Source organism: Petrotoga sp. SL27, from assembly GCF_002924605.1.
Classification (GTDB): domain Bacteria; phylum Thermotogota; class Thermotogae; order Petrotogales; family Petrotogaceae; genus Petrotoga; species Petrotoga sibirica.
This window is the reverse complement of record NZ_JAIP01000015.1, coordinates 65,738-107,449: the sequence shown is the minus strand read 5'-3', so window position 1 is coordinate 107,449 and position 41,712 is coordinate 65,738. Positions and strand designations below refer to the sequence as shown.

Here is a 41,712-nt window from a genome sequence, read left to right as displayed (position 1 = left end):
CAATGGCTCTTGTATTACCAACCATGTGTTTAAACTTTTTGAATTTAGTAGTTATTTCTGCTATACTGACTTATCTGAATTGGCAATTATTTTTGATAGTACTTGCTTCTTTACCTTTCTATTGGCCTATTATCAGAAGTTCACAAACAAAGTTGCAGAATTATTCAAAAATAGAAAGAAAATCTTTTGGAAAATTAACTTCTTCTATAAAAGAAAAGTTAGATGGTCAATTAATTATTAAAGTATTTGGGAAAACAAAATACTTTTCAAATTCATTTTCCAAGGATGAGGAAAATTGGTCTATGCAGGCGACTAAAGCAGGGATATTTCAAATAACTATTTTAAATATAGCCTTTTTTATCAGTTATGTAATTCCTGTGATTATATTAGGATTGGGAGGATTACTTGTGATAAGAGGGAACATGTCTTTGGGAACTTTAATAGCTTTTTTTTCTTTTGTGCCATGGATATACGAACCCATAGGGATCATAAATGAAAATTTGGTTCAACTACAACGGGTTGAACCTCTAGCTGAAAGATTCTTTGAAATCCTCGATATGCCAGAAGAGGAAGGTGATGGTATATATCTTTTCCCTGAAGATTACGATGTCGAATACAAAAACATCTCATTCAAATACAGAGACGAGATAGTTTTGAAAAACATAAATCTCTTCTTTGGCAAAAACGAAAAGGTAGCGTTGGTAGGAACGAGTGGATCCGGCAAAAGTACTATGGTGAGTCTTCTTGTGAGATTATATGATCCCACAAACGGTAAAATACTATTAGGGAATAAAAACATAATAGATTACAAATTACAAGAAATCAGAGAAAAGATAAAGCTAGTCAGAGGTAACGAACCTTTATTCAACATGACGGTCAAAGAAAACATAATGTTGGATGATGAATTCACTGAAGAGGAATTCATGAAAGCCGTAAAGAAAGCGAAGGTAGATAAATTCATAGGACTTTTATATGAAGGATACGACACAGTAGTTAGAGAAAGAGGAAGTAAGTTATCGGATGGGCAAAGGCAGAGAGTAGCGATAGCAAGAGCATTGATAAGGGAACCAAAGGTATTGATACTGGATGAAGCAACGTCAGGGGTAGATTCTCAAACAGAAGAAGAAATATTCGATGAATTGAAAGAGTACAAGATGACTTTGATAATAATATCCCACAGATTGTCAACGATAAGAAAGGCTAACAAAGTGATACTGTTGAAAGATGGAGAGATAAAAGGAGAAGGAGTACATGAAGAGTTATTAAAAAATTCTCCCATTTACAGAGAAATAATAGAAAGTCAGTTGATTGTAGGAAAGTTTGATTAGTCAATATGTATGTAAAAGAATCATAAGTTTTTAAATTTTAAAGATATTAACAAAATAATAAGCGAGACACCCCCTAGGGGTGTCTCACTTTCTCACTCTTTTCCGCCAACTTTTATTCTAGGGTCTAGGAAACCGTATATTAAATCTAAAATTACAATACCACCGATATATAAAAGAGTCGTGAAAGACAAATTTCCCAAAAGAACAGGAATATCATCCTGCTGAATAGCAGCCCAGAAAAGGTTCCCCATTCCAGGCCAATTAAATATACCTTCGATGATCAATGCCCCTGAAAAAGAATCAAGTACAGATAAAACCGACATTGTTAAGATGGGTGGAGCCGAAGCTCTTAAAGCGTGCCCAAACAAAACTTTTCTTTCAGGAATACCCCTTGCTCTGGCAGAAGTTATGAAATCATTCTGCAAATTTTGTAACACTATATTTCTTGATAAATATGCTCTTCCCCAAAAGCGGAAAAAAACAAGCGTAGATAAAGGTAGAATTAAATGATACACAATATCCACAAATCTTTTTATTAAACCCTCAGGAGGCGGCATGCTAAATATACCTCCAGAAGGGAATAAAGGCAATCTAAAAGAAAAAAACATAATCATTACTAATCCAACCCACCACGTGGGAAGACCGTAAAAAATCATTGTAAGTATTGAAGTAGTTTTGTCCATAATTTCCCCTGCTTTTTGAGCCTTTTTTATGCCCAAATATACCCCTAAGAAAATATCCATGATAATAGCCAGCGTAAAAAGAAGCATAGTGTTAGGTACTCTTTCTAAAATAATTTTAACAACATCAGTTTCTCCTTTAAAAGATCTTATAGACATTGATTGCCCATAATTAAAAGTGAGGGTATCAATCCAATCAGAAAAAATCTCGGGTAATATTGGTCCTTCCAAAAGGTAACTATAGTGAAGTTTAAACATGATGTTGAAAAGTACAGAATACACAAAGATAATAACAGAATAAATCATAACGCCCATTAACATCCTTTTAAAAGCATATTTCCAATACATCCAATAACCACCTTTGTATCTTTTCATCCAAATTAAAAACCCCCACATTTGTGGGGATTTTTTAAACCTTTTCTACTTGTTGATCTATCTCTTTGTACCTATAACAGGCCACGTAATGACCGCTTGAATCTTCTACCAACTCTGGATCATCAACATTCTCAAAACATTTAGGCTGTGCATAAATACACCTTGGATGGAATCTACATCCCTTTGGGATATTTGCTGCAGATGGAATCTCTCCCTTTATTGGTAATTCTTTTATTACGTTTTCTTTTCCAGGTAAAGGTTCTGGTACTGCTTCTATCAGAGCTTTGGTGTATGGGTGTAAAGGCCTTTCAATTATTTCGTCAGCATCGCCTAACTCAACTATTCTTCCTAGATACATAACTGCCATCCTATCGCAAAAATATCTTGCAGTTGATAAGTCATGAGTTATGTATAGATAAGTTAGGCCTAAATCTTGTTGAACGTCTTTCATCATGTGGAGAATTTCTGCCCTAGTTGATAAATCTATCATAGAAACTGGTTCATCAGCTATTATAAAATCTGGGGAAAGAACTAAGGTTCTTGCAGTGGCAACTCTTTGCCTTTGTCCTCCACTGAGCATGTGAGGGTATCTATCCATAAACTCTTCAGGTGGTGTTAATTTTACTTGATTTAGAACATTTTTTGCTATTTTTTCAATCTCATTAGGATCCTTCGTTTTTTCATGAATGATCAACGGTTCAGCTAGAACATCTCTAACTCTAAACCTTGGATTCATCGAAGAGTAAGGATCTTGAAAAATCATTTGTACATCTTCTTTATACTTCTTAATTTCATCCGTAGAAGATAACGTAGTAATATCATTACCTTTAAATATTATTTGACCCTCTGTTGGTTCTTCTAATTTCATCATTAATCTACCCGTCGTTGATTTTCCACAGCCAGATTCTCCAATTAAACCAAATATCTCTCCTTTTCTTATATCAAAACTTACATTATCAACCGCTCTTACCCATCTTCGTTGTCCTTGAAATACCTCTAAAAAGGTTCTTCGTAAAGGGAACCATTTTTTCAAATTTTTAATACTCAATATGATTTCATCACTCATCAAAACACCTCCAACAAGCCGCAAAATGCCCGGGTTCAATTTCCTTTAATGGTGGTTCTTCTACTTTACATCTATCGAAAGCAACCGGGCAACGCTCATGGAATCGACATCCATGAGGTGGATTGAGCAAATCAGGTGGGACACCCCGTATAAAAGCAAGCTCTTCAACTTTTTTATGTAAACGAGGTGTAGCTCCCATTAAACCATTGGTATATGGATGTGCTGGACCCTTTGGCCCATAAATATGATAATTCTCGCCAATTTCAGCTATCTTACCTGCATACATGACCATTATCCTGTCGGCAACTTCTGCTACGGTAGCTAAATCATGGGTTATAAAGATAAAGGACAAATTGAGGTCTTTTTTTAGGCTTTTCAAAAGGTTTATTATTTGAGCTTGAACGACAACATCTAACGCTGTAGTAGGTTCATCGGCTATAACTACTTTTGGTTCTAAAAACAATGCTTGGGCTATTACTACGCGTTGTTTCATACCTCCTGATAATTCGTGAGGATATCTCTTTAAAACATCTTCAGATAACCCCACATGATTTAAATATTTTTTAATTATAGCAAAAGCCTTTTCTTCTTCCATTTCCCTATGGTTTTGAAGGGTTTCCATCATCTGTTTTTTAATGGTGTAAACAGGAGTCAAACTATTCATGGCCCCTTGAAAAACCATAGAAATCTTTTCCCATCTGACTCTCTTACGTAAAACAGATTCTTTTAAGTGAACTATATTTTCACCATCTATATTAATCTCTCCACTTACAATTTTGCCTGGAGGGCTCGGCATTCTCAAAACCCCCATGCCCAAAGTTGTTTTACCACATCCAGACTCTCCAACAAGACCTAATGTTTCACCTTCTCTCAGAGAAAAGCTAACGTCGTCTAATCCTTTTACAACACCTTTTCTTGTATAATAGTAAACCTTTAAATTTTTAACATTTAAAATATCTTTCATTCATATCTACCTCGTTCTCAATTTTGGATTTAAGATGGTGTCCATTGCAAAACCTAAAAAGGCAAAAGTCATACCTACTAAAGCTATAGCAATTCCAGGAGGTACAACCCACCACCAAAGACCGTTTGTTACAGCTCCGCCGTTCATGGCATCATGAAGAATCTGTCCCCATGTTACTATGGTCGCATCTCCTAAACCAAGCAAACTAACGGTTGCCTCGTAAAGAATGGCGCTCGGAACACTCAAAGCCATACTTGCAAAAGAGTATGGAATCAAGATTGGAATCATATGTCTAAAAATTATTCTTCTATGTGAAGCACCTAAAGCTTTTGCCGCTTCAACATATGTTTCTTCTTTAATTTGTAAGGCCATGCTTCTCACTGTTTTAACAGGGCCTACCCAAAAAAACAAACTCATCATAAGAATCAGGCTCCAAATAGAAGGGCTGAATATTGCTGATAAAACAATTAAAACTGGAAGGAGAGGTATGTTGATGAAAACTTCCCAAATTCTCTGCATTATAGAATCAACTATACCCCCATAATACGCAGAAACAACTCCGTAAATAACTCCAATTGACACTGAAATAGCAGATGTCATAAGCCCTATGAACAATGCCCATTTAATGCCTGCCAACAAGCCACTCCAAACATCTCTTTTAGAGTTATCTGTTCCAAGCCAACCAGAAACGCTCCCTGAAACAACTAACCTTGTGTCTTCAATAACCGTTTCCTCTGTCAGTTTCATTAGATTTATATTTAGCTTGTAAGTTCCATTTAATGGAGTTGGATTTGAAAAAAGCTCACCATCTGTTTGTGAAAAAAGCACGGTATTTATGTTAACTCTTGGAGGGAGGTTTTGCACATACCTCCTTGCAAAACTTCTAACGTTGTTCCCTGATTCATTAATAAGTGATATTCTAAAGTCTTTTTCTGTGTTTGCACTAAAACTTTTGGTCACCAAGTTGATTTTATTACCATCTGGACGTTCCAAAACAATATTCAAACTAAAGTTACCTTTAAAATTCCCTCTATAGATTAGATCAACAGGCGGAACATCATAATCGTACTGATACTCTATAACTGAATTTAAAATACTTATTGGACTGGAAATATTTTGTTCTGTATATTCTAAATCTTCAATATATTCAGTTGGAGTATAATCCTTTTGAGAAAACCAATTCATCCAAATAGGGGGAACACTTCGTGGATTATCTTCCCAATATGTTATATCTCTCCACCTTGTAGAAGCTTTGGGGAAAGGGGTTAAAAACGGTTCAAAAATGACTAAAATTATAAAAAGAATTAAAAGAATTATTCCAGCTATACCAAATTTAACTTGCTTGAACTCATTCCAAAAATCTTTCAATTGCTTAGCAACAAGATTTGTTTTATTCACGCTTTTCCACCAACTTTTATTCTAGGGTCTAAGAAGCCATATATCAAATCCAAAACGACGATACCAGAAATGTATATAAGTGTTGTTATAGAAAGGTTACCCAAAAGAACAGGGATATCGTTCATCTGAACCGCTGCCCAATAAAGATTTCCCATTCCAGGCCAACTAAATATACCTTCAAATACCAGTGCACCAGAAAAAGAAGCTAACAAGGATAAAAGAGACATAGTTAAAATAGGAGGAGCAGAGGTTCTTAAGGCATGACCATACAAAACTGATCTTTCGGGAATTCCTCTTGCCCTTGCGGACATTATGAAATCCTCTTGCAGATTTCCTAAAACTATATTTCTTGTTAAATAAGCCCTTCCCCAAAAACCTATGAAAACAAGGGTAATTATTGGCAAAGCCATATGGTATAAAGTATCAAGAACTCTTCCAAAAAAGGTTGTTGGAGGTGGGACACTGTTTATACCTCCTGACGGGAAAACAGGTATCGCAAAGGCCAACAACATTATCATAACCATTCCAAACCACCAAGATGGGAGACCGTACACCCCCATGGTGATTATAGAAGTAGTCTTATCCATTATCTTTCCAGCTTTTTGAGCCTTTTTTATACCCAACCATACACCTATCAGAATATCGATAATTATGGCGGTAGTGAACAACATCAAGGTATTGGGAATTCTTTCTAAAACTATTTTAAGAACATCCGTTTCACCTTTAAAAGATCTCATTACAGTTGAGTTCCCATAATTGAAAGTCAACGTATCGATAGCCCTCCAAAAAATTCTAGAAAGGATAGGGTCATCTAAGTGATACAATTGACGAAGCTCATTGATCCTTCTCTCTCTGTATTTTACCAAATATTCCGGATCCGTTCCTACCTGTGACATTTTCATCATTTCACCGTTTACTTGTTCGACTATTTGACTATTTAAAGTCTGATCCATTACGGTGTTAAATAAAGCTGAATATATGAAAATGATTACAACATAGATAACAACACCCATGAATATTCTTCGAACAGCATATCTCCAATACATACGGTTAATCACCTCTGTATATAATTCAACTTTTCTAAAAATAGGCTCCCATAAGGGAGCCCTTAAACTTTAAAAATGACTTATTAGAAGGTTAATACACAACAATTGTTGTTGAATAAGTGGATGGAATTGCTCCTTCTGATCTTGCAGTTACTACAACCGCATAAGTACCAGGTTTTAATGTATTAAGCACGTCTCCAGGTATAGTTGCAACAAATGTTCCAGCTGTTTCTACTTCAGCCTTGAAAGTTTTTGGCCCTTCTGGTGTGATCAAAGAAACTTCCACGTCCCCTTGAGGAGCTGGGGAATATGTATCGTATGGGTAAAGAACCTCAGATACATAGATCGTAACTGGTAGGTCTAACCCTCTTATAGCAGCAAAAGCAAGATTTATACTATCAACGTTCAGTCTGACGGTTTCAAAGTACTCATTCCAGTATCCGCGTTCGAATGGATACCTCTCATCTCTAACAGCGGTTAATTCGACAAAACGTGCACTTGGATCATATTTTGTCATCTTGAAGGGGCCGTTCCCAATATAAGCATGATTGTATTCATTAACAAAATTAAGTGCAGTTTGATATCTTTCAACAGCCTCATCAGGTGTGATCATATCTTTAATGTAAATAGGTACGTACCTTTCATCGATCATCTTTTGAAGCTCGGCTTTAATATCGTTAACCGTTGCAGGCTCAAGTACATCCACTTCGTAGACGTTGCCACCTGCGGCTGTTGATGAGAACGTATACTCTCTTCCTGATGCGCCTCCATGTTCAACCAATCTTGTTAAAGCTTCAACAATTTCCCAAGAAACACCTATTGGTTGTCCTGATTCAGAAACTGACCAGCCAGGTGCTCCCCAAGAAGCTAAGTACATCTTATCTACTGGGAAGTTGTAGTCAAACCAAACCGTTATTGAACCGTCTTCATTTACTTTTCTTGCAACCTCAACTTCCAGTCCGGGCATTGCAGAAGCAGAGTAAGTTGCATCGTACCTTGAATCACCTTGTCCAGAATCAACTGAAAGGTCCCATGCATAGGATCGTGCATACATATAATCCACTAAGCTTTCAGAGAGCCCATGATTCCACACACCGTATATTATGTCGTAAGTACAAACACTTATAGATGTAACGTCTGGTCCTACAGGTAACCATTTTTTACTGTCAGGATCAAATTTAACAGCATCCTTGGGGACCTTTATTAAACCAACCATTTCACCGTTTTCATCAATTTCAAATTTGGTGTCTAATGTATCCATCCTTGGAACAACTTTTGCAGGTGTAATATTAGCTGAGGCTGGACTTTCAAACATACCGTAGTCGTACATATTGGAGGCAACGTTTATGGAATACATATCGTTGAATCCATCCGTTCCTATTGGATCCCAGGCACCCATGAATAAAGATCCCTGTGCAGAGAATTGAGTAACCCTCAAAACTCGATCAACAGTATCAGCCGTTAAAATAGACCACTGATTTAATCCGTCTCCAAGTCCATATACCATTCGCCTGTTGAATCGATCTTTGTTGGCAACATAGAAGTCTTTTTGGTAAGTCAGATATATCCTAACAGAATCTTCTATACCCAATTCAGCCGCTTTCAGGATTATATCCCAATACTCTTCTTCTGTTGCAAAATTACCCGCATAAACCTTTTGAGTTAACTCATCGATCTCATCTTGCTCATAGTTCCAAAATGTTGGCTCTTGACCTCCCGGCATATAAGAATACCACGGTGCATACATTTGGGCTATAATGTGGTGCCAGTACTTTCTAGTCGCCCCTGCACCCCAACCTTCTGTATACATATGCCATTGTAGGTCTGCAGGGTTTGAGTAATAAGCAAGCTTTATTGCGGCATATCTGTCTATTTCTAATCTTTCAACCTTTATACCAGTTTTTTCAATTTCGTCTGCTATGTATCTACCTGCTGGCAGCCTCCCGTTAGGATCATCTACACGAATTAAGAATTTCAACGTCACTGGTTGTCCATCGAAAGTCCACCATTGACCTTCTTTTACCAGTCTTCCTTTATTTTCAGGCAAATTGGCAGCTTCATTCAAAGCGCTTTCTATCATTTCAAGAGCCATCTCTTGGTTGCCCTCTGGAGTAAAACCCATTTTTGCGGCTATATCAATGTATGGTTGGGTACCAGGTTGTCCAGGTGTTGCTACAGTATACATCACTCCACCTGCACCTTGGAGAATCTCGTCTACTAAATACTGTCTGTTAATTAGGAAGTTCATAGCAAACCTTACCTTCTGAATCGCCAATGGATTAAAATACTCGACACCGTCAACATTCACCGTATACGGGGGTTCGTTTGGTATAGGATTGAGTAATAAAGACCAAGAACCCGATGGAATGTTGTAAATATCTAAATTTTCAAGCACTGATTGGGGCAAAGAATTAATCACTTGAGCCCCAACGCCCCAGAAAAAGACATCTACATTCCCAGCGGCGACATCTTGTATTGCGACATCTTCTTGCATTCTCACATCGAAATAAACCTTATCCGGCATAGGTCCCTGTTCTGCTAAGGCAAAGGCTGAAATCAAAACAAAAGTGACCAACAAAAAAGTCTCTACTTTCTTCATAGTATCCCTCCTTTAAGTTTTATAAAATCCTAATTAAATCCAATATAATCTACAACAATAACTTAAAATAACAATTAATTAATACTACCTAACAATATCTTCAATTCCACAAATAATTATAGTAAAGTTTACATTATTTGTCAAATTGGGAAAAACTAATTAACAGTAATCTAAGGTGTTTATTGCCAATTATTCTCGAATAATGAAAAAAATTTCATTAATGCTAACTTTTTCAAATTTTTAATTAAATTCTTGGTATTTACTGAGATAGTAACTTAAATCTTGAAGGCGTTATCTTAACTAAAGAAAAATCTCCCCACTTTTTTAAGTTTAAATAGTAATTGTAGCTAATTTGGGAAAGAATAGATTGAAGTTCGAGAGGCTTGAAAAAATAGTGGACTCATGCTGGTGGAGATAATAAAAAACCCCACAAAATACGTGGGGCTTATATTAATTATAGATTATAGAATTACAGACCCAAGGCTCGTGGATCCAGTGCATCCCTTATAGCATCTCCGAACAAATTGAAGGCAAGAACCGTTATAATGATAAATAATCCGGGTAAAAGTACCCACGGGTAACTAGTTAAAACTTGGATATCTTGAGCCTGAGAAAGCATCAAACCCCAAGAGGCTCCAGGTTCTGTTACTCCCACACCCAAGAAACTAAGACTTGCTTCACCTAAAATATATCCTGGAATAGATAAAGTAGCTGAAACAATTACGTAAGTATAGGTGTTTGGTAACAAATGATTCCAAATCACTTTTCTTGGAGGATATCCTAAAGCTATAGCTGCTTGAACAAACTCTGTTTGTTTCAAACCCATAGTCATCCCTCTTATAACCCTTGTCATTCCAGGCCATCCAATAAAGGACAAAATTACAACTATCAAAAGATACCTAATCTCCGGTGAGATACCTGTAGGCAAAACGGCACTTAAAGTTAATATTAGATAAAGGCTAGGAATTGACATCAATATTTCGGTGAACCTCATAGTCACTTCGTCTACCCATCCTCCAAAATATCCAGCTAAACCACCTAAAAAAATACCTATTGTAAATGTTAATAATATTCCAATTAGCCCTATAGAAAGTGAAATCCGTGAAGCAAAGAATATCCTACTGAAAATATCCCTTCCATATTGGTCTGATCCCCATACATACAGTATCCCATCGTTGGAAAAATAATCGGATAGAGAAGGCAATTTTGTTTTTTCAACTCCAAATAAATGTAAATTCGTTGGAAAAAGCCCAAAAATCTTATAATCCCACGAACGAATAAAAAATTCAATAGGGTAATTTTTCAAATTAACTGCGTGCAAATCTGATGGGGTTAATACAACAGGGATAAAATCAAAATAAACATTTATTTCTTCCAAAGTTGCAAAAGTATCTACACTGATAATTTCTTGATTTCTTATTTTAGGAGCATATCTATAATCATTTTTGTAAGTATTAATTGCAATACTTCTGTTATCTTGCCTAACAACAATCATCTCACCGCTTAAAAGTTTTGAAAAATTAACATCATAAAGACCATCTTCCACTGAAACGAGTCCATTTAAGTTTTCTTCTTTGGTGAAATATGATAAGGGAATCAAAATTTGATCGTATCTACGACTGGTTGCTAATTCAATATACTCACCATTTGTGGTTTTCGCCATGATAGTATTTTTAAATGTATAAGTTATATCTGAAACTGTTGCATTGTAGGTTGGATTGTATGTACCCAATTCAAAAGTAATTAAATCGCCCGTTTCAGGATCCCTGGCCCTTATTATATCCAAATGGGTTGCTTCTACATAATCACTTTGGTATGTTATTGGATCTCTTTCACTCATATATAGATAAGTATGGGGTCCAACTCTTTCTCCTGTGAATAAATCTTTTCTATAAATTGTAGAAGGAGGAGCAAACCTATATTGAATATGGTTATTAAATGGATTCATCGGAGAGACAAAATCTGCAAATATAGCCAGTAAATACAAAATGATCAACACCACAAGTGATATCATTCCCAATTTATGCCTTCTTAGTGCCCTCCAAATAAGTGCGGGGGTTGACATGAATTCTCGCTCAAAAAGTTCTTCATCGTTTTGTGTGTTTAGAGGTGTGCCCTTCAAATTATTTTTATCCTTTTTTTTCACTTAAATATCCCTCCAATTTAAGCACTCATTCTTAATCTGACACGAGGATCAGATGCCGCAAGTAAGATATCAGCGATCAAATTACCCGTTATTAAAAGAATACCTTGCAATAACAAATTGGCCATTACCAAATAAATATCTTGCTGGAAAATCGCATCTCTCATCAACGATCCTAAACCTGGCCATGAAAACACATATTCCGTTATCAATGCGCCACCCAATATCGAAGATAAACTGAAACCCAGTGAGGTAATCACAGGATTTATAGCGTTTCTCAACGTATGCTTGTAAATGACAACGTCTGAAGGCATCCCTTTTGCTTTTGCAAACTCAGCATAATCTTGGTTCATCTCATCTAAGATCTGCCCTCTCATAACACGCATAGTTCCAGCAAGAGATGCGGTTCCCAAGGTAATTACAGGACCAGCCACATGCCAGAAAAAATCACCTATCTGTTTGTACCATGGAAAATTAGCAAATTCGCGTGATAGCATCCCACCGATAGGGAATATCCCTGTATTTGCAGACCACATTAACCATAATAGGGCAAAAAAGAAGTTCGGGATTGAAATACCTATGAGTCCAACAGTAGAAAGGGCTTGGTCAGTAAATTTGTATTGGTGAAGGGCAGCAGTTATTCCTAAAGGTATACCGATTCCCCAGGTAAAGATAAACGTTGTCACCCCCAACAAAAGTGTGGCTTCTAATCTTCTTAGCATCACTTGCCAAACATCTATTTTATAAACAAATGAGTATCCCCAATCCCCCTTGAGAATATTCCCTAACCACAAGAAATACTGGGTTACAGGATTTTTATCCAATCCATACAACGTCTCTAATTCTTGAATCTTCTCGCGGCTAATATTGGGATTAATTCTATATGTATCTAAAAAATCGCCCGGTGCCAATTGCATCACAAAAAATGAGATAACCGACACTCCTAACAACACAGGTATAGCAAGAATAAGTCTTCTAACTATATACTTAAGCAAAATCGAAGCCTCCTCACTATGATTTTAAAAAGGCAGAAGGTCTCCCCTCCGCCTTTTTCTACTAGCCTAAAAATTACTATTCTTTCCAAGCGTACTCAATTTTCCACATACCTGGAGAGTAGGAATAACCGTAAGGGTTAATCGTTCCATATTTTTCTACAGGATACAAATGCAAAGTATTTTTATGCATGTTTAAATAATTCTGCGAAATTGTGTAAACAAGAATCTGATTTTCTGCAATCAACATTTGCCATTCGTCCCAAAGTTTTTGGAGCTCGTCTTTATCTAATATTGAACGGGAAACTCTCAAAATCTCATCGATTCTTTGCTCCGCTGGGTGTACCCAATATTCATCTGGATCAACCCAATCCATAACTTCAGGAGACCAATTCCAGAAATGTAATCCACCATCTAACAACCAAACGTTTGTACCCCATCCGGGATCGTCTCCTCCAACTAATCCTATGATAATTGCATCCCAGTTAGCGGAGTATAATTTTTGAACCACGGCGTTGAATTGCAACGGCCTGTAGTTAACTTTGATTCCTAGTTTTGCTAAGGAATCAACTAAAATTACAGCAATTTCGTTTCTCACCACGTTTTCACCGTTGGTGTTCAATTCAAATTCGACGACGTTACCATCCCAATCTACTAACTCACCTTTCTCATTCAAACTAAAACCTGCTTCTCTTAGTAGCCTCTGTGCTGTGACAAGAGAGTGTCTGAATCCCAACTCCTCGATTTTAGGATTGTAGAAAGCAGAAGAATTAGTTCTTGGACCATAGCAAGGTACGGCTAAACCGTTGTACAATGTATCTATGATAGTTTGTTTATCAAAGGCATACGCTATGGCTTTTCTGAAATTATCGTTTCTGAACCATTCCCTATGAACAGGATCTGCTGCGTTGAAATTGAAAGCCACAAAGTTTGACCCTGCGGTCGCTGGTCCTACTATTACATTCCATCCTTTTTTATCAGCTTGGGCTCTCAAAGCTGGAAAGTCCTTAGCAGCAGGACCATGCATATCTGTTTCTCCTGCCTCAAATCTCAATCTTGCAACATTGCTGTCTGTTACTATTTCGAAGACAATTCTATCTAAGTATGGAAGTTGGACACCGTCTTTTGTCTTTTCAAAGTAATAGGGGTTTCTTTCCAGAACTACCCTAACTCCTTCAGTGTACTCTGTAACTTTAAATGGGCCACCAACTACGAGTTGATCAATTTGTTCTACCGTCCAAGTGGATTGGAAAGTTTCTGCATCCGTAACTTTGCCCTCTAAAACGTGTTTTGGCATAATTGCAAATCCGCCAACTGTTTCAAGCCCAAATCTGAATACTGTAGGATATTTGAACATGATTCTATTACCTTCGACAATCAATTCCGGGAGATTACCTTCAGCGTCCATATAAACATCGTTACCATCTGCGGTTAAATCTGGGACTATTATCTTTTCCCATGTAAATACGACATCGTCAACTGTTAGTGGGTGCCCATCGGACCATTTTACCCCTTCTCTCATCTCAAACCAGTAGAGTGTACCTCCATCTTCTGTACGTTCTACTCCCCAATCTTTTGCAAGTGATGGTTGCGTCGGTTGTCCATAAAAATCGCCACTGAGTAACGACACATCACCCTGATTGATGATGATAGAAGAAGACGTCTCTTGTGCCCAATAAGTATTTAGAGTTTTAGGGCCAGAAGTTGTTGCAAGGTACAAGGTTCCGCCTCTCTGACCACCTTCGACATCGGCGATAAGCCACTCGGGGTTGTAAGCTTCTTCCGCAAAAATCGTCAAGGCGCTTAAAACCACTACTACAAGTACCAACAACTTTCTCATGTGAATCCCTCCTTTAAGTTATTTTACCAACTTACCCTCTTTTTCTTGTGATAAACCTCTATCTTTATCCTCTTTGTATAAGAAACAAGCAACATAATGGTTTTCGTTTATTTTATAATACTCGGGGTAATCTGTTTTACATATATCCATAGCATAGGGACATCTTGGGTTGAAGAAACATCCCTTCGGCCTGTTAACCGGACTTGGTACTTGGCCTTTAACCAAAAACTTTTTTCTATCTCTTCGTTTTCTTGGATCTGGAAGAGGGGCGGCATTCAGTAAAGCTTGAGAATACGGATGTAACGTTCTATCAAATATTTCCGAACCTTCTCCAAACTCCACTACTCTTCCAAGGTACATTACACCAACATGGTTCGAAATGAACCTAACAACCCCTAAATCATGGGAAATGAAGAGATATCCAACGTTGAACTCACTCTGTAAAGACTTTAAAAGATTAATTATCTGTGCCTGTACTGAAACATCTAACGCAGAAGTAGGTTCATCAAGGATAATCAACTTTGGGTCTAAAATAATCGCACGTGCGATAGCAACCCTTTGTCTTTGTCCCCCAGAAAATTGATGAGGATATCTGTCGGCATGGTAAGGTTTCAAACCTACTTTTTTCAACATATCAAGAGCAATATTTTTCGCTTGAATTTTATTTTTTGCCATTTGGTGAAACAACAACGGTTCAATCAAGGCTTGCCCTACCGTCATTCTTGGATTCAAGGAAGATGTAGGATCCTGAAACACTATTTGAACATCTCTTCTAAACTCTGCTCTTTTTTTCTCTATATCTTTAAACATATAATCAAAAAATTTTTCTTTTCCATTATCGTAATAATACTGAACATACTTTCTCTCTTCATCTTCAAGGTTTTCGAGAACCCTCTCTCTACTTCCTAACTCTTTTTCTAGTTCATGAGCGTATTCAATGTACTCTTTTTCCAAATACTTTGCTCCGGCTCTTTTACTCATAAAATAATGAGAAGTTTCTTCTCCGTTTAAAAAAATCTTCCCTAAAGTAGGATCTTCCAACCTTAAAATCGTTTTACCAATGGTTGTCTTTCCACACCCCGACTCTCCAACCAAACCATAAGTTTCATTCACATCTAAGTCTAAATTGATTCCATCTACTGCTTTAATATATCCAACCGTTCTTTCCATTAAAAATCCCTGTTTAATTGGGAAATATTTTTTTAGATTACGAACTTTTAAGAGCATCAAATAGCCTCCTTCTTGTCTATTACTTCATCATAATGGAGAGGAGTGGTATCAGATATAGGATTAAAACATCTAATGTAATGATTTTCTTCAATTTCTCTTAACTCTGGCCATTCTTTTCTACACTTTTCAGTGGCATAGGGACATCTCGGCAAAAAAGGACACAATGGTGGAGAATCTAGCATAACAGGAGGTTGCCCTTTTATTGGGTTCAATAGATCTATCTTTATATCGTGTCTTGGTATACAGGAAAGCAGAGCGTGGGTATACGGATGTTTCGGTTTTTCAAAGAGTGTATAAATATCGGTCATTTCCATCTGTGCCCCACCATACATTACAATAACTTTATCAGCTACCTCAGCGATTACGGAAAGGTCGTGCGTTATGTATATCATTCCCATATCATACTCTTGTTGTAAATCTTTCATCAACTCTAAAATTTGTGCTTGAATAGTAACGTCCAAAGCGGTAGTAGGTTCGTCGGCGATTAATATTTCTGGATTACAAGAAAGTCCTATAGCTATTACTACCCTTTGCCTTTGACCACCTGAAAGTTGGAAGGGATAGTCATCGATTCTTTCGGCTGGATTAGCGATCCCTACATCATCTAAGAGTTTTATAGCCCTTTCCCTTGCTTCTTGTATAGATACATTTTGGTGAAAAACAATAGTTTCAATCATCTGATCCGCTATAGTAAACATTGGGTTCAATGAAGACATTGGGTCTTGAAAAACCATCCCTATATGCTTTCCTCTTATTCTTGTAAAATCCTTCTGTTTTAATTTTGCCAGATCAACGAACTCTTCCTTCCCGTCTTTCCTGAATTCATTGGTCTTAAATAAAATCTGGCTTTCTTTGGTAATATACCCGGGACTCTTTATCATCCCCATTACGGATTTCATAGATACGCTTTTACCCGATCCGGTTTCTCCAACTATCCCCAAGGTTTCGTTTTTACTCAAGGTAAAGGAAAGTTGATTAACAGCTTTAATCGTTCCTTCAGCTACGGGAAAATGAGTGCTCATATTTCTAACGTCTAAGATGATATTATCCACCATATCCACCTCATAATATAATTTCTCTTTAATTCTATTCAATATTATAATAAATATTAATCTTAATTGTCAAGCAGAAAAAAACTAATTAACAATAATCTAAGGTGTTTATTGCCAATTATTCCCGAATAATGAAAAAAATTTCATTAATGCTAACTTTTTCAAATTTTTGTGCAAAAAATTTCAAGTCTGATTGTTCAATAATTTTTCTTGTCTTTCCAGAGATCTTTTAATCGTTCTTTTACACGCTTTTCAATACCAACTTCTTTAGGCGTGAAAAATTGAGTATTTTCAAAACCTTCTGGCATGTAACTTTCTCTAACGAACCCCCCATAATCGTGAGGGTACTTGTACCCCTCTCCGAAACCTTGTTTTTTCATTCTTTTGTTCAAAGGGTTTATCAATTTAGGTGGAATTTCGAAATTATTTTGGCTTATAAACTCTTTGGCTTTAGAGTAGGCTAGATATGCTGAATTGGATTTTGGTGATGAACACAGATAAATTGTAGCTTCAGATAATGGAAGATAACATTCGGGGTAACCAACATGTTCAGTAGCTATCATAGCTGATACAGCTATGTTTAAGGCATTAGGATCTGCCAAACCAACATCTTCGGCAGATAAAATGACCATCCTTCTTGCTATGTACATCGGGTCTTCGCCGCTTTCAAGCATATAAGCAAGGTAAAGCAATGCAGCGTCCACATCGCTTCCCCTCATACTTTTTATATATGCAGAAATTAAACTATATTTTGCGTTTTTATCGTAAGTTAGTCGATACCCGGTAAAATCTTTAAGAAATTCTAAATCAATTGAATTGATCCCAGCTTCATTCGCTGTTTCTATTAGATTCATTATCCGACGGATATCATTTCCAGCATATTCTATCAGTGCTTTGCGTGCCTCTTTTGTAATTTTCAAATCTTTGTAATAATCCTCTATTTGTTGGAATAATTTTTCATAATCTTCTGTAGTTAGTTCTTTAGTTTTAAAAACTAATACTCTAGATAATAATGCGGGATTAACGCTAATAGCTGGATTTTCTGTTGTCGCACCTATCAGAGTTAAATCTCCAGTTTCAACGCTTAAAAGTAAGGTATCTTGTTCAGCTTTATTCAATCGATGTATTTCGTCGACAAATAATAATTTGGGTTTTGAAAAAAGATTATTTTTTTGCCCAATTATATCCTTTATTTTTTTCTTTCCTTCTATTGCCCCTGAAATAGAAAAAACATCGTAATAATCTTTTACCTCATTTATTAAAGCCCTTACAATCGTTGACTTACCGCTACCAGGTTCCCCATATATAATGAAAGATCTGACCTTTTTATTCTTTATCCAGGTTTTAAGAATTTCTTTCAACTTTTCGTTACCCAGTATCTCATCAACCTTTTTTGGCCGAATTATCTCATAAAGAGGTTGTGTACCACTCAATAGTGTTCTCCACCCCTTTTTCTAAATCGTATTTAGGCTCCCATCCTAAAATACTTTTCGCCTTCTCATTCGAAAGCAAACTCATCTTCACATCACCATCTCTTTCAGGTTTATAAATCGGGTCATTCTCATATCCCGTTTTCCTTTTCATCACTTCAAAAAGCTCGTTTACAGTTGTTTTTTTGTTAGTCGAAACATTTACCGTCTCCTTTTCCCCTTTATTAATGGATAAAAAGTTGGCTTCAACGACATCAAAAACATGTACAAAATCTCGTACCTGTTCTCCATCACCATAAATAACTATCTCTTTTTTCTCTAACATATTTTGTGTGAAGATTGCTACTACCCCGGCTTCTCCTTTGGGAGTTTGCTTTGGTCCATATACGTTGGCATATCTCAATATAGTGTAATTCAAATCATATTGGCGGGAATAAAACTCGATGTATTTTTCGCAAGCAAGTTTAGAAATAGCATAAGGACTAATAGGGTGTGGACAATAATCTTCTGAAGTGGGAATAGGAGCGTTATCACCGTAAATAGCCCCACCTGTAGAAGAAAATATGAACTTTTTGATCCCGTACTTAAAGGATAATTTCAATAAATTCAAAGTACCCATCACATTGATTTCTGCGTCCCGGTTTGGGTCTTTAACAGAATCGGGAACAGAGATCTGTGCCGCTAAATGGAACACATAGTCGAACTTGTGCGTTTCAAATATTTTCTCCAAAACATTATAATCTCTAATATCCTGTTGATAAAAAAGAGCCATAGGTGACAAGAATTCTACGTTACCTGTGGAAAGATTATCGATAACAACTACAGAATGTCCTTCTTTTATCAATCTGTCAACTAAATTCGAACCGATGAAACCGGCACCTCCGGTAACAAGGATTCGATGTTTGTCCTTATCAACCATATTTTACCTCCAAGCGTTAAGGCGTTCCCCCTTAAGATCCCCGAACGCATTTGCTTCGCAAATGAGAATGAGGATATTACTTCTAAAGCATTATTAAAAAGCTTTTTGCATAAAACGGCAAAAGCTACGTAAACGAGATTTTGGAAAACATTTCTAAAGCATTGCAAACAAACCATTTTGTACAGATCAGCTAAAGGGCTTCGCTCAGTGACTCTCTTAAGTCAAAACCTTAATTAACGCCCCTTCCCCTGCTCCCCACCCATAAGGAAAAGAAAAATGTTTTGCCCTGTGATCCAACTCCTGCAATACTTATTATAACACGATATAACTTTTATTGTATTTTTGAAATAAAAATATTTTATATTAAAAAATCTGCTCACATATGCGACTTTTATGTTATAATTAAATTTAAGCTCTTTTGAGTTTTTCCAAGCGCCAACCTTATGAAGGAGCTGTATGGCGCGGGGGGGCGAAGTGAAGGGGCGCTAACACGCAGTATTCAAAACTTTTTAGAGAGGTGAGTATTTTGGCTGAATATGAGATATTCAATCCAAATGAAGAATTTAAAGATGAAGGCAACAATCATGAAGGTCATAGATGGCGAAATATAATCATTATTGCCGTTATTATAGCGATTGTTGCCTACCTATTAACTGGTATTTATCAGGTAGGGCCTTCTGAAGTGGCATTAGTTAAGACTTTTGGCGAATACAAATCTACCGCAGGACCGGGCCTGCACGTTCGTCTTCCTTACCCTTTTCAATCACATGTTATAGTGGATGTAAGAACAATAAATAAGGTTGAAATAGGTTTTAGAACCACCAGCACGGGAAGAACCCCCACATACAGATCAGTGACGGATGAAGCAGAGATGATTACTGGTGATCAGAACATAATTAGTATTGAAGCAGTTGTTCAGTATAGGGTAAACGACCCTGCGGCTTATGCGTTCAATGTGATTCAGGGGTATGACCTAGTTAAATCTACCTCTGAAAGTGTACTTAGAGAACGTGTCGCTTTATCTAATTTAGAAAACGTCTTAACTACAGAAAGAGATAGAATAGCCATGGAAACCACTGAAAGGGTTCAGTCTATACTAGACAGTTATAACTCTGGTATTCTAATACAAAATGTATATATGCAAGCGGTAACCCCACCAGATCCAGTCGTTCCTGCTTTCGATGATGTGAACAACGCTCGTCAAGACCAACAAACATCAATAAACGAAGCACAGAGGTACAGGAATGACATTATTCCAAGAGCGGAAGGAGAAGCTCAAAGAATCTTGAACGATGCTCAGGCTTACGCCTACGAACAAGTTGCAAAGGCAACAGGAGAAACGGAAAGGTTCAAAGCATTATTGGAAGAATACCAAAACTCTGCGGATATCACAAGAAAAAGATTAATATTAGATTCTGTACAACAAATGATTAAAAATGCAAAGATACAAGTAGTATCTAAAGAAGGAAACACCTTGAACTTTTTGGACTTAAGTGAAATTATCGGTGGTGAGGCACAATGAAAAATACAACGCTCTGGGCAGTAGTTATAATAATAGTTTTCTTTGGAATTCTCTTTGGAACAACAGCTTTCTACATCGTTGATCAAACTCAACAAGCAATAGTAATCAGATTTGGAAATATTTTAAACATAAGAACCGAACCAGGAATTTACGTAAAAACACCTTTTATAGACAATGTAGTAAAACTCGAGAAAAGAATCATGATCTACGATATACCCGTAGAAAGAGTAATAACTTCTGACAGAAGAACTATTTTAGCCGATACATATGCAATTTGGAGAATAGAAGATCCTCAAAAGTTCATTGAAACACTCAGGACTGTAGAAGTTGCGAAGACAAGAATCGACGACATTGTTTACTCACATGCAAGAGATGTTATAGGAAATTACACATTTTCTGAAGTTCTTTCATTTCAAAGGGTGGCTATTTTGGAAGATATAAAAAATCGTAGTGAGGCATCACTACAAGATTTTGGAATAAATGTCGTTGACGTAAGGCTCAAAAGAACCGATCTACCTCAAGAAAACACTGAGGCGGTATACGAAAGAATGAAAAGTGAAAGGTATGCCATGGCTGCTCAATTAAGGGCCGAAGGAGAAAGAGAAGCCCAAAGAATACGAGCCGAAGCAGACAAACAAGCAAGTAGAATCAGGTCAGATGCCCAAAGGGAAGCCGAAATCATAAGAGGAACAGGTGAAGCAAGTGCGATAAACATCTATTCACAAGCTTATTCCTTGGATCAAGATTTCTACGAACTCCAAAAAATAACAGACATTTACAAAGATTCTTTCAGCAACAGCGTCTTAGTTATTCCCAACGATTCACCTTTGCTAAAATTTTTCTATGAGGTGGAATAATTGCTCAAATTAGTTTCTAAGATTGTATTATTTTCCATGTTAATAATATTTTTTTTTGGATGTCAATATGATGCAGATTCTGATGTTAATTTTGAAATCGAAATTCCAAGCAAAATTTCCCCAAATATCCCGTTAACAATAAAAACAAATTTTAACTATGAAGATGTAGAAATAATTATAGACGGAGAAAGTTTGGGTGGGGAGCCGGGCGAAGGGGCGCTATCCAATGGTCTCCACAAAATCAATATCAAATTTTTAGATGGCAAAAACAGAATTATCACTGAGTTCGCCACAAACATAACTTTTGATTCCACTCCGCCAAAACCATCATATCTCAACCATGAACTCTCAGCAGGCAATTTAAATTTAGAGTACAAAGTAGATGAAGAGGATTTCTCCACGGTTTGCCTATACTACAACGACACTAAATTAGCCTCTTCGAATTCGTTTCAAGACAATTTCTCAATAAAGTTGGCTAAAAATTCAGGAATTAAAAATTATGTCCTACAGTTCAAAGATGATGTTGAAAATACATACAATCATACAATAGAAATAAATACAGATGTTGACAAACCTCCGGTTATAAATTCGAATGTTGTAAGTGTAAATCTTTTTTCAGAAATCGATATGAACATTTCTGACGACTGGAATGACAATTTTTTAGTTTTCATAGACGATGGAAATGGAGTTAAATACCCTTCAGATTTATTACTAAGTCAAACAACCGATGCAACCATGATTGTTTTTGACTCCAACAAAAACAAAACCGAAAAATTTGTAGCTTTAAACGTTGACAATCAAATCCCTACATCACCTGAAGTTACAACGCGACTAATTTCTGAAGATTTGGACTATATATCCTGGCGATATGATCCTATCTATCGAAATTACATTGTAGAAAGCTATGTTGAAAAATTTGGATGGAAAAAAGTTTTTGAATTAAAAAACACTTTCATTGAAAACCCAAATTATGATATTATTTTTGTAAGAAAAGTTACCAACAATGGGACATACGGGCTTCCTTCTGATCCTGTAATTACTTTCTCAGAGGCTTTTGTCCCATATGCTTCTGGTACCATAAACAAGGTAGGTAAAAACTTTTTCTTGTCACAAGTTAACACGCCTTTTGTTATATCATCTGATATACTAATACCAAAAGCAAAAACACTTTTAGTTGAATCGGGAAACGAAATCAGATTATATAACGGTGCTACAGTAGTTGTTGAAGGGATAATGTTTTTAATGCCTGGAATTGATAAAACTCATATCTTTGGAGAAGGGGAAATTGTACTCAACGGTGGAACCGTAATCGCTTATGACACTGACTTTGAAAACATTAAATTTACGGGTAAAGGAAAATTATTATTCATTAAAAACTCAACCCTTGATAAATCCAGCTCAATTGACACAAAAAGTACAGAAAGAATTTGCCTTTACGACTCATCCATATCAGACTACGTTAAAATAACAAACTCATCAGGTGTTTACATCGATAATACCTACTTAAAAGAAATATCGTTAAATAACGTTGCAGAATCATTATTCAAAAACTCAACAATAGACCTTTTCAACTCCTCTATAAACAGTAGAACAATAATGGAAACTTCTAAAATAAAATTAATGAACATTGAAACATTCTCATATTTAAACAGTATTAATTGTAAAATAGACAAATTGAATGCGGGAGAATATTCAGTATTTATACAAAGAGAATAAATGGGCGATGCCTTGTTTGCTGAAGTATGCAAACTAAGTTTTTAAATGATTTTGACCTTGAATTTGGGGATTTTAAGGGCCTTGCCCCTTAAAGCCCATGGGTGGGGAGCGGGGTGAAAGGGCGCTAACACATGGACACAACCAACAAAATCAAAGAGATAGACAAACTTTACAGATCGCTAAAACTAAAAACACCCAACAAACATCATCTCCCGACACATGCAAGCGTACTATTATTAGCCACTCATCCGGCCAAAGACAACTCGACCATCGTAGAACTCGGAAGTGGCATAGGGCATGTCAGTCTCGTAATTGGGAAAATGCTAACAAACAGTAAAATCATTGGGATAGAAATACAAAAAGATCTATATGAATTCTCCTTACAAAACAAAGAAATAAACGAAATAAACAACGTAGAATTTCTCAATTTAGAGGTTAATAACGTCAAAAACCATTTTGACACAGAATCTGTAGACTATATAATTTCAAATCCTCCACACTACTTTGATGGATTAAAAAGTCAAATCAGCGATAGAAAAATCGCCAGATCAGCTGAAGACTTAAAAGTATTAGTAGATTTTATCTATGCTTCAAAATTCCTTTTAAAAAACAAAGGTTTAGGCTGTTTTATAATTCATCCTTACATTCTTTCAGACGTATTAATAATCTTAGAAAAGAATAATTTAGAACCTCAACACATATATATCGCCTACGGGAACAAAGAAAAAGACGCCCAACTAGTCTCTCTAACATTTAGAAAAAACGGAGGTAGAAATTTGCTCATTCACCCTCCAATCTTCTTCTCTGAATGGAGCGGGGAGCAGGGCTAAGGGAAAGACCTCCCTTCCCTATGGGGGGGAGCGGGGGAAGGGCGCTAAATAAAGACCATTTTCCTCACGGGTGGGGAGGGGGGGGAAGGGTGCTAAATACACCAAGTCTCATCAAAGAAGGAGGCTTTCACAATTATTGAAAATACTAGACATCATAACCCTCAAAGAAGTATATAAAAAATCCAACAAAGAACTCTTAGAATACACAGAAACAGGCACATCACCTACATTATTCAAAGAAGAGTTTGAAGAAAACAAAAGAAAAATCGTTCAAAGCTTAAACAAAATAAAAGATTTAGGCATAATCACTTATTGGGACGAAGAATATCCAGATTTATTAAAAAACATCAACGACCCTCCAGTAATTCTTTACTATTTGGGTGATCCATCGCTCTTAAAAAGCAAAACGGTCTCGATTGTTGGAACAAGAAAAGCCACAGATTACGGAAAATCTATATGTATTGAAATCGCCAAAACCTTGAGCAGCTACACCATAGTAAGTGGAATGGCCTATGGAATCGACTCAATAGCCCAAAGAAACGCCAAAAAAACAATAGCTGTTCTTGGAAACGGGATAGACATAATATATCCAAAATCCAACGAATCACTCTACAACAAAATAAAAGAAGAAGGGCTAATAATATCAGAATACTTTCCAGGTACCAGGGCTACAAAGTACACTTTCCCATATAGAAACCGTATAATCGCAGCTCTATCTGAAAAAACCATAGTAGTTGAAGCTGCTAAAAAAAGTGGATCATTGATAACCGCAAGATACGCACTCGATTACGGAAGAGAAGTATTAGCCGTACCAGGGGATATAACAAGGCTGAATTCATACGGGACGAATTATTTAATCTACTCTGGCGCCACACCAATAATCTCTTTACAACACCTTAAGGAATTATTTGGAATAACAAACTTAGAAGAAGAAAGTTCCTCTCAAAGTACCGAAGAAATGGCACTAAAAGAAAAAATATTAAAACTAATAAACGAAGGAAAAAATAACTTAGACTCACTATGTGAAAACTTAAAAGAAGATGTTTCTTCTATATTATCCACAATTATGCAGTTGGAAATAGACGGGAAGCTCTCGCAAGAAAATGGCACGTACTTTACAATAAACTAACAAAGACCTACCTTATGGGTGGGGAGCGGGGTGAAAGGTCGCTAATAAAAAAGGAGGCGGCAACACATGCCAATACTAACAGAAAAAGAAATAAATATGCTTGTTAACGCTGAGTGCCACGACCCATTCATCTATTTAGGTCTAAGAGAATTAGACAAAGAAAACTTAGTCATAAGGGTTCTTCAACCTTTTGCAAAAGAAGCATATTTGATTTCTAAAAACACCACTGTCAAACTCGATAAAATCCACGAAGCTGGACTCTTTGAGAAAAAGATTCCAGGCTCTCAAATATTTGAATACGAAATAAAATGCACAGATTACAACAGCCATACTTGGACTTACAAAGACCCCTACTCTTTTTTGCCGGTCATATCTGAATACGACAGATATCTCTTCAACGAAGGAAACCATTACAAAATATACGAAAAACTAGGTGCGCATCCAATGAAAATAAATGGGATCGAAGGGGTTTTATTCTCAACGTGGGCACCAAACGCCAAAAGAGTCAGTGTTGTTGGAAATTTCAACAATTGGGATGGAAGAATTCATCAAATGAGGGTCTTAGGCCAATCTGGAATATGGGAAATCTTCGTTCCCGGTGTTGTTGAAGGAGACTTATACAAATTTGAAATCAAAACCCAAAATGGAGACCTCTTACTAAAAACAGACCCTTACGGGACTTACTTTGAAGTAAGGCCCAAAACAGCAGCCATTGTATACGATATACAAAACAAACACACATGGAACGACTCCAAATGGATGGAAGAAAGAACAACTAAAAATTGGCTAAAAGAACCAATGTCAATCTATGAAGTCCACTTGGGATCTTGGTCAAAAAAAGAAGAAAATCAATTTCTAAATTATAGGGAACTAGCGGAAAAGCTTTCAGCATACCTTAAGGAAAACCATTTTACCCACATAGAACTATTACCCCTAAGCGAACACCCCTTAGACATCTCTTGGGGATACCAGGTAACAGGTTACTATGCTCCAACAAGCAGGTTTGGAAAACCGGAAGACTTCATCTACTTTGTCGACAAAATGCATCAAGAAGGTATAGGCGTCATCGTTGACTGGGTCCCTGGTCATTTTCCAAAAGACGCACATGCTTTGGGAAGATTCGATGGCACAGCCCTTTATGAACACCTTGACAGCAGATTGGGAGAACACAAAGACTGGGGAACCTACATATTCAATTACGGAAGAACCGAAGTTAAAAACTTTCTACTGGCAAACGCTTTATTTTGGTTGGACAAATACCACATCGACGGATTAAGGGTAGACGCCGTAGCTTCAATGTTATACTTAGACTACAGCAGACAAGATGGAGAATGGATTCCCAACAAATACGGTGGACGAGAGAATCTTGAAGCTATTGATTTCATCAAGCACCTTAACACCGTTGCCTATCAATACTTTCCAGGAATTGTAACCATTGCAGAAGAATCGACAGCATTTCCCGGAGTAACCACCCCGGTTCATGCTGGAGGTTTAGGCTTTGCATTCAAATGGAATATGGGCTGGATGAACGACACCTTAAGATATTTTAGTAAAGACCCGATATTTAGAAGATATCACCAAAATGATCTTACTTTCTCTCTAGTATACGCTTTTTCTGAAAACTTTATCTTATCTATCTCACATGACGAAGTTGTACATGGAAAAAGATCTCTTTTAGAAAAAATGCCAGGTGATGACTGGCAAAAATTCGCCAACTTAAGGCTCTTTTACTCCTACATGTTCGCTCATCCTGGGAAAAATTTACTCTTTATGGGAAGTGAAATAGCTCAAAGAAAAGAATGGGATTGCTCTTACAGTTTAGACTGGCACCTATTGCAATACGAACCACATAAAAAGACACAACAATTTTTAAAAGATTTAAATATTCTTTACAAAAATCATCCTGCATTGTTTGAAATTGACTTCAGTTACGAAGGTTTCGAATGGATAGATTTTAACGATTCTGACAACAGTGTAATATCCTTTATAAGAAAATCAGAAAACGAAGAGGAAATCATTGTCTGTGTCTTCAATTTCACACCAGTGCCAAGGGATAACTATAGGATAGGCGTGCCAAAAAAAGGAGTATACCAAGAAATATTGAACACCGACTGGACACAATACTACGGAAGTGGGGTCGACAATCCAAAAGAAGTATACTCCCAAGATATACCCATGCACGGAAGAGAACAATCCATAATACTCACACTACCACCTCTCGGTGGACTATATTTCAAATACACTATAAAATAAACACCTTTTTCTTCACGGGCGGGCAGCGGGGCGAAGCCCTTTCCAACTTCCTTAAATGGGCGGGCAGCGGGCCGAAGGGGCGCAAATAATGACTAAGCGCAACTTACATAAAAACCATAAAAATCATTCTCCAAAAGCAAGAAATTGTTTTTAATGGGTCAAAGGGCGAAGCCCTTTTGCTGATTTGTGCAAAAAAGTTTTTTTAGAATAAACTTAGATTTTGAACTTGGGGATCTTAAGGGGGGACCCCTTAATGGCCAAGGGTGGAGAGCGGGGCAAGGGCTCTAAAAGCTAAAAAAGGAGGCAGTTATGAAAGCAATAATCCTTGCAGGAGGCTCAGGAGAAAGATTCTGGCCTCTATCAAACTCAAAAACACCAAAACAATTCCTAAAACTCTTTTCAGATAAAACTCTCATAAGAGAAACCTATGAAAGAATGCGATACAAAATGGAACCCACTGATATATTCATCATTACAGCAGAAAAATATCAACAATTAACGATGAAAGAAATTCCAGAAATCCCCAAAGAAAATATCATCTTGGAGCCAATTCCAAGAAACACTGCACCAGCCTGCATGATAGGAACTCAAATAGCCCAAGATGATGAAATTGTAACAATACTCCCTGCCGATCATTACATTCCTGACAAATCTAAATTTTGGGACACACTATCTGAAGCAATACAAGGAGCTCAAAAATACGATGGACTATTTACCTTAGGTATAAATCCAACCAGGCCAGAAACTGGCTATGGCTATATAGAAGCAGGAAAAGCAATAAACAACTCAACATACAAAGTTAACTCATTCAAAGAAAAACCCGACCCTGAAAAAGCTAAAATCTTTCTATCAAAAGGCAACTACTATTGGAACAGCGGAATGTTCATATGGAAAAAAAGCACATTTTTAGAACAAATGAAGAAACATTCTCCTGACATTTATAATCAACTCGTAAACATCTCCCCTTGGGACACGGATAGTTTAAGAAAAATCATGCCGAATATTGAAAAAATAAGCATCGATTACGCCCTATTAGAACGCTCAGATAACGTTTATGTAGTAAAAGCAGATTTTGTATGGTCCGATGTAGGAAACTGGGTATCTGTAAGAGAACTGTTAGGATACTCAGATAACGACGAAAATGTTGAAGTCATAGATGGGGAAAATGTATTCGTTAAATCAGATAAATTTGTGGGAATAATCGGGCTATCAAATATTATAGTCGTTGAAGGAGAAAACGGTATCTTAATTACAAAAGAAGAACACTCACAAGACGTCCGAAAAATATCCGAAAAATTGAAAAAAATAGGGAAATTTTAAAAAATTTTGGGGCTTCAGAAAGGAGCCCTTTTACTTTTTCTTAGTTGGGCAAGCAACGGAGTGAAAGTGCTAAAGCCCTTTTTCCTTATGGGCGATGAGCGGGGCAAAGGGGCGCAAATAGCTACTAAGCACAGCTCACATCAAAATAAATAACTTTTAAAAAGAAAGAAGAAAGGAAAAAAGAAATGAAAATTGAAAAGATTTCCAAAAAGGTTGAGAATTAATTACGAGGTGATTCATTATGATGGTTGGAATACTAATAGCCTTTTTAATTGGCATTTTCATAGGATTAAAAGGATGGCTAAAATGGTTGAAAAAAATAAAACCCGTTTTATGGTCAACGGTTTTACTGCTCTTTTTTATGGGTTATGAAATTGGCAACGATGATACTTTGCTTTTTCAAATTAAAGAAATTGGATTCACCGCTTTATACATAGCGGTTTTTTCAATTATCGGAAGCATTCTTTTCACTTCTATTTACGAAAAGTTCTTTAAAAAGGAGAAAACTAAATGATATTGTTATTATCTGCAGTCGTTGCTGGAATAATATCAGGCATCTATTTTAACGTTTATATCCCGAACAATCTAACGACCATTTTACTAATGTTTTTAGTATTTAGTGTTGGGGTTGACATAGGAAGTGAAGAAAAGATACTCTCAAAATTAAAAATTAATATGAAAAATATACTTTTTCAATCAATATTAACTATATTAGGAAGTCTTATTTTTGGTTCCTTAGCAATATTTTTTACGGACTTGAATTTAAAAGAAGCTTTAGGGGCTTCTGCAGGATTTGGTTGGTATTCTCTTTCAGGGGTTATGATAAGCAATCTCTATTCTCCTGTTTTGGGGGCAATTTCTTTCACTGCAAATGTAATTAGAGAAATTTTAGCAATAATTTTAATTCCTTTAGTTGCTAAATGGTCCCCTTTAGGAGCAGCATCAATTGGAGGGGCTACTTCAATGGACACAATGCTTGGAGTAATAGCAAAAAGCACCAATAAAGAAACTACTCTAATAGCCTTTGGACAAGGAGTAATTCTTTCTCTTTCAGTTCCTGTCCTCATAACAATAATTTTTTAGAATGATTATGATTTTTGATTATTATCAAATAGATCACCAAAATTTGAATTTTACACATTAATAGTGTATAATTATAGTGTACTTTTAAAAAGGTACTTACACTTTTCGTTTAGTAAGTGCACCCGTTTTAGAATTCTTACGTTTTTGTAACTGTCAAACTCAGGACACAAAATCTTTAAAACTTATTAAAATAACATTATTACTGGCTTTGGCAAAATTCAAGGTTTCTTTCGTAAAACCGTTTTTCGAGAAAAGTATATAAAATTTATTCTCAAAATGAAATAAAGCCCCTTTATCCATAAGTTTTTTAACTACCGACATGTCTAACAATGTATTTTGCCATTTGCATTCACCAAGAAGAAGGTTTTTCTTATCGTAGGCTACTATATCGATTTCTTCTTCTATTTTTTTAATGGGGTTATTGCCCCACCATTTTCCAATATTTTCAAAAACGAATGGTAATTTACCCTCGACATTCATTTTCTTCAGGATTTCAACTGAAATGTCTTCGAAAATGGGGCCTATGTACTCATTCATAAATGGCTTTATTTTATTTTTTATGACGAAATCCGCCAATCCTTGTTCAATTAATGCTTTGTTTTTAAAAACAAACCTATACCAAAATTTAAAGAAATTATCCTTAATCTTGAAAATACTACCCCTGCTTTTTCTACCAATCGGTTCAGGTTTTATTCTTTCAACGATCTTCAGATCAATCAAGGTTTCCAAATACTTAGCCACTTTGGAATTATCGAAACTGATTCTTGAGGAAATTTCATTCAATTTTCCGTTTCCTTCTGCCAAAGCTTCTAAAATAGAATTGTAAATCAAAGGCTCCCTTAATTCTTGCCTTAGCAAGAATGTAGGTTCTTCGTTAAGATACGATGATTTAAATAATATTTTTTGTTTTATATTTTCATAAACGTCCACCTTTTCATCAAAGGTGAACAAGTATTGTGGTGTGCCCCCTAAAACACCGTATGTGTTGACTTGTTCCTCCCAAGAATATTTTGGGAAAAACTTTCGACTGTCAAAAAAACCAAAAGGGGTAATCTCAAATTGTGCGGTTCTTCTCCCATACAATGGGCTTTTATAACCCAAGACTTCATTTCCCATAAAACTGACATATGAACCACAGATTATCAAAAATAATTTGGTGTCTTTCAAACTATGATCTATCAATTTCTGTAAAATCGATGGAATACTACGATTCGCATTTACTAAATATTGGAACTCATCAATTACTATTACTAATCTTTCTTCTCTTGTTCTACTGGCAATAAAGATGAAAGCTTCTTCCCAAGAATTAAACCCAGTTAACCCCCTTAGATTGAAAAATGAAAACACCTCTTTAGAAAATTTTTCTAATGAAACACTATCTACTGACTCGTTGGCTACAAAAAATATAAAAGGCTTTTCTTTGCAAAATTCCAAAAGTAAGGTGGTTTTTCCAACCCTTCTTCTACCATATACAACAACAAATTGGAATTTGTCTTCTTTATATAGTTTGTTTAAAGCTGCTAATTCTGATTCTCTGCCAATAAACATGTAAGTCACCTCTATAACTTACTCGTAAGTTACTAACTCATGAGTAAGCAACTCTAAAGTTAGTAATATTATACCACAAAATTATGGTTTTGGTGAAAAGACTATTATTTTTTTACAAAATATACTATAAAACCTATTATACGTGAGCTATATGATAAGATAACACACTTTCAAAAACATATGGTATAATTAAATTTACAAAGAAAACAATTTACCCCTCTTATGAGCGGGAAGCGACAATTAATTTTAAAAAGGTCACAGGGCGCTTTTCCTCACGGGCGGGGAGCGGGGTGAAAGGGCGCTGCATCTATCTTTTTAAAGTTTCCCAAGACAGTATAAGATTTAAATACAAAAGAATTAAGCAGGTGAACAACATGGTTCAGAACAAATTAGAATTCCTAAAAGATTTGTGTAAAAAATATAAAATAGGGTTAGTCTATTTGTTTGGTTCGCAGAAAGAAAAGGCTTATCAGTTACTAAAAAACAATGGAGATAACGATATAAAAATAGATGATCCCCTCACCGACATAGATGTGGGAATAGTTTTTTTGTTTGATTTGGATAGTATAAAGCATAGATACAAACTTTATGCCAATATATACAATGAATTAGAAGAATTATTCAAACCTTACAAATTGGATCTGGTTTTTTCACAAGAAACTCATTCTGTATTCCAAACTGAAGCTCTAAAAGGCATATGCGTATATAGTGAATCAGAAAGTTTCAAAGATGAATATGAAATGATGGTATTAAGGCGTGCTGCGGATTTTAAATATGTACTCGATTTATACCATAAAGAAGTATTAGAAAAATATGGAGAGAAATGAAAAATGATAAATAAAGAACTTATTAGAGATAGATTGATTCTTATCAATGACTATCTAATTCAGTTAGAAATACTGTCTCACTTATCAAAAGAAGAATTTCTACGAGATAGAAGAAACCCTGCAGCCGCTGAAAGCTTTCTCCGAAGGTCTTTAGAAGCAATCTTTGATATTGGAAGGCATATATTAGCTAAGACAGGTAACATAGATATGTCTACGGAATATAAAGCTATTGCTTTGGGGCTTGGAGAAAAAGATATTATAAACAAGCATTTAAGCCAGAAATTAAGTCAAATGGCGGGTTATCGAAATAGATTGGTCCCTCTGTATCACATGATCTCTCAAGAAGAGCTATACGATATAATAACAGAAAATTTGGATGACATTAGACAATTCATTAAAAACATAGAAAAATTCATCGAAAAAAATTGATGAGGTATCCTCAAAAATTCCCTCCAATTTTAAGAAATACATCGCGAATTCTATCCAACTTCCTTACAAGATCCACATCATTCAGCTTTTCGATTTTACTCATTGCAAACTCTTCGTTGCCTATTTTAAATACCGCTGTGTAAAAGATCATTGGTTCCTTTCCTACCGGTAAGCCTTCAAGATTAATGTAGAACATCCCTTCAACTTGGCCACTACTCCCTCAAGCGTTTCCCTATCATCCTTATTATACCATTGCCTTTCTCATTTTCTAACACGCACGCACGAAACCTCTTATAAGCCGATTTTGTTTCGCTTACTCTTCCTGGAATGGTGGGCAGGAAAGCTAAACTATTTCCACTTTCCTCAAACGGGCAAGTTGCAGAGTAAAAGAGCAAAAAACCTTTTCCCTTATGTGGAAAAAACAGGGTCTAAGGGACCGCAGGTCCCTCTTCCACATGGGTGGGCAGCGTGGTAAAAAAGGGCGCTAATAAAGATACTTTTCCTCACGGGTGGGCCGCGGGGTAAAAAGGAACAGACCCCTTTCCTTATGGTTGAAAAGCGGGGAAAGGGACCGCAGGTCCCTCTTCCACATGGGTGGGCAGCGGGGGAAGGGCGCTATAAAACTTATTATGCGAGAGTTGGATAATAAAATAGCTCACCTTCAAAAACATATGATATAATTATGTTCACAAAACAAAGATAAATGGACAAGATGGATACATATACATTTTGATGGAACACAAAAGCTACATTGAAAGTAAAGTAATCTTTCAACTGTTGAGATACATTACGAACATATGGGAAGAAAAATACGATCCCAAAACAAAAAAGGTACCAATAATAATACCGATGGTAATATACCATGGAAGAGAAGTCTGGAACGTAGAAACGAACTTATCAAATATGGTACAAGGGATAGAAGATTTATCAGACGAACTAAAAACATACTTACTTACATACCGTTATGAAATATGTGACTTCTCAATCAAAGGGAAAAAAAGGATAATAGGATTAACAGCGACGAAAGTTGCATTAGAAGCAATGAGAGCAGGAACTGCAATGACCGAAAAAGAATTTAAAGAAAGATTAGCAATAGTATTCGCATACATAAACCAACTACCAGAAGAACAGGTACAAGATTGGTTTGAAGGGTGCATGATCTACCTACTAAACGTAAGGGAAGATATAACGATAGAAGATATATTAAAGGTACAAAAAGAAATAATGCCTGGAAGGGGTGAAATAGTTATGACGATAGCCGAAAAGTTGAGGAACGAAGGAATGGAAAAAGGAAAACTTGAAGGAGAAAGAGAATTTGCAATTAAAATATTAAGCAAAAGATTTGGTAACCAACTAACTGAAGAAATAAAAGACAAGATAAGAAAAGCAGATGAGAAGACGATAGACTACATAGAAGATAACTTGTTAGAAATTACCATAGAAGAACTAAAAGGGTTATTGAAGTAATGGTAGTAAACGAAGCTCTTCACCTTTTCCTAATGGGTGCGGAATAGTTGAGGAGGTCGGATAAAATGGAGCCAATTTATAATCAAGAGAGCCAAACTGTCAGATGGTTAAAGAAAGAGGTAATTTACAATATCTATGGTACACCTCCAATTGCAAGAGGAGACGAGATTTTTAATTACTATGGATATTATCTTAGAAGGTTAGATCGAGGTTTCTTTAGTGATAAAGAACGTTATGCCGTAGCATTTTCGCATGGAGCAATATGAGGACCAGTCTTGCTTGTGCCGAAGGTTAAACCCGTCCTACCTCTTCCGACTTTTCCCCCAGTTCCGCCCGTACCGCAAGTGCCTCTTATTCCCTCGCTTAGTTGGTCAAATCTTGACTGGGGAGAATTTTTGAAAGGAGGTTTTTGAAATGGCAACTTTAAGTATGGATGGCTCTTATGAGCTTACAACAGAAAAAGTTGATGAGGTAGTTACTAGGAAATCCCCTGGCAACTACGGGTTGGGATATACTCAAAATAACACATTTTATGTACGCTATGTGGGTCGTTCGGATGATGATATAAACGAAAGACTAAAACAGTGGGAAGGCAAAAACTCGAATTGATATACTCACTTTAAATTTAGCTATGCAACTTCTCCAAAAATGGCGTTTGAGAAAGAATGCGGAAATTATCACGATTTTGGTGGGAAAGATAAACTCGACAATAAGTATCACCCTCAACGCCCAAATGGAACCAATTGGAAATGCCCCATGTGTAATATTTATGACTGAGCTACTTCTACTAATAACAGATAAAAGTTTTTGCCCAAATTTCCTTCGTCGACTTCTTTTATTCGCCGAACATTACTGGAAATAGTTTGACTGCTCGAATCAGAATATTTGAAATGATTAAATACTTGATTATGTAAGCTAATCAGTCATATGTCCATCGGTGAAAACCGAAGAATTGTTAAGAATTATCGTAATTAACGATACCCATACTTTCAGGAAAAACACAAAATATATTAGAAAATGTGAAAAGGAGTAATTTCCTTTTGAAGATTCACAACATACATATCATACGAAAGGATTAGCAGTAATGAAAAAGAAAAATTTTAAAAAATTGTTAAAAAGAGTAAATAGAAGTTTTGGAATAGTTACAGAAACAATTATGATGAATGAATTAAAAAAATTAAACGAAAATGAATGGCGATATTGGTTATTTAGCGTTGATGACGTTATAAAAGATGAAGATTTCAAAAAAGAGTTTGAAATGAAAGGTATAGTGAGATATTCATTTGAATTGAAGAAAGAATTTACATATGCACAACTTTTTTATCCTCTAAGTCAATGGAGATCAGGAAATATTATGTTTGATAATAAATATAAATTAGCATATTGGGACTATGTAAATGAATTACAATTTGAATTTTGGGCTAAATTAATAGAGGGAAAATTTAATTTAGAAAGAATTTTAAAGGAAGAATTTAATTTTCTCTTTTAAAACAAAGAAAAAGTAAAAAATGGTAGTTAACAAAAGAGAATTCATTAAAAAATTTGTTGAGGGTAGAAATTTGGAGAAAAAATAATCTATTGCAGGCACTTACCAAACGAAAAGTGTACCAAAAAAGTGCCCGCTAAACGAAAATTAGTCTCTACATCTTTATTTTTATTTTACAAGGAAGTTCTTTTTTCAAATTCTTTCTTTTTTATTTACAGGAATGCTTCTTTACCTATTTAAATGACTCATTAATAGGGATTATTGAATTTGCTATTCTTTTTTCATTTTTTACAGGTGTTGTGTAATATCTTTGATCAATTCCATACAATATACTTTTTAAATCTTCATCGCTTTTTACGACAAATGCGCCTTTTTTTCTCTCTAAATTAGGGCAATAATCTTTAATGTAATCAAATATTTTTTTCTTTTCATCACTATTAAAATTTTTCATTGTGTCCATTGCCAAGGCAATTCTTTTTCTATTTGATTTTTTCACCTTTTCAGAAGAAAATCCCTGATCAAGGCATATGAAGCTTTGTTCTAAAAATTCTCTTGTTTCTTCCTCAGTTGCTTCTTTATATAATTCTTCTATCCCTTTAAAGATTGAGGTAATAGAGGTTAATTTTTTGAAGTATAATTTATCTTGATCTTTTAAATAAATAGCATCCGGAATATCATTAATTACTATAAATTTAGTATTTTCTTTGAATTCAAATGCGTCTCCAATATATAATAACTTTTTACTTACAATATGAGAACTTAACACTCTTTGAAAGTAATATTCATTCTTATCTTGATATGAAAAAATAAAATCTATTTTATCTATTTCAAGTTTTTCTAATTGTAGATACTCAACAGACTCAAAATTGTTTTTTAGAATATCAAGGCAATATGGTTTCTTTGAAAATTCAGATATAACAAACCAAGAATCTTCGTCTAAATTGTGATCTGGTAAATACTCAATTGGATTATCTAAATCCTCAGGTAATTTATAAAAATTATCATCAGATGTTATTTTTCTGTATTTATTATCATTACCTCTTTTTCTTATTTTAGCCATCAGATGATTCACTTTTTGCCCCTCCATTATCTATAAAAGTATAATTATTGATACGTTTTAAATTTTCAAAATGTACATCGCTTGGTTTTCTGAGAACCTTTCTTGTAATTAAAAAAATTTTTATATTATTTTCTGTTGTTACATAATAAAAGTGTCTCTTCCACAAAAGGAAAAGAGGATTAAAATAAATAGTTTGTGAAAAGTAAGTAAATACAAACAAAATCAGAAAAACAAAAACAAGAGTTTCGACATCAGGAACACTTAGAGCAACAAAAAAATACCCTAAATAACTAGGTAAATAAGCATTATTTGCATGTTCTAAATCTTTTACATTTCCTTCAATACTGTCTGTACTTAAAAAACGAGTGCAAAGAAGGCTTGAACCCGTCATTAAAACAGGAAATGAAATAAATATTAGATAGGAAACCCAATTCGGAGCTTTATTTATTATTATACAGTGCTGTTTTATCAAAAAAATCACAATCAATAATGAAGTAGCATTTAAAGTCAAAAACAATTTATATAATATTTTAACCGCACCTCAACCTCCTAGGGAAGAAAATTCTCTGTTCTTAGTTTAGTCTTTACAAGCTGTGGCACTCTGGAGAACAATGTTTACAACCATCTATTCTCCAATCAGAATATCTGCGTTGCGCTTCTTTTATGGCTCCATGACAATCACGAAAATTACCCAATTTCTCACGATCTTTAACTCCACTTAACCAAGTGCAATTATCTTCATGTACTTCATAATGTATGATTCCTTCTTCATATTTAGGGGTCAAATTCAAATAATAAACTGGCAACTCAAATCATCTCCTAAAAATTTTTTTGAACAGAGAATTTTCTTCTTTCAAAAATTAACAATAAAATTATATAACTTTTTACATTTTTCATACCTTTCAGAGAATATTTGGAACATGAGTTGTGTAACTTGGTCGGATAACTGCACGTATCCTAGTTCATCAATTATCAGTAAATCTACTTTGCTCAACTTTTTTTGGAACTTTGTTAGTTGTCGTTCTTCTTGCATTTCAACTAAAATGTTCCCAAGATTGGCTGCTGTGAAAAAACTTACTGTTTTCCCTTTCTTACATGCTTGTATTCCTATCGCTACACTTATGTGTGTTTTTCCTGCACCTAGTGATCCTAAGAACAAAAGATTTGCCTTTTCTTCGATGAACTTACATTGACTGAGTTCCAGTATTTCTTTATGGATCAGTTGATAAGTATCCACTTTGCTTCTTTTATCCTTCTTTTTGATTGATACCAAGTTTCTCTTCTATCTTCCTTACTTGATAGGTGAAGGAGGAATAACTTCCTTTGTATCCTTCTTCACAGATGAGTTCGTATATACGTCTTTTGGTTAACTTTTGGTTCTTGGGTTGGTTTGAATTGTATTCTAACAAGTGTTTGATACGTTTTTCAAAATCTCCATTTACTGGTTTATCTCTCTCAACGTTCATATGATACTTCTGTTCTGGGTTCTTGATAGCTCTTTTGACCGTCGCTCTGTGTATCCCCATTTCTTTTGCTATTGCTCTTTGACTTTTGTGTTTGTTAAAATACAAAAATCTTATATAATTGTATTGTACCTTCTCTATCACCTTCCTTGAACCCCCTTCGGGGTGTTTCCCCCTGTAAAATTTTTTGTTCAAATTTATTATACAGGATTTGTGTGATAGGGTGGTACACTTTTCGATGAATAAGTGCAAAAAAATTGGTTAGATCATAAATCGATGTCTTTAAAATGATACTCTTTTCCCTCAACCCAAACATTCTTCTTTGATTTAAAAAGCATTCTCTCGATCTACAAGATGAACGGTCTTCAATAAAACGGGCAACGGAGCGAAGGGCGCAAACAAAGAACTTTTTCCTTATGTGTGAAAAACAGGGTTTAAGGGACCGCAAGTCCCTCTTTCCTTATAGGGTGGGCTGCGGGGGAAGGGCGCTAGAAAACTCATTATACAGAAGTTATATGATAAGATAACGCACATTTAAAAAGATATGGTATAATTAAATTAACAAAGAAAACACTTCACTAATTCTATGGGCGGGCAGCAGGGCGAGGGGGTGCTAAAAATAACAAAAAATAAACCAAAAAGGAGAAGCTTATGTCTAATCCAATAAAAGATTCGATTTTCAAAGAATTATTTGAAGACAGAACCGTATTCTATGACTTTCTAAAAGCCTTTCTACCAAAAAAGATCACAAAACAAATAAAAGAAACAGATTTAAAACGTGAACAAACTGAACTAATAGGCAAAGACTTCTCCATAAAAAGATCGGACATACTATACAAAATAGAAAAGGGAAACGCCCCGAAGGGGGTTCAAGGAAACGGTCAAGATGTATACATATACCTATTGTTAGAACATCAAAGTAAAGTTGACCAACTGATGGCATTCAGGATGTTGGCATATAAGGTAAGGATATGGGAACGATATGTAAAAAGTCACAAAAAAGAATCGGAGCAAAAAGGATTCAAACTGCCAGTCATAATAGGGATAGTTTTTTACGATGGAAAAGCGAAATGGACTTCACCAATGGACGTAAAAGAGAAGATAACAGAGATAAAAAACATGGAAGAATACTTAATAAAAGCAAATTATGAACTAATAAATTTAAGCAATATAAAAGAAGAAACGATAATAAACATGAAGAACGCACTAGGGGTAATCTTATTAACGGACAAACCAAACGTAAAGATAAAAAAAATGGAAGAGTTGCTAAAGATGATAAATGAAGATATAATATCGAAGTTGCCAGAAGAAGAAAAAGAAAAGTTTGATAAACACAGAAACGCATTCTTAGAATTGCTTAGAAAGAGGACAGATTACAAAGAGATAGAAGAAAGGTACGAAGAGCTAAAAGAAATGGAGGTGCCAAAAATGTTTAACACATTAGAAGAGATAGCAAAAAGAGACAGAGAAAAAGCTAAAGTGGAAGGAAAACTTGAAGAAAGAAAAGAATTGATAATTGAGATTCTAAACCAAAGGTTTGGAAAAGATTTAGATAAAAAATTAGAAGAAAAGATCAGAAAAGCAAATGAAGAAACCATAAACCAAATAAAGAAAAATATTCTTAGTATAACCATAGAAGAATTAAAAGAAATATTGAAATAATGGTAGCAGACGAAGTCACAATCCCTTTCCTTAGATGGGTAAGGAGTGGGTCATAGGAACGTTATCTATGAAATTTAACGTTTCTAAAAAGCGAGTATAAATATTTTACGAGGAGTGTTTTTATGAAATCCATATCTATAAATCTACCAGATTTTATCGATTTAAATGAAAAAGAAATCAAATTGTTGATAGCCTCAAAATTATATGAAGAAGGCAAGTTATCCATAGGAGAAGCTGCACAACTAGCGGAACTTTCCAAGAGAGCTTTTATTGAAATATTAGGTCGTTTCGATGTCTCACTATTTAATTACAATGCTGAAGAATTAAGAAATGATGTGAAAAATGCCTAATTACATATCTGACACAAGTTGTCTAATTGTTTTAGACAACATTGATATGCTGTTCATACTAAAAGAGCTTTATGGAAATATATTTATAACGCAAGAAGTTTTAAAAGAATTCGAAAAACCGATTCCCGAATGGATAAAAGTTCGAGAAGTTAATGATAAAAAATATTTAAAACTATTATCTACGTTTATTGATTTAGGAGAAGCAAGTTCAATAGCTCTAGCTTTAGAAAAAGAAGATGTAATTTTAATTTTGGATGACTTGAAAGCAAGAAAATTAGCAAACAAGTTAAATCTCCAAATTACTGGAACGTTAGGCGTTATTATTAGCGCAAAAAATAAGAATATAATATCTTCTCTTGAAGAAGTTTTAAACAAATTAAAGAAAGCAGGTTTTAGAATTTCTAAGGAATTAGAAAACGAAATTTTAAAATACGAGAACTAGCCGCATTGCACTTACTAAACTAAAAGAACATCAAAAATTCCACAAAATTCACCAAGCCCTTGTTTCACAGTCGAAAACATAAAGACCTAGCCAAAAAGACACCTTATGAAGACGTTTTGTATATTTTTAATAATAAAGTATTTTATCCCTGGCGAAGCCCTTTCCTACTTCCTTAGAAGAGTGGGTTGCGGGGTAAAAGGGAAACACACTTTTTCCTAATGGGCGGGTAGCGGGGTGAAAGGGCGCTAACAAAGATCCTTCTCCTCACGGGTGGGGCTGCGGGGGAAGGGCGCTATAAAACTCATTATACAGCAGTTATCCGATAAGATAGCTCACCTTAGGAAAAAAAGGATAATAGGATTAACAGCGACGAAAGTTGCATTAGAAGCAATGAGAGCAGGAACGGCAATGACCGAAAAAGAATTTAAAGAAAGATTAGCAATAGTATTCGCATACATAAACCAACTACCAGAAGAACAGGTACATGAATGGTTTGAAGGGTGCATGATCTACCTACTAAACGTAAGGGAAGATATAACGATAGAAGATATATTAAAGGTACAAAAAGAAATAATGCCTGGAAGGGGTGAAATAGTTATGACGATAGCCGAAAAGTTGAGGAACGAAGGAATGGAAAAAGGAAAACTTGAAGGAGAAAGAGAATTTGCAATTAAAATATTAAGCAAAAGATTTGGTAACCAACTAACTGAAGAAATAAAAGACAAGATAAGAAAAGCAGATGAGAAGACGATAGATTACATAGGAGACAATTTATTAGAAATAACCATAGAAGACCTAAAAGAGTTATTGAAATAATCTTTTTTACCAAATTCATTATACAGGATTTGTGTGATAGGGTGATATGCTTTTCATTTAGTAAGCTCAAACGCTATGTAAAAAAAGATAGCGTTTTATTTATACCTTAGATAAATCTCCTTACAAATCTTATAAACCACATAAATTACCAAAATTATTATATTAGCAAAAACAGCTCCTGAAATATCTATAAGAACATCATTCAATAAAGAACCTCTGCCAACAAACTCTTGAGAATATTCATCTAATGCAGCAATAAGTGCTGGTAAAGATACTCCAAGTAAAGTCCCTATCAATAATCTCTTTGAATACAAATATCCAAACAACCAAGAAAACACACCAAGTATAAAATATATTCCAAAATGCCCACTTTTTCTAACAAGCGCTATC

Annotated in this window: 40 protein-coding genes; 20 read left to right on the top strand and 20 right to left on the bottom strand. The window is 35.4% G+C overall.

The features are described from left to right. Nucleotides 1-1,328: ABC transporter ATP-binding protein (locus AD60_RS06580; protein WP_103927496.1), on the top strand; the 1,328-nt coding region annotated here is incomplete at its 5' end. Between the two features lie 92 nt (nucleotides 1,329-1,420). On the opposite strand, the gene AD60_RS06575 is transcribed toward AD60_RS06580, so the two are convergent. From AD60_RS06575 to AD60_RS06515, 13 genes are all read right to left on the bottom strand, one after another. Continuing rightward, on the bottom strand, nucleotides 1,421-2,356 hold the full coding sequence (locus AD60_RS06575) for an ABC transporter permease (protein ID WP_103877061.1): 936 nt from the start codon (nucleotides 2,354-2,356) through the stop codon (nucleotides 1,421-1,423). A 61-nt stretch (nucleotides 2,357-2,417) separates the two neighbouring features. Continuing rightward, nucleotides 2,418-3,449 (bottom strand): ABC transporter ATP-binding protein, encoded by a 1,032-nt coding sequence (locus tag AD60_RS06570; protein WP_103877010.1) that lies wholly within the window; start codon nucleotides 3,447-3,449, stop codon nucleotides 2,418-2,420. Beyond that, complete coding sequence (locus AD60_RS06565; protein WP_103927495.1) at nucleotides 3,442-4,413, bottom strand: ABC transporter ATP-binding protein; 972 nt, start codon at nucleotides 4,411-4,413, stop codon at nucleotides 3,442-3,444. The genes AD60_RS06570 and AD60_RS06565 overlap by 8 nt, the downstream gene beginning before the upstream one ends. A gap of 6 nt (nucleotides 4,414-4,419) precedes the next feature. Further along, complete coding sequence (locus tag AD60_RS06560) at nucleotides 4,420-5,811, bottom strand: ABC transporter permease (protein WP_103927494.1); 1,392 nt, start codon at nucleotides 5,809-5,811, stop codon at nucleotides 4,420-4,422. Continuing rightward, nucleotides 5,808-6,857 (bottom strand): ABC transporter permease, encoded by a 1,050-nt coding sequence (locus AD60_RS06555; protein WP_103927493.1) that lies wholly within the window; start codon nucleotides 6,855-6,857, stop codon nucleotides 5,808-5,810. The genes AD60_RS06560 and AD60_RS06555 overlap by 4 nt, the downstream gene beginning before the upstream one ends. Nucleotides 6,858-6,948: 91 nt before the next feature. Beyond that, entirely contained in the window at nucleotides 6,949-9,456 is a 2,508-nt protein-coding gene (locus AD60_RS06550) for an ABC transporter substrate-binding protein (protein ID WP_103927492.1), read from the bottom strand. A 469-nt stretch (nucleotides 9,457-9,925) separates the two neighbouring features. Further along, a complete protein-coding gene (locus AD60_RS06545) occupies nucleotides 9,926-11,602 on the bottom strand; it encodes an ABC transporter permease (protein WP_103927491.1) in 1,677 nt (558 codons plus the stop codon). Between the two features lie 17 nt (nucleotides 11,603-11,619). After that, nucleotides 11,620-12,594: an ABC transporter permease gene (locus AD60_RS06540; RefSeq protein ID WP_103877004.1), complete on the bottom strand. Its 975-nt coding sequence runs from the start codon at nucleotides 12,592-12,594 to the stop codon at nucleotides 11,620-11,622. Nucleotides 12,595-12,670: 76 nt separating this feature from the next. Beyond that, nucleotides 12,671-14,431 (bottom strand): ABC transporter substrate-binding protein, encoded by a 1,761-nt coding sequence (locus AD60_RS06535; RefSeq protein ID WP_103927490.1) that lies wholly within the window; start codon nucleotides 14,429-14,431, stop codon nucleotides 12,671-12,673. Between the two features lie 18 nt (nucleotides 14,432-14,449). Beyond that, nucleotides 14,450-15,658, bottom strand: a complete 1,209-nt coding sequence (locus AD60_RS06530) for an ABC transporter ATP-binding protein (RefSeq protein ID WP_103877002.1) — start codon at nucleotides 15,656-15,658, stop codon at nucleotides 14,450-14,452. Further along, nucleotides 15,658-16,716: an ABC transporter ATP-binding protein gene (locus tag AD60_RS06525; RefSeq protein WP_166667772.1), complete on the bottom strand. Its 1,059-nt coding sequence runs from the start codon at nucleotides 16,714-16,716 to the stop codon at nucleotides 15,658-15,660. The genes AD60_RS06530 and AD60_RS06525 overlap by 1 nt, the downstream gene beginning before the upstream one ends. Before the next feature lie 194 nt (nucleotides 16,717-16,910). Then, a complete protein-coding gene (locus AD60_RS06520) occupies nucleotides 16,911-18,146 on the bottom strand; it encodes a replication-associated recombination protein A (RefSeq protein ID WP_103877000.1) in 1,236 nt (411 codons plus the stop codon). Next, nucleotides 18,121-19,062 (bottom strand): NAD-dependent epimerase/dehydratase family protein, encoded by a 942-nt coding sequence (locus AD60_RS06515; protein WP_103927489.1) that lies wholly within the window; start codon nucleotides 19,060-19,062, stop codon nucleotides 18,121-18,123. Before AD60_RS06515 ends, AD60_RS06520 begins: the two co-directional genes overlap by 26 nt. A 526-nt stretch (nucleotides 19,063-19,588) precedes the next feature. Here AD60_RS06515 and hflK point away from each other — a divergent pair. The 9 genes from hflK (at nucleotide 19,589) to AD60_RS06470 (ending at nucleotide 29,772) form a co-directional block, all read left to right on the top strand. Beyond that, complete coding sequence (gene hflK / locus AD60_RS06510) at nucleotides 19,589-20,584, top strand: FtsH protease activity modulator HflK (RefSeq protein WP_103876998.1); 996 nt, start codon at nucleotides 19,589-19,591, stop codon at nucleotides 20,582-20,584. Further along, on the top strand, nucleotides 20,581-21,441 hold the full coding sequence (gene hflC, locus AD60_RS06505) for a protease modulator HflC (RefSeq protein WP_103927488.1): 861 nt from the start codon (nucleotides 20,581-20,583) through the stop codon (nucleotides 21,439-21,441). The genes hflK and hflC overlap by 4 nt, the downstream gene beginning before the upstream one ends. Further along, the gene (locus AD60_RS06500; RefSeq protein ID WP_103927487.1) at nucleotides 21,442-23,157 is read left to right on the top strand and encodes a hypothetical protein; all 1,716 of its coding nucleotides are present in this window, start codon (nucleotides 21,442-21,444) and stop codon (nucleotides 23,155-23,157) included. Between the two features lie 131 nt (nucleotides 23,158-23,288). Next, nucleotides 23,289-23,987, top strand: coding sequence for a tRNA1(Val) (adenine(37)-N6)-methyltransferase (locus AD60_RS06495; RefSeq protein ID WP_103927486.1), 699 nt, complete (start codon nucleotides 23,289-23,291; stop codon nucleotides 23,985-23,987). Between the two features lie 136 nt (nucleotides 23,988-24,123). Then, nucleotides 24,124-25,116 (top strand): DNA-processing protein DprA, encoded by a 993-nt coding sequence (gene dprA, locus AD60_RS06490; protein WP_158248402.1) that lies wholly within the window; start codon nucleotides 24,124-24,126, stop codon nucleotides 25,114-25,116. A 66-nt stretch (nucleotides 25,117-25,182) separates the two neighbouring features. Continuing rightward, nucleotides 25,183-27,369: a 1,4-alpha-glucan branching protein GlgB gene (gene glgB, locus AD60_RS06485; RefSeq protein ID WP_103927484.1), complete on the top strand. Its 2,187-nt coding sequence runs from the start codon at nucleotides 25,183-25,185 to the stop codon at nucleotides 27,367-27,369. A gap of 309 nt (nucleotides 27,370-27,678) precedes the next feature. After that, nucleotides 27,679-28,689 carry a mannose-1-phosphate guanylyltransferase gene (locus AD60_RS06480; protein WP_103927483.1) on the top strand — a complete coding sequence of 337 codons (1,011 nt, stop codon included), beginning with the start codon at nucleotides 27,679-27,681 and terminating at the stop codon, nucleotides 28,687-28,689. A 241-nt stretch (nucleotides 28,690-28,930) separates the two neighbouring features. Then, nucleotides 28,931-29,203 (top strand): LysO family transporter, encoded by a 273-nt coding sequence (locus AD60_RS06475; RefSeq protein ID WP_103876991.1) that lies wholly within the window; start codon nucleotides 28,931-28,933, stop codon nucleotides 29,201-29,203. Further along, nucleotides 29,200-29,772: a lysine exporter LysO family protein gene (locus AD60_RS06470; RefSeq protein WP_103876990.1), complete on the top strand. Its 573-nt coding sequence runs from the start codon at nucleotides 29,200-29,202 to the stop codon at nucleotides 29,770-29,772. Before AD60_RS06475 ends, AD60_RS06470 begins: the two co-directional genes overlap by 4 nt. Before the next feature lie 159 nt (nucleotides 29,773-29,931). Here AD60_RS06470 and AD60_RS06465 read toward each other — a convergent pair whose 3' ends face one another. Further along, nucleotides 29,932-31,320 (bottom strand): ATP-binding protein, encoded by a 1,389-nt coding sequence (locus tag AD60_RS06465; RefSeq protein WP_103876989.1) that lies wholly within the window; start codon nucleotides 31,318-31,320, stop codon nucleotides 29,932-29,934. A gap of 374 nt (nucleotides 31,321-31,694) precedes the next feature. Between AD60_RS06465 and AD60_RS06460 the strand changes: the two genes are divergently transcribed. Further along, complete coding sequence (locus tag AD60_RS06460) at nucleotides 31,695-32,147, top strand: nucleotidyltransferase domain-containing protein (RefSeq protein ID WP_103876896.1); 453 nt, start codon at nucleotides 31,695-31,697, stop codon at nucleotides 32,145-32,147. Between the two features lie 3 nt (nucleotides 32,148-32,150). Next, nucleotides 32,151-32,576 (top strand): DUF86 domain-containing protein, encoded by a 426-nt coding sequence (locus AD60_RS06455; protein WP_103876895.1) that lies wholly within the window; start codon nucleotides 32,151-32,153, stop codon nucleotides 32,574-32,576. Nucleotides 32,577-32,586: 10 nt separating this feature from the next. Here the strand turns inward: AD60_RS06455 and AD60_RS06450 are convergent, their stop codons facing one another. Continuing rightward, nucleotides 32,587-32,772: a hypothetical protein gene (locus tag AD60_RS06450; RefSeq protein WP_103876894.1), complete on the bottom strand. Its 186-nt coding sequence runs from the start codon at nucleotides 32,770-32,772 to the stop codon at nucleotides 32,587-32,589. A 503-nt stretch (nucleotides 32,773-33,275) separates the two neighbouring features. On the opposite strand from AD60_RS06450, the gene AD60_RS06445 reads away from it, so the two are divergent. From AD60_RS06445 to AD60_RS06430, 4 genes are all read left to right on the top strand, one after another. Then, nucleotides 33,276-34,043: an Rpn family recombination-promoting nuclease/putative transposase gene (locus tag AD60_RS06445; protein WP_255396821.1), complete on the top strand. Its 768-nt coding sequence runs from the start codon at nucleotides 33,276-33,278 to the stop codon at nucleotides 34,041-34,043. A 65-nt stretch (nucleotides 34,044-34,108) separates the two neighbouring features. After that, nucleotides 34,109-34,309, top strand: a complete 201-nt coding sequence (locus tag AD60_RS06440; RefSeq protein WP_103876893.1) for a 4-fold beta flower protein — start codon at nucleotides 34,109-34,111, stop codon at nucleotides 34,307-34,309. Nucleotides 34,310-34,457: 148 nt separating this feature from the next. Next, a complete protein-coding gene (locus AD60_RS10395) occupies nucleotides 34,458-34,652 on the top strand; it encodes a hypothetical protein (RefSeq protein WP_199177864.1) in 195 nt (64 codons plus the stop codon). 475 nt (nucleotides 34,653-35,127) lie between these two features. Further along, entirely contained in the window at nucleotides 35,128-35,532 is a 405-nt protein-coding gene (locus AD60_RS06430; protein WP_103876892.1) for a hypothetical protein, read from the top strand. Between the two features lie 229 nt (nucleotides 35,533-35,761). On the opposite strand, the gene AD60_RS06425 is transcribed toward AD60_RS06430, so the two are convergent. The 4 genes from AD60_RS06425 to AD60_RS06405 all read right to left on the bottom strand — a co-directional run bounded on the left by AD60_RS06425 (nucleotide 35,762) and on the right by AD60_RS06405 (nucleotide 38,196). Then, complete coding sequence (locus tag AD60_RS06425) at nucleotides 35,762-36,601, bottom strand: hypothetical protein (RefSeq protein WP_103876891.1); 840 nt, start codon at nucleotides 36,599-36,601, stop codon at nucleotides 35,762-35,764. Further along, a complete protein-coding gene (locus tag AD60_RS06420) occupies nucleotides 36,582-37,106 on the bottom strand; it encodes a hypothetical protein (protein WP_199177863.1) in 525 nt (174 codons plus the stop codon). The genes AD60_RS06425 and AD60_RS06420 overlap by 20 nt, the downstream gene beginning before the upstream one ends. Nucleotides 37,107-37,442: 336 nt before the next feature. Beyond that, nucleotides 37,443-37,862, bottom strand: coding sequence for an ATP-binding protein (locus tag AD60_RS06410; RefSeq protein ID WP_233186836.1), 420 nt, complete (start codon nucleotides 37,860-37,862; stop codon nucleotides 37,443-37,445). Next, entirely contained in the window at nucleotides 37,837-38,196 is a 360-nt protein-coding gene (locus AD60_RS06405) for a hypothetical protein (RefSeq protein ID WP_103876888.1), read from the bottom strand. Before AD60_RS06405 ends, AD60_RS06410 begins: the two co-directional genes overlap by 26 nt. Nucleotides 38,197-38,703: 507 nt before the next feature. Here AD60_RS06405 and AD60_RS06400 point away from each other — a divergent pair. The 4 genes from AD60_RS06400 (at nucleotide 38,704) to AD60_RS06385 (ending at nucleotide 41,322) form a co-directional block, all read left to right on the top strand. Beyond that, nucleotides 38,704-39,714 carry an Rpn family recombination-promoting nuclease/putative transposase gene (locus AD60_RS06400; RefSeq protein WP_103876887.1) on the top strand — a complete coding sequence of 337 codons (1,011 nt, stop codon included), beginning with the start codon at nucleotides 38,704-38,706 and terminating at the stop codon, nucleotides 39,712-39,714. Nucleotides 39,715-39,836: 122 nt separating this feature from the next. Next, entirely contained in the window at nucleotides 39,837-40,064 is a 228-nt protein-coding gene (locus tag AD60_RS06395; protein ID WP_103876886.1) for a UPF0175 family protein, read from the top strand. Then, a complete protein-coding gene (locus tag AD60_RS06390) occupies nucleotides 40,057-40,506 on the top strand; it encodes a DUF3368 domain-containing protein (RefSeq protein ID WP_103067224.1) in 450 nt (149 codons plus the stop codon). Before AD60_RS06395 ends, AD60_RS06390 begins: the two co-directional genes overlap by 8 nt. A gap of 408 nt (nucleotides 40,507-40,914) precedes the next feature. Next, the gene (locus tag AD60_RS06385) at nucleotides 40,915-41,322 is read left to right on the top strand and encodes a hypothetical protein (protein WP_233186835.1); all 408 of its coding nucleotides are present in this window, start codon (nucleotides 40,915-40,917) and stop codon (nucleotides 41,320-41,322) included. Nucleotides 41,323-41,417: 95 nt separating this feature from the next. Here AD60_RS06385 and AD60_RS10385 read toward each other — a convergent pair. Next, the coding region (locus tag AD60_RS10385; RefSeq protein ID WP_199177862.1) for a VanZ family protein at nucleotides 41,418-41,712 on the bottom strand (295 nt) is incomplete at its 5' end.

Excerpts from the sequence above, each read along its gene's own strand:
- AD60_RS06395 (WP_103876886.1), top strand. The coding sequence starts at position 39,837 with ATGAAATCCATATCTATAAATCTACCAGATTTTATCGATTTAAATGAA.
- AD60_RS10395 (WP_199177864.1), top strand. The coding sequence starts at position 34,458 with ATGGCAACTTTAAGTATGGATGGCTCTTATGAGCTTACAACAGAAAAA.
- AD60_RS06440 (WP_103876893.1), top strand. The coding sequence starts at position 34,109 with ATGGAGCCAATTTATAATCAAGAGAGCCAAACTGTCAGATGGTTAAAG.
- AD60_RS06555 (WP_103927493.1), bottom strand. The coding sequence starts at position 6,857 with ATGTATTGGAGATATGCTGTTCGAAGAATATTCATGGGTGTTGTTATC.
- glgB (WP_103927484.1), top strand. The coding sequence starts at position 25,183 with ATGCCAATACTAACAGAAAAAGAAATAAATATGCTTGTTAACGCTGAG.
- AD60_RS06535 (WP_103927490.1), bottom strand. The coding sequence starts at position 14,431 with ATGAGAAAGTTGTTGGTACTTGTAGTAGTGGTTTTAAGCGCCTTGACG.
- AD60_RS06575 (WP_103877061.1), bottom strand. The coding sequence starts at position 2,356 with ATGTATTGGAAATATGCTTTTAAAAGGATGTTAATGGGCGTTATGATT.
- AD60_RS06550 (WP_103927492.1), bottom strand. The coding sequence starts at position 9,456 with ATGAAGAAAGTAGAGACTTTTTTGTTGGTCACTTTTGTTTTGATTTCA.
- AD60_RS06385 (WP_233186835.1), top strand. The coding sequence starts at position 40,915 with ATGACCGAAAAAGAATTTAAAGAAAGATTAGCAATAGTATTCGCATAC.
- AD60_RS06515 (WP_103927489.1), bottom strand. The coding sequence starts at position 19,062 with ATGGTTGATAAGGACAAACATCGAATCCTTGTTACCGGAGGTGCCGGT.
- AD60_RS06400 (WP_103876887.1), top strand. The coding sequence starts at position 38,704 with ATGTCTAATCCAATAAAAGATTCGATTTTCAAAGAATTATTTGAAGAC.
- AD60_RS06570 (WP_103877010.1), bottom strand. The coding sequence starts at position 3,449 with ATGAGTGATGAAATCATATTGAGTATTAAAAATTTGAAAAAATGGTTC.
- AD60_RS06390 (WP_103067224.1), top strand. The coding sequence starts at position 40,057 with ATGCCTAATTACATATCTGACACAAGTTGTCTAATTGTTTTAGACAAC.
- AD60_RS06430 (WP_103876892.1), top strand. The coding sequence starts at position 35,128 with ATGAAAAAGAAAAATTTTAAAAAATTGTTAAAAAGAGTAAATAGAAGT.
- AD60_RS06450 (WP_103876894.1), bottom strand. The coding sequence starts at position 32,772 with ATGTTCTACATTAATCTTGAAGGCTTACCGGTAGGAAAGGAACCAATG.
- AD60_RS06495 (WP_103927486.1), top strand. The coding sequence starts at position 23,289 with ATGGACACAACCAACAAAATCAAAGAGATAGACAAACTTTACAGATCG.
- AD60_RS06525 (WP_166667772.1), bottom strand. The coding sequence starts at position 16,716 with ATGGTGGATAATATCATCTTAGACGTTAGAAATATGAGCACTCATTTT.
- AD60_RS06530 (WP_103877002.1), bottom strand. The coding sequence starts at position 15,658 with ATGCTCTTAAAAGTTCGTAATCTAAAAAAATATTTCCCAATTAAACAG.
- AD60_RS06460 (WP_103876896.1), top strand. The coding sequence starts at position 31,695 with ATGGTTCAGAACAAATTAGAATTCCTAAAAGATTTGTGTAAAAAATAT.
- AD60_RS06565 (WP_103927495.1), bottom strand. The coding sequence starts at position 4,413 with ATGAAAGATATTTTAAATGTTAAAAATTTAAAGGTTTACTATTATACA.
- AD60_RS06480 (WP_103927483.1), top strand. The coding sequence starts at position 27,679 with ATGAAAGCAATAATCCTTGCAGGAGGCTCAGGAGAAAGATTCTGGCCT.
- hflC (WP_103927488.1), top strand. The coding sequence starts at position 20,581 with ATGAAAAATACAACGCTCTGGGCAGTAGTTATAATAATAGTTTTCTTT.
- AD60_RS06465 (WP_103876989.1), bottom strand. The coding sequence starts at position 31,320 with ATGTTTATTGGCAGAGAATCAGAATTAGCAGCTTTAAACAAACTATAT.
- AD60_RS06470 (WP_103876990.1), top strand. The coding sequence starts at position 29,200 with ATGATATTGTTATTATCTGCAGTCGTTGCTGGAATAATATCAGGCATC.
- AD60_RS06455 (WP_103876895.1), top strand. The coding sequence starts at position 32,151 with ATGATAAATAAAGAACTTATTAGAGATAGATTGATTCTTATCAATGAC.
- AD60_RS06475 (WP_103876991.1), top strand. The coding sequence starts at position 28,931 with ATGATGGTTGGAATACTAATAGCCTTTTTAATTGGCATTTTCATAGGA.